Origin of the sequence: Kitasatospora sp. NPDC085879 (assembly GCF_040686255.1) — a bacterium.
Classification (GTDB): Bacteria; Actinomycetota; Actinomycetes; order Streptomycetales; family Streptomycetaceae; genus Kitasatospora.
In genome coordinates this window covers 57,430-114,869 of record NZ_JBFBJZ010000011.1, presented here as the reverse complement: position 1 = coordinate 114,869, position 57,440 = coordinate 57,430, and the positions used below count along the sequence as shown (strand labels likewise).

48 protein-coding genes, 1 tRNA gene and 1 pseudogene (2 of these 50 only partly in view) are annotated in these 57,440 nt (G+C 74.2%); 33 read left to right on the top strand and 17 right to left on the bottom strand.

The features are described 5' to 3' along the window. The 3 genes from AB0P35_RS11570 to AB0P35_RS11560 all read left to right on the top strand — a co-directional run. Positions 1-1,757: the 3' portion of an ATP-dependent DNA helicase gene (locus tag AB0P35_RS11570; protein ID WP_363509540.1), read on the top strand. The gene continues 1,522 nt to the left of window position 1, outside the view; the window shows 1,757 of its 3,279 coding nt (coding positions 1,523-3,279); its start codon lies off the left edge, out of view; it ends in the stop codon at positions 1,755-1,757. A 70-nt stretch (positions 1,758-1,827) separates the two neighbouring features. Beyond that, positions 1,828-5,034 carry an ATP-dependent DNA helicase gene (locus AB0P35_RS11565; protein WP_363509538.1) on the top strand — a complete coding sequence of 1,069 codons (3,207 nt, stop codon included), beginning with the start codon at positions 1,828-1,830 and terminating at the stop codon, positions 5,032-5,034. Between the two features lie 257 nt (positions 5,035-5,291). Then, positions 5,292-6,428, top strand: a complete 1,137-nt coding sequence (locus AB0P35_RS11560; protein ID WP_363509536.1) for a PP2C family protein-serine/threonine phosphatase — start codon at positions 5,292-5,294, stop codon at positions 6,426-6,428. A 35-nt stretch (positions 6,429-6,463) separates the two neighbouring features. On the opposite strand, the gene AB0P35_RS11555 is transcribed toward AB0P35_RS11560, so the two are convergent. Next, complete coding sequence (locus AB0P35_RS11555) at positions 6,464-7,435, bottom strand: endonuclease/exonuclease/phosphatase family protein (protein WP_095873273.1); 972 nt, start codon at positions 7,433-7,435, stop codon at positions 6,464-6,466. Between the two features lie 78 nt (positions 7,436-7,513). On the opposite strand from AB0P35_RS11555, the gene AB0P35_RS11550 reads away from it, so the two are divergent. The 6 genes from AB0P35_RS11550 to AB0P35_RS11525 all read left to right on the top strand — a co-directional run bounded on the left by AB0P35_RS11550 (position 7,514) and on the right by AB0P35_RS11525 (position 15,424). Further along, complete coding sequence (locus AB0P35_RS11550; RefSeq protein ID WP_363509534.1) at positions 7,514-8,134, top strand: PadR family transcriptional regulator; 621 nt, start codon at positions 7,514-7,516, stop codon at positions 8,132-8,134. A 22-nt stretch (positions 8,135-8,156) separates the two neighbouring features. Then, complete coding sequence (locus AB0P35_RS11545; RefSeq protein ID WP_095873271.1) at positions 8,157-8,924, top strand: ABC transporter ATP-binding protein; 768 nt, start codon at positions 8,157-8,159, stop codon at positions 8,922-8,924. Further along, on the top strand, positions 8,921-11,770 hold the full coding sequence (locus AB0P35_RS11540; protein ID WP_363509532.1) for an FtsX-like permease family protein: 2,850 nt from the start codon (positions 8,921-8,923) through the stop codon (positions 11,768-11,770). The genes AB0P35_RS11545 and AB0P35_RS11540 overlap by 4 nt, the downstream gene beginning before the upstream one ends. Positions 11,771-11,886: 116 nt before the next feature. Then, positions 11,887-13,281 (top strand): dipeptidase, encoded by a 1,395-nt coding sequence (locus tag AB0P35_RS11535; protein ID WP_363509530.1) that lies wholly within the window; start codon positions 11,887-11,889, stop codon positions 13,279-13,281. A gap of 51 nt (positions 13,282-13,332) precedes the next feature. Further along, complete coding sequence (gene nudC, locus AB0P35_RS11530) at positions 13,333-14,265, top strand: NAD(+) diphosphatase (protein ID WP_095873268.1); 933 nt, start codon at positions 13,333-13,335, stop codon at positions 14,263-14,265. 334 nt (positions 14,266-14,599) lie between these two features. Then, positions 14,600-15,424 carry a GntR family transcriptional regulator gene (locus tag AB0P35_RS11525; protein WP_363509527.1) on the top strand — a complete coding sequence of 275 codons (825 nt, stop codon included), beginning with the start codon at positions 14,600-14,602 and terminating at the stop codon, positions 15,422-15,424. 104 nt (positions 15,425-15,528) lie between these two features. Here AB0P35_RS11525 and AB0P35_RS11520 read toward each other — a convergent pair whose 3' ends face one another. Next, positions 15,529-15,786: a mycoredoxin gene (locus AB0P35_RS11520; protein ID WP_095873266.1), complete on the bottom strand. Its 258-nt coding sequence runs from the start codon at positions 15,784-15,786 to the stop codon at positions 15,529-15,531. 261 nt (positions 15,787-16,047) lie between these two features. On the opposite strand from AB0P35_RS11520, the gene AB0P35_RS11515 reads away from it, so the two are divergent. The 4 genes and pseudogenes from AB0P35_RS11515 to AB0P35_RS11500 all read left to right on the top strand — a co-directional run. Beyond that, the gene (locus AB0P35_RS11515) at positions 16,048-18,273 is read left to right on the top strand and encodes an ATP-dependent DNA helicase UvrD2 (RefSeq protein ID WP_363509617.1); all 2,226 of its coding nucleotides are present in this window, start codon (positions 16,048-16,050) and stop codon (positions 18,271-18,273) included. A gap of 271 nt (positions 18,274-18,544) precedes the next feature. Further along, positions 18,545-19,015 (top strand): hypothetical protein, encoded by a 471-nt coding sequence (locus AB0P35_RS11510; protein ID WP_363509525.1) that lies wholly within the window; start codon positions 18,545-18,547, stop codon positions 19,013-19,015. A gap of 176 nt (positions 19,016-19,191) precedes the next feature. Beyond that, on the top strand, positions 19,192-19,548 hold the full coding sequence (locus AB0P35_RS11505) for a WhiB family transcriptional regulator (RefSeq protein ID WP_306454427.1): 357 nt from the start codon (positions 19,192-19,194) through the stop codon (positions 19,546-19,548). 221 nt (positions 19,549-19,769) lie between these two features. Then, positions 19,770-19,955, top strand: a pseudogene (locus tag AB0P35_RS11500) (hypothetical protein); the annotation flags it as partial. A 172-nt stretch (positions 19,956-20,127) separates the two neighbouring features. Here AB0P35_RS11500 and AB0P35_RS11495 read toward each other — a convergent pair. Together AB0P35_RS11495 and AB0P35_RS11490 are read right to left on the bottom strand one after the other, a co-directional pair. Further along, complete coding sequence (locus AB0P35_RS11495) at positions 20,128-21,477, bottom strand: AarF/ABC1/UbiB kinase family protein (RefSeq protein WP_363509523.1); 1,350 nt, start codon at positions 21,475-21,477, stop codon at positions 20,128-20,130. 447 nt (positions 21,478-21,924) lie between these two features. Beyond that, positions 21,925-23,067 carry a ThiF family adenylyltransferase gene (locus AB0P35_RS11490; RefSeq protein ID WP_363509521.1) on the bottom strand — a complete coding sequence of 381 codons (1,143 nt, stop codon included), beginning with the start codon at positions 23,065-23,067 and terminating at the stop codon, positions 21,925-21,927. A gap of 276 nt (positions 23,068-23,343) precedes the next feature. Between AB0P35_RS11490 and AB0P35_RS11485 the strand changes: the two genes are divergently transcribed. The 4 genes from AB0P35_RS11485 (at position 23,344) to AB0P35_RS11470 (ending at position 27,102) form a co-directional block, all read left to right on the top strand. Beyond that, on the top strand, positions 23,344-24,057 hold the full coding sequence (locus AB0P35_RS11485) for a M48 family metallopeptidase (RefSeq protein WP_095873262.1): 714 nt from the start codon (positions 23,344-23,346) through the stop codon (positions 24,055-24,057). 108 nt (positions 24,058-24,165) lie between these two features. Then, positions 24,166-25,659: a TerD family protein gene (locus tag AB0P35_RS11480; protein WP_363509519.1), complete on the top strand. Its 1,494-nt coding sequence runs from the start codon at positions 24,166-24,168 to the stop codon at positions 25,657-25,659. Positions 25,660-25,674: 15 nt separating this feature from the next. After that, positions 25,675-26,367, top strand: coding sequence for an AIM24 family protein (locus AB0P35_RS11475; RefSeq protein WP_363509517.1), 693 nt, complete (start codon positions 25,675-25,677; stop codon positions 26,365-26,367). Between the two features lie 24 nt (positions 26,368-26,391). Further along, positions 26,392-27,102, top strand: coding sequence for an AIM24 family protein (locus AB0P35_RS11470; RefSeq protein WP_363509515.1), 711 nt, complete (start codon positions 26,392-26,394; stop codon positions 27,100-27,102). A 63-nt stretch (positions 27,103-27,165) separates the two neighbouring features. On the opposite strand, the gene AB0P35_RS11465 is transcribed toward AB0P35_RS11470, so the two are convergent. Both AB0P35_RS11465 and AB0P35_RS11460 read right to left on the bottom strand, forming a co-directional pair. Continuing rightward, positions 27,166-27,735, bottom strand: coding sequence for an NUDIX hydrolase (locus AB0P35_RS11465; protein ID WP_363509513.1), 570 nt, complete (start codon positions 27,733-27,735; stop codon positions 27,166-27,168). Then, complete coding sequence (locus tag AB0P35_RS11460) at positions 27,732-29,246, bottom strand: zinc-dependent metalloprotease (protein WP_363509511.1); 1,515 nt, start codon at positions 29,244-29,246, stop codon at positions 27,732-27,734. Before AB0P35_RS11460 ends, AB0P35_RS11465 begins: the two co-directional genes overlap by 4 nt. Before the next feature lie 292 nt (positions 29,247-29,538). Between AB0P35_RS11460 and AB0P35_RS11455 the strand changes: the two genes are divergently transcribed. The 4 genes from AB0P35_RS11455 (at position 29,539) to AB0P35_RS11440 (ending at position 32,710) form a co-directional block, all read left to right on the top strand. Further along, the gene (locus AB0P35_RS11455) at positions 29,539-30,588 is read left to right on the top strand and encodes an NAD-dependent epimerase/dehydratase family protein (RefSeq protein WP_363509615.1); all 1,050 of its coding nucleotides are present in this window, start codon (positions 29,539-29,541) and stop codon (positions 30,586-30,588) included. A 98-nt stretch (positions 30,589-30,686) separates the two neighbouring features. Continuing rightward, positions 30,687-31,127, top strand: coding sequence for a molybdenum cofactor biosynthesis protein MoaE (locus tag AB0P35_RS11450; RefSeq protein ID WP_257019060.1), 441 nt, complete (start codon positions 30,687-30,689; stop codon positions 31,125-31,127). 228 nt (positions 31,128-31,355) lie between these two features. Next, positions 31,356-31,538, top strand: a complete 183-nt coding sequence (locus AB0P35_RS11445) for a hypothetical protein (RefSeq protein WP_095873255.1) — start codon at positions 31,356-31,358, stop codon at positions 31,536-31,538. Positions 31,539-31,588: 50 nt separating this feature from the next. Next, complete coding sequence (locus AB0P35_RS11440) at positions 31,589-32,710, top strand: PDZ domain-containing protein (RefSeq protein WP_363509508.1); 1,122 nt, start codon at positions 31,589-31,591, stop codon at positions 32,708-32,710. 37 nt (positions 32,711-32,747) lie between these two features. Here the strand turns inward: AB0P35_RS11440 and AB0P35_RS11435 are convergent, their stop codons facing one another. After that, positions 32,748-33,308 (bottom strand): PPA1309 family protein, encoded by a 561-nt coding sequence (locus AB0P35_RS11435; protein WP_095873253.1) that lies wholly within the window; start codon positions 33,306-33,308, stop codon positions 32,748-32,750. A 177-nt stretch (positions 33,309-33,485) separates the two neighbouring features. Here AB0P35_RS11435 and AB0P35_RS11430 point away from each other — a divergent pair, with 177 nt between their 5' ends. The 3 genes from AB0P35_RS11430 (at position 33,486) to AB0P35_RS11420 (ending at position 38,833) form a co-directional block, all read left to right on the top strand. Then, on the top strand, positions 33,486-36,398 hold the full coding sequence (locus tag AB0P35_RS11430; RefSeq protein WP_363509613.1) for a UPF0182 family protein: 2,913 nt from the start codon (positions 33,486-33,488) through the stop codon (positions 36,396-36,398). A 56-nt stretch (positions 36,399-36,454) separates the two neighbouring features. Next, a tRNA-Met gene (locus tag AB0P35_RS11425) sits at positions 36,455-36,528 on the top strand. 382 nt (positions 36,529-36,910) lie between these two features. Continuing rightward, positions 36,911-38,833: a tetratricopeptide repeat protein gene (locus AB0P35_RS11420; protein ID WP_363509506.1), complete on the top strand. Its 1,923-nt coding sequence runs from the start codon at positions 36,911-36,913 to the stop codon at positions 38,831-38,833. Between the two features lie 13 nt (positions 38,834-38,846). Here AB0P35_RS11420 and AB0P35_RS11415 read toward each other — a convergent pair whose 3' ends face one another. Beyond that, entirely contained in the window at positions 38,847-39,263 is a 417-nt protein-coding gene (locus AB0P35_RS11415; protein WP_363509504.1) for a transcriptional repressor, read from the bottom strand. Between the two features lie 104 nt (positions 39,264-39,367). Between AB0P35_RS11415 and AB0P35_RS11410 the strand changes: the two genes are divergently transcribed. Next, entirely contained in the window at positions 39,368-40,846 is a 1,479-nt protein-coding gene (locus AB0P35_RS11410; protein WP_363509502.1) for a catalase, read from the top strand. A 63-nt stretch (positions 40,847-40,909) separates the two neighbouring features. Here AB0P35_RS11410 and AB0P35_RS11405 read toward each other — a convergent pair whose 3' ends face one another. From AB0P35_RS11405 to AB0P35_RS11375, 7 genes are all read right to left on the bottom strand, one after another. Continuing rightward, positions 40,910-41,260: a DUF742 domain-containing protein gene (locus tag AB0P35_RS11405; protein WP_095873249.1), complete on the bottom strand. Its 351-nt coding sequence runs from the start codon at positions 41,258-41,260 to the stop codon at positions 40,910-40,912. Then, positions 41,257-43,143 carry a nitrate- and nitrite sensing domain-containing protein gene (locus AB0P35_RS11400; protein WP_363509500.1) on the bottom strand — a complete coding sequence of 629 codons (1,887 nt, stop codon included), beginning with the start codon at positions 43,141-43,143 and terminating at the stop codon, positions 41,257-41,259. Before AB0P35_RS11400 ends, AB0P35_RS11405 begins: the two co-directional genes overlap by 4 nt. A gap of 217 nt (positions 43,144-43,360) precedes the next feature. Next, entirely contained in the window at positions 43,361-44,158 is a 798-nt protein-coding gene (hisN, locus tag AB0P35_RS11395) for a histidinol-phosphatase (RefSeq protein WP_363509498.1), read from the bottom strand. Positions 44,159-44,229: 71 nt separating this feature from the next. Beyond that, positions 44,230-44,553, bottom strand: a complete 324-nt coding sequence (locus AB0P35_RS11390; protein ID WP_095873246.1) for a multidrug efflux SMR transporter — start codon at positions 44,551-44,553, stop codon at positions 44,230-44,232. A 114-nt stretch (positions 44,554-44,667) separates the two neighbouring features. Then, positions 44,668-45,723, bottom strand: a complete 1,056-nt coding sequence (rsgA, locus tag AB0P35_RS11385; RefSeq protein ID WP_363509496.1) for a ribosome small subunit-dependent GTPase A — start codon at positions 45,721-45,723, stop codon at positions 44,668-44,670. Between the two features lie 15 nt (positions 45,724-45,738). After that, positions 45,739-47,058, bottom strand: a complete 1,320-nt coding sequence (aroA, locus tag AB0P35_RS11380; RefSeq protein WP_363509494.1) for a 3-phosphoshikimate 1-carboxyvinyltransferase — start codon at positions 47,056-47,058, stop codon at positions 45,739-45,741. A gap of 112 nt (positions 47,059-47,170) precedes the next feature. Then, positions 47,171-47,881 carry a M50 family metallopeptidase gene (locus AB0P35_RS11375; protein WP_257019058.1) on the bottom strand — a complete coding sequence of 237 codons (711 nt, stop codon included), beginning with the start codon at positions 47,879-47,881 and terminating at the stop codon, positions 47,171-47,173. Positions 47,882-48,060: 179 nt separating this feature from the next. Between AB0P35_RS11375 and AB0P35_RS11370 the strand changes: the two genes are divergently transcribed. The 4 genes from AB0P35_RS11370 to rsrA all read left to right on the top strand — a co-directional run bounded on the left by AB0P35_RS11370 (position 48,061) and on the right by rsrA (position 50,817). Continuing rightward, entirely contained in the window at positions 48,061-48,810 is a 750-nt protein-coding gene (locus AB0P35_RS11370) for an SOS response-associated peptidase (protein ID WP_363509492.1), read from the top strand. 76 nt (positions 48,811-48,886) lie between these two features. Next, entirely contained in the window at positions 48,887-49,528 is a 642-nt protein-coding gene (locus AB0P35_RS11365) for an alpha/beta family hydrolase (protein WP_363509490.1), read from the top strand. Between the two features lie 330 nt (positions 49,529-49,858). After that, complete coding sequence (locus AB0P35_RS11360; protein WP_363509611.1) at positions 49,859-50,497, top strand: sigma-70 family RNA polymerase sigma factor; 639 nt, start codon at positions 49,859-49,861, stop codon at positions 50,495-50,497. After that, complete coding sequence (rsrA, locus tag AB0P35_RS11355; protein WP_095873239.1) at positions 50,494-50,817, top strand: mycothiol system anti-sigma-R factor; 324 nt, start codon at positions 50,494-50,496, stop codon at positions 50,815-50,817. The genes AB0P35_RS11360 and rsrA overlap by 4 nt, the downstream gene beginning before the upstream one ends. Before the next feature lie 79 nt (positions 50,818-50,896). On the opposite strand, the gene AB0P35_RS11350 is transcribed toward rsrA, so the two are convergent. Beyond that, a complete protein-coding gene (locus AB0P35_RS11350) occupies positions 50,897-52,177 on the bottom strand; it encodes a chitinase (protein WP_363509488.1) in 1,281 nt (426 codons plus the stop codon). A 478-nt stretch (positions 52,178-52,655) separates the two neighbouring features. Between AB0P35_RS11350 and AB0P35_RS11345 the strand changes: the two genes are divergently transcribed. The 4 genes from AB0P35_RS11345 to def all read left to right on the top strand — a co-directional run bounded on the left by AB0P35_RS11345 (position 52,656) and on the right by def (position 57,334). Then, positions 52,656-54,068 carry an HD-GYP domain-containing protein gene (locus tag AB0P35_RS11345; protein ID WP_363509486.1) on the top strand — a complete coding sequence of 471 codons (1,413 nt, stop codon included), beginning with the start codon at positions 52,656-52,658 and terminating at the stop codon, positions 54,066-54,068. Further along, on the top strand, positions 54,065-55,402 hold the full coding sequence (locus tag AB0P35_RS11340; protein WP_363509484.1) for an HD domain-containing phosphohydrolase: 1,338 nt from the start codon (positions 54,065-54,067) through the stop codon (positions 55,400-55,402). Before AB0P35_RS11345 ends, AB0P35_RS11340 begins: the two co-directional genes overlap by 4 nt. Before the next feature lie 163 nt (positions 55,403-55,565). Continuing rightward, the gene (locus tag AB0P35_RS11335) at positions 55,566-56,555 is read left to right on the top strand and encodes a hypothetical protein (protein ID WP_095873236.1); all 990 of its coding nucleotides are present in this window, start codon (positions 55,566-55,568) and stop codon (positions 56,553-56,555) included. 158 nt (positions 56,556-56,713) lie between these two features. Further along, complete coding sequence (gene def, locus AB0P35_RS11330; protein WP_095873235.1) at positions 56,714-57,334, top strand: peptide deformylase; 621 nt, start codon at positions 56,714-56,716, stop codon at positions 57,332-57,334. An 87-nt stretch (positions 57,335-57,421) separates the two neighbouring features. Here the strand turns inward: def and AB0P35_RS11325 are convergent, their stop codons facing one another. Next, a protein-coding gene (locus AB0P35_RS11325; RefSeq protein WP_095875455.1) for a ribonucleotide-diphosphate reductase subunit beta crosses the window boundary here: on the bottom strand, positions 57,422-57,440 show its 3' end. 977 nt of this gene lie beyond the right edge of the window; 19 of the gene's 996 nt are visible here — the last part of the coding sequence; its start codon lies beyond the right edge, outside the window — the gene reads right to left on this strand; it ends in the stop codon at positions 57,422-57,424.

The following is a 57,440-nucleotide window of genomic DNA, read 5'->3' as shown; positions in this document are numbered from 1 at the left end:
AACCCGAGCGCCTCGTCGCCATGGACCCGGCGTACGCCCGCCGCGCCCGCGACCTCGGCGTCCTGCTCCGCAAGGTCCGCGAACTGCTCGCCGGCGGCGGCAGCGCCGAGGACGCCCTCTGGGCACTCTGGGACGGCAGCCGCCGCTGGCGCGAACGCCTGGAGCGCGCCGCCCTGCGCGGCGGCGCCGCCGCCCGCAACGCCGACCGCGACCTCGACGCGCTCTGCGCCCTCTTCGAGACCGCCGCCCGCGCCGAGGAGCAGGCCGCCGGCCACCGCAGCGCGCTCGAGTTCCTCGCCGAACTGGAGGCCCAGGACATCGCGGCCGACACCCTCACGGTGCGCACCGTCCGCCCCGAGGCCGTCCGGCTGATGACCGCCCACCGCTCCAAGGGGCTGGAGTGGCGCCTGGTCGTCGTCGCCGGCGTCCAGGAGGGCCTCTGGCCCGACCTGCGCCGCCGCGGCTCCCTGCTGGAGGCCGACCGGATCGGCCGCGACGGCCTCGCCGAACCGCTCTCCCCGGCCGCCCTCCTCGGCGAGGAACGCCGCCTCTTCTACACCGCCGCCACCCGCGCCAAGGACCGGCTGATCGTCACCGCCGTCAAGGCGCCCGCCGAGGACGGCGACGAACCCTCCCGCTTCCTGCGCGAGCTCTACCGCGAGGAGCTCGACCCGCAGACCGGCAAGGTCCGCTCCCGCAGCCCGCAGGTGACCGTCGCCGACGTCACCCACCGTCCGCGCCGCCCGCTCGCCGTCGCCGCCCTGGTCGCCGAGCTCCGCGCCGTCACCGTCGACCCGGCCCGCTCGCCCGCACTGCGCCGCGCCGCCGCCGAGCGGCTCGCCCGCCTCGCCGAGGCCGCCGACGAGGACGGCGCCCCGCTCGTCCCCGCCGCCCACCCCGACCGCTGGTGGGGCCTGCACGACCAGACCGCCGCCCCCGAACCGCTGCGCTCCCCGGACACGCCCGTCCGGCTCTCCGGCAGCGGCCTCGAACAGCTCGACAGCTGCGCCCTCCAGTGGTTCCTCGACAAGGACGTCCGGGCCGCCGGCACCGCCAGTGCCGCCCAGGGCTTCGGCAACGTCCTGCACGCCCTCGCCGACGAGGTCGGCTCCGGCCGCACCCCCGCCGACCTTGCCGTCCTCATGGAACGCCTCGACACCGTCTGGGACGCCCTCGCCTTCGACGCCCCCTGGAAGTCCCACCAGGAGAAGACCGAGGCCCGCGCCGCCCTCGAACGCTTCCTGCACTGGCACGTCCTCGAACGCGGCCGCACCACCGTCGCCACCGAGCACGGCTTCGACCTCACCCTCACCGTCGGCGGCGTTGCCGTCCGCATCCGCGGGTCCATGGACCGGATCGAGCAGGACGCGGTCGGCCGCGCCTACGTCGTCGACTTCAAGACCGGCAAGCAGATCCCCACCGAGAAGTCCCTCCCCGAGCACAAGCAGCTCGCCGTCTACCAGCTCGCCGTCCGCAACGGCGCGCTCGACGGGCTGCCGGGCGTCCCGACGGGGATCGCCTCCGGCGGGGCCGAACTCGTCCACCTCCGCGAACCCGGGAAGACCGACAAGGAGGCTCCCAAGGTCCAGCAGCAGGCCCCGCCCGACGGCGAGCCCTGGATCGAGGACCTGCTCGCGGACGCCGCCGGCCGCGTCCTCGCCGAACGCTTCGTCCCCACCCAGGGCGACGGCTGCACCCGCTGCACCTTCCGCGGCAGCTGTACCGCCCAACGCGACGGCCGCCAGCTGATCGAGTAGAGGGGCCGACCACTCGGGTGCCCCCACCCGCCCTTGGGGGTATGTCCGCGGGGCCGGTTAGCGTGGGGGGGTGCGTTCCGTGCTCGATGACCCCGAACAGTTGAAGGAGCTGCTCGGCATTCCGTTCAATGCCGAGCAGATGCAGGCCATCGGTGCCCCGCTGGAGCCCGCCGTGATCGTGGCCGGCGCCGGCTCCGGCAAGACGACGGTGATGGCGGCCCGGGTGGTGTGGCTGGTCGGCTCGGGGGCGGTGGCGCCGGAGCAGGTCCTCGGTCTGACCTTCACCAACAAGGCGGCGGGCGAGCTCGCGGAGCGCGTCCGCACCGCCCTCCTCCGCGCCCGCGTCCTCGACCCCGACGACACCGAGTCCCTCGGCGAGCCGGAAATCTCCACGTACCACGCCTTCGCCGGCCGGCTGCTGAAGGAGCACGGCCTGCGCCTGGGCATAGAGCCGGACGTCCGGCTGCTCGCCGACGCCACCCGCTTCCAGCTGGCGGCGAAGGTGCTGCGGTCGGCCCGCGGCCCGTTCCCGGCGCTGACCGGCACCTTCTCCACCCTCGTCGCCGACCTGATCGGGCTGGACTCCGAACTCGCCGAGCACCTCGTGGAGCCCGAGCGGCTGCGCCGCTGGGACGAGGCGCTGCTGGACGGCCTGGCGACGGCGAAGCTGACCAACGACGACCTGCGGGCCGTCCCGAAGGCCGCCCGGGCCCGCCAGGAGCTGCTGCACCTGGTGGAGGAGTACCGGCGGCGCAAGCAGGCCGGCGGCCTGATGGACTTCGGCGACCAGATAGCCGCCTCGGCCCGGCTGGCTCAGGAACGCCCCGAGGTGGGCCGGCTGCTGCGCGAGCAGTTCCAGGTGGTGCTGCTCGACGAGTACCAGGACACCTCGGTGGCGCAGCGGCTGATGCTGGCCGGCCTGTTCGGCGCGGACGGCGGCGACAGCGGCCACCCGGTGACCGCGGTCGGCGACCCCTGCCAGGCGATCTACGGCTGGCGCGGCGCCTCGGTGGCCAACCTGGACGACTTCCCTGCGCACTTCCCCCGGGAGGACGGCACCCCGTCGGCGCGCTACGCGCTGAGCGAGAACCGGCGCAGCGGCGGCCGCCTGCTGGCCTTCGCCAACCACCTGGCGGCCGACCTGCGGGCCATGCACGAGGGCGTGGAGGCGCTGCGTCCGGCCCCGGGAGCGGAGGCGGACGGCTTCGTGCGCTGCGCACTGCTGCCGACCCACGCCGAGGAGATCGACTGGCTGGCCGACCGGATCGCACACCTGGTGCGCACCGGGACGGCGCCGGGCCGGATCGCGGTGCTCTGCCGCGCCGGCGCGGCCTTCCCCGACGTGCACGCGGCGCTGGTGGCCCGCGAGGTGCCGGTGGAGGTGGTGGGCCTCGGCGGCCTGCTGCAACTGCCGGAGGTGGCGGACCTGGTGGCGGTCTGCGAGGTGCTGCAGGACCCGACGGCGAACGCCGCGCTGGTGCGGCTGCTGATCGGCCCGCGCTGGCGGATCGGCCCGCGCGACCTCGCGCTGCTGGGCCGCCGGGCCGCCGACCTGGTGCGCACCGAGCGGATGCAGGGCGACGCGCTGGCGGCGGCGGTCGCGGGCACCGACCCGACCGAGGTGGTGTCGCTGGCCGACGCCCTGGAGACCTTCCTGGAGGCGGAGCAGCCCGACGAGCTGCCGTTCTCGGCGGACGCCCGGGTGCGCTTCGCCCGGCTGGCGCGGGAGGTCCGCGAGCTGCGGCGGGCGCTGGCCGAGCCGCTGATGGACGTGCTGCACCGGGTGCTGGCGGTGACCGGCCTGGAGGTCGAGCTGTCGGCCTCGCCGCACGCGCTGGCCGCCCGCCGCCGGGAGACGCTGCACGGCTTCCTCGACATCGCGGCGGGCTTCGCCGACCTGGACGGCGATCCGGGGCTCTCCGCCTTCCTGGCCTTCCTGCGGGCGGCGCAGGAGTACGAGCGGGGCCTGGACGCCGGGCTGCCCGGCGGCGAGGACACCGTCAAGGTGCTGACCGCGCACAAGTCCAAGGGCCTGGAGTGGGACGTGGTGGCGGTGCCCGGCCTGGTGAAGGGCGGCTTCCCGTCCGGCCAGGGCCGGGAGCGGTGGACGAGCACCCGCCGGGTGCTGCCGCACGCGCTGCGCGGCGACGCCGACACCCTGCCCGGCGACCCGCCGTGGACGGCCAAGGGCATGGGCCTGTTCAAGAAGGAGATGGCCCGGCACTCCGCGGTGGAGGAGCTGCGGCTCGGGTACGTGGCGTTCACCCGCCCCCGGGAGCTGCTGCTGGCCTCCGGCCACTGGTGGGGGCCGAGTCAGAAGCGCCGCCGCGGCCCGTCCGAGTTCCTGGTCGAGCTGTCCGAGCACTGCGCGCGGCCCGGCAACGGCGAGGTCGAGGTGTGGGCCGAGGAGCCGCTGCCCGAGGCGGAGAACCCGGCGCTGAACCGCTCGGTGGACACGCCCTGGCCGCTGCCGCTTGACGCCGCCGCTCAGCGGGCCCGTCGCCGGGTCGCCGAGGTGGTGCGGCACCGGCTGGCCGGGGCGCCGCCGGCCGATCCTGAGGAGATGGCCCCCGAGGACGCCCGGCTGGTCGCCTCCTGGGACCGCGACCTGGACGCGCTGCTCGGTGAGTTGGCGCGGGCCCGGCGCTCCGTGCGCGACGTGCCGCTGCCGGCCTCGCTCTCGGCCTCGCAGGTGATGCGGCTGGCCGCCGACCCGGACGGCTTCGCCCGGGAGCTGGCCCGCCCGATGCCGCGCCCGCCGCAGCCGGCCGCCCGCCGCGGCACGCGCTTCCACAGCTGGGTGCAGTCCCGGTTCGAGACGGAGGAACTGTTGCTCCTGGAGCCGGACGCGCTGCCCGGCACCGACGACGACGGCATCGAGGACGAGCGCGACCTCGCCCGGCTCAAGGAGGCCTTCCTGCGCAGCCCGTACGCGGGGCGGGCGCCGTACCGGATCGAGGCGCCGTTCCAGCTGCTGCTGGCGGGGCGCGTGGTGCGCGGCCGGATCGACGCGGTCTACCGGGAGCGTGACGGTGGCTCAGGGTCACCGCACCCGTGGCGCTACGAGGTGGTCGACTGGAAGACCCACCGGGAGGAGACCGCGGACCCGCTGCAGCTCGCCATCTACCGGCTGGCCTGGGCCGAGCGGATGGGCGTCGAGCCCGAGCAGGTCAGTGCGGCGTTCCTGTACGTCCGCAGCGGCCGGGTCGTCAGACCCGCAGGACTTCCTGACCGAAAAGAGTTGACCAGGCTCCTGATCGGGAATAGTGAAGAATGAGTCACGCAGAGCATTCAAGCCGTCACGGGATCGTGCGAAATCTGTGCACTGTGCACTTTTCGCGCCTATTGTGGGGTCGGTAACCGGTCAACCCCGTACTCCGGCCGCATGGGGGGCCACAGCCCCCTGACCCTCCGTCATCACCGCAGGTGTCCCCTGGCACCGGCCACCTTCTGCTGGAGAGACCGACGTTGAGCGCGACCGGATGGATCAGAGACCGGCTCGCGGGGCCCACCCCGGGGGCTGACCCAGGCACGGTGACGGGCACCTGGCCGAGAACCGCACTGGCGCTGCCGTTCATCGGCATGGCGCTGGTGGTCTCCCTGGACTTCTTCAGCAACACCGAGGTGACGGTCGAGCCCGCGCTCACCGCCGTCCCGGCACTGGCCGCCGTGGTCAGCCGGCGCACCTGGTACCCACTGCTCATCGGGGTGCTGACCGAGCTGGCCGCCTTCCTGATGGCCACCTACAACGAGGTCCTCGGCGAGTCGGTGCACAGCGCCACCGTCTTCGCGATCGCCCTGGTCGCCGGCATCGGCTGGGTCTCCGCCACGCTGAGACTCCGCCAGGAGCTGGCCCTGGCGGAGGCCCAGCTGGTGGCCGAGATCGCCCGCCGGGTACTGCTGCGGCCCGTCCCCGACCGGGTCGGCAGCGTCCGCGCCGCGGTGCACTACGCGGCCGCCCACGCGCACGTCTCGATCGGCGGCGACCTGTACGAGGTGGTCAACACCCGGCACGGGGTGCGGGCCGTCGTCGGCGACGTCCGCGGCAAGGGGCTGGCCGCCGTGGAGACCGCCGCCGCCGTGCTCGGCGCCTTCCGCGAGGCCGCCCACCAGGAGGCCTCGCTGGACCGGGTGGCCGGCTGGCTGGCCGTCAGTCTGGACCGCGCCCTGCACGAGAACGACCACCCCGGCATCGAGGAGGAGTTCGTCACCCTCGTGCTGATCGGCATCCGCTCGGACGGCACCGCCGAGGTCGTCAACTGCGGGCACCCCGCGCCCGTCCTGCTGCGCACCGGCGAAGAGGTCGCGCTGCTGGAGCCGGCCGAGCCCGTCCCGCCGCTCGGCGTGCTCGACCCGGCGGACGTCCGGCCGCCCGTGCAGCGGCTGCCGCTGCGGCCCGGCGACCGGGTGCTGCTCTACACCGACGGCGTGATCGAGGCCCGGGACGGCGGCGGCGCCTTCTACCCGCTCACCGACCGGCTGCCGCACTGCGCCACCGGCTGCCCGGTCGAGGTCCTGCGCAACCTGCACCAGGACGTGGTGCGGCACGTCGGCCACAAGCTCGGCGACGACGCGGCGATGCTGCTCCTCCAGTACGAGCCGGTCGGCCCGCACCTCCCCGTCCAGGGCGGCCGCCCCATGCTCGCCAAGGGCACCGGGCGGACTTCCTAGGCGGAGGGGCGGCACTCGGGGGCGAGTGGTCGCCCCTACAGGTCGACCTCGACGATGAGGGGGCGGTGGTCGGAGACGGCGGTGTGCGGGGCGGCGGTCGGGCCGACGGCGGAGCGGGGGACTCCGACGGCCAGGACGTGGTCGAACTGCACGGCGGGCTTGTGCGAGGGGTACGTGGGCGTGCGGGCCAGGTCGTACCAGCCCTGCGGGCGGGGGCGGGGCTCGCGGACCCGGCGGCGGCGACCGCCGTCCTGGGTGAGCCTTGTGCGGCGGGCGGCCCGGGCCGTCCTGATCCGCTCCCGGGCGGTGCTGCGGTCGAGGGCGGCCGCCCCGCCGAGCACCGTCCGCGGGACGGCGCCGATCAGGTTGAAGTCGCCGAGCACCAGGTACGGCCCCGGTAGGTCGGCGATCCAGCGGCGGATCGCGGCGAGCTGCGCGACGTTCCAGCCGGGCACGAACGACAGGTGTGCGGCGACCACGGTGAACGGGCCGTGCCGGCCTTCGAGCACGGCGGCCACCGCGGCCCGCGGCTCGTCCGGTACCGGGGTCAGGCCGCGCCGGCCGGCCACCCGCAGCGGCAGTCCGAACGGGGCCGGGGCGAACCGGCGGGCCCGCCAGTGCCGGACCGGAAGCCGGGTCAGCAGGGCGGTGCCGTAGGAGGGCAGGCCGGTGGCGGTGTCCACCTCCGCGGGGCCGTAGACCTGCAGCGAGGTCATCGCCGGGTCGTGCAGCCAGCCGGCCAGCGGCGCCGGGCGGCCGTGCAGGGCGGCGGCGAACCGCCAGTCCGCGGCTCCCATCGCCTTGGCGGCGACCGCGGCCTGGTCGACCAGGCCGGACCGCTCCTGGTGGCGGTCGACCTCCTGGAGGGCGAGGACGTCCGCGTCGAGCTCGGCGATCGCGTCGCCGAGCGGTGCGGCAGGCTCGGCCGGGTAGGGCAGCGGCGCCCCGTCCGCGGCGAGCGGCTGACCGTGGAGCAGGTTGAAGGTGGCGATGCGCAGCTGGCTCACATCACCGACCGTACCCGCTGCCGGGTCCGGGGCGGCGGGGCTTGAGGCCGCGGGGCATACCGGGTATACATACTCGGTATGTCGATCCGTCATGGTCTCCTCGCCCTCCTCGACCAGGGCCCCCGGTACGGCTACCAGCTGCGCTCCGAGTTCGAGGCCCGCACCGGCGCCACCTGGCCGCTGAACGTCGGCCAGGTGTACACCACGCTGGGGCGGCTGGAACGCGACGGGCTCGTGGAGTCCGCCGGCGAGGACGACGAGGGCCACCTCTTCTACGCCGTCACCGAGGCAGGACGCTCGGAACTGCGCCAATGGTTCGACACCCCGGTGCCCCGGACCAATCCGCCCCGCGACGAGCTCGCGATCAAGCTGGCGATGGCCGTCGGTGTGCCCGGTGTCGACGTCCAGGCCGTGGTGCAGGCCCAGCGCCGGCACAGCATGAAGGCGCTGCAGGACTACACCCGGCTGAAGGGCCAGGCGCTCACCGCCGGCGAGCAGCAGAGCGACCTCGCCTGGTTGCTCGTCCTGGAGCAGCTGATCTTCCAGACCGAGGCCGAGATCCGCTGGCTCGACCACTGCGAGAGCAGGCTCTCCCAGCACGCCGCCCGGTCCGCCCCGGCGTCCGCGCCGGCATCCGCCCCGGCGTCCGCGCCGACCGCCGCCCCGACCGACCGGCCGCGCCGGCGGTCCCGCATCTGACCCACCCACAGCAGGGGGAAGCATGAGCACCACCCACACCGAACCGCGGCCGCCCGTGCTGCACCTCGACCAGGTCAGCCGCGTGCACGGCCACGGCGCCGCCGAGGTGCACGCGCTGCGCGCCGTCGAACTCGTCGTCCACCCCGGCGAGCTGGTCGCCGTAATGGGCCCCTCCGGCTCCGGCAAGTCCACCCTGCTGACGCTGGCCGGCGGGCTCGACAGCCCCACCTCCGGCCGGGTCCTGGTCGAGGGCAACGTGCTCGGCGAGCTGTCCCGCAAGCAGCAGGCCCAGGTCCGCCGCCGCTCGGTCGGCTACGTCTTCCAGGACTACAACCTGATCCCGGCGCTCACCGCGGCCGAGAACATCGCCCTCCCGCGCGAGCTCGACGGCGTCTCCGGCCGCGCCGCCCGCCGCGAGGCGCTCGCCGCCCTGGAGGAGCTCGGCATCCCCGAGCTCGCCGACCGCTTCCCCGACGACATGTCCGGCGGCCAGCAGCAGCGCGTCGCCATCGCCCGCGCGCTGATCGGCGACCGCCGCCTCGTCCTCGCCGACGAGCCCACCGGCGCCCTCGACTCCACCACCGGCGAGGCCGTCCTGGCCGTCCTGCGCGCCCGCTGCGACGCCGGCGCCGCCGCCATGATGGTCACCCACGAGGCCCGGCACGCCGCCTGGGCGGACCGGGTGGTCTTCCTGCGGGACGGCCGCCTGGTCGACCAGAGCGTCAGCCGCGACGCGGCCAGCCTGCTGGTCACCGCCGCCACCAACAGCATGAAGGGGCCCGGCGAGTGAGCCTCCGTTCCTGGCGGGCCGCCCTGCGGATAGCCCGTCGCGACGCCATGCGGGCCAAGGGCCGCAGTGCCCTGGTGCTCGCCATGATCGCCCTGCCGGTGCTCGGCGTGGCCGGCGCGGACGTGGTCTACCGCAGCGGCGAGCTGGAGCCCCGCGAGCAGGCCGTCCGTCTGATGGGCTCGGCCGACGGGCTGCTCTCCTCGCACGGCCGCGGCACGATCGTGCTCCAGCCGCCGAACACCGAGGAGGGCGGCTGGGGTGCCCCGCCGGAGGAGGGCAAGAAGCCCACCGCCGAGCAGGTCCGCAGCGCGAAGACGGAACCCGCGGCGCTCGCCAAGGAGCTGCTGCCGGCCGGCACCGTGCTGGTCCCCGTGCCCATGAGCGAACACGCCTCGGCCACCAGCAAGGAGGGCCGACTCGGCGTCGACACCACCGAGGCCGACCTCACCGACCCGCTCTGGCGCGGCAAGCTGAACGTCGTCGAGGGCCGGGCCCCCGGCTCCGCGCACGAGATCGCCGCCACCCGGGCCTTCCTCGACAAGTCCGGGCTGCACCTCGGCGACCGCACCGTGCTGCACGGCCTGGACGGCACCCCGTTCCTCATCACCGCGGTCGCCGAGTACCCCGGAGAGCTGGGTGCCGTCGCCCTCGTCGGCCGCCCCGGCGAACTCGTCGCCCCGCTGCGCGCCGCCAACCGCGGCGACGACCACGAGAACCGCTTCGGCGGCGAGAAATGGCTCGTCCGGCTGCCGCAGGGCGCCGTCCTCGACTGGCCGAAGGTGCTGGAGCTCAACAAGTACGGCCTCGGGCTGGCCTCCCGCACCGTGCTCATGGACCCGCCGCCCCGCGCCCAGGTGCCCTACTACGTCGACATGGACCAGCACGGCTACGGGGGTGTCGACTCGGTCGCCCTGGTCGTCGTCGGCACCGTCGTCGGCATGGCGCTGCTGGAGATCGTCCTGCTCGCCGGCCCCGCCTTCGCGGTCGGCGCCCGGCGCTCGCGCCGCCAGCTCGGCCTGCTCGCGGCCGGCGGCGGCGACCGCTCGCACATCCGGGCCGTGGTGCTCGGCGGCGGCCTGGTGCTCGGCGTGGCCGGCGCCGTCGTCGGCGTGGTCTTCGCCACCGTCCTCGTCGCGGTGCTCCGCCCGTGGGCCGAGGAGGCCGCCGGACAGCGCTTCGGCCACCTCGACCTGCAGCCGCTCGACCTGCTCTGCATCGCCCTGATCGGCCTGGTCACCGGCCTGCTGGCGGCGGTCGTCCCGGCCTTCCAGGCCGCCCGCACCGACGTCGTCGAGGCACTCACCGGCCGCGGCTCGGTCAGGCCCCCGAGCCGCCGGCTCGCCGTGATCGGCCTGGTGACGGTCGCCGGCGGCGCCGCGCTCGCCCTGCTCGGCGGCTTCACCGGCAACACCGGCCGCACCCTCGGCGTGCTCGGCGGCTCGGCGCTCGCCGAACTCGGCATGATCGCCTGCACCCCGATGCTGGTCGGCCTGTTCGGCCGGCTCGGCCGGCAGCTGCCGCTCAGCCCCCGCCTCGCGCTGCGCGACGCGGTGCGCCACCGCGGCCGCACCGCCCCCGCGGTCGCCGCCGTGATGGCCGCGGTCGCCGGCTCCGTCGCGGTCGGCATCTACACCGCCAGCTCCGACCTGGAGCAGCGGCAGCAGTACCGGGCCGAACTGCCTGCCGGCTCCGTCCGGCTGGCGGCGGATCAGGGACCGCAGTTCCGGCCGAACGACCTGTCGGCACTCCAGGCCGCCGTGGAACGGGCCGTCCCCGACCTCGGCCCGCGCGCCGACCCGATGGCCACCGAGTACGGCACGAACTGCCGGCAGACGGGCTGCGGCTGGGTCGAGGTCTCCGTCCCCAAGGAGCTCCGCTGCCCCACCCGGGACCCGGACGTCGACACCGTCGCCATGGACGGGGCCGAGATCCGCCGGATCAACCGCGAGGACCCGCGCTGCGCCGAGGACCCGATCTACGGAAGCCTGGCCGGCTACGTCCCGGCCGGCGACGCCACCGTGCTGCGCAACATGTTCGGGGTGAACGACCCGGTCGCCGAGCAGGCGCTCGCCGCGGGCAAGGCGGTGGTCTTCGACTCCAAGCTCGTCAAGGACGGGAAGATCACCCTCGACATGACCGTGGAGCTGACGCAGAACAACGAGGACGTCCTCAACACCGCCCCGACCGGCAAGCCCGCCGTGCGCCACGTCACGGTCGACGCCGTCTACGTCAAGCCCGAGACGGCCGCCGCCCAGGCGCTGGTCAGCCCGCAGACCGCCAAGAAGCTCGGCCTGAGCACCCGCCCGGCCGGCAGCGTCTGGCGCCCGGCCGCGGCGCCCTCGGACGGCGCCGAGCAGAAGGCCTCGGCCGCGGTGGCCAAGCTGGACGACGGCGCGAGCGTCACGGTCGAGCGCGGCTACCGCTCGCAGCAGACCCTGACCGGCCTCGCCCTGACCGGGTTCGCCGGACTGGTCGCCCTCGGCGCGGCCGGCATCGCGACCGGCCTGGCCGCCGCCGACTCGCAGCGGGACCTGTCCACGCTGGCCGCGGTCGGCGCGACCGGCGGCATCCGGCGCCGGCTGTCCGGCTTCCAGTGCGGTGTGATCGCCGCGATGGGCACGGTGCTCGGCACGCTCTGCGGCGTCGTCCCGGCGGTCGCGCTGCGCAAGATGGAGGCGTCCGCCGTGTACGACTCCTCGTACGGGATGACCAAGCCCGCCGAGGCGGTGATCGCCTTCCCGTGGACGGACCTCGCGATCACCCTGGTCGGACTGCCGATGCTGGCCGTCCTGCTGGCGATGCTGTTCACCCGGTCCCGGCTGATGCTCGCCCGCCGCGAGGCCTGACGGCCCCCGCCCCGGTCACCTCCCGCCCCGTCCGGCGCGGGAGGTGACCGAGGTTACGGGCGCCCGCGGCGGTCGGGCGGAGCACACACCCGTCCGGGCGAACTAAAGTCGTCCGTATGACGAAAACCCCGGACAGCGTCGTCCGCTCCTACATCGACGAGCACGAGCCCGCCTTCCTGCGGGAACTCTCCGACTGGCTGAGCATCCCCTCCGTCTCCGCCGACCCGGAACGGGCCGGCGACGTCCGCCGATCGGCCGAGTGGCTGGCCGGGGCGCTGCGCACCACGGGCTTCCCGGTGGCCGAGGTGTGGGAGACCGACGGGCTGCCCGCGGTGTTCGCCGAGTGGCCATCCGGGGACGCGTCCGCGCCGACCGTCCTGGTCTACGGGCACCACGACGTGCAGCCCGCGGCGAAGGAGGACGGCTGGGAGACCGAGCCGTTCACCCCGACCGTGGTCGGCCGGCGGCTGTTCGCCCGCGGCGCCGCGGACGACAAGGGCCAGGTCTTCTTCCACACCCTCGGGGTGCGCGCCCACCTCGCCGCCACCGGCCGCACCGCCCCGGCGGTCAACCTCAAGCTGCTGATCGAGGGTGAGGAGGAGTCCGGCTCGCCGCACTTCGCCGACCTGGTCCGCCGCGAGGCCGAGCGGCTCGCCGCCGACGTGGTGATCATCTCGGACACCGGCATGTGGGCCGAGTCCACGCCGACCGTCTGCACCGGCATGCGCGGCCTGGCGGACTGCCAGATCGACTTCTTCGGCCCGGACACCGACATCCACTCCGGCTCCTTCGGCGGCGCCGTGCCCAACCCGGCGGAGGTCGCCGCCGTGCTGGCCGCCGCCCTGCACGACGCCGACCGCAGGGTGGCCGTGCCCGGCTTCTACGACGGCGTGGTCGAGCTGACGGACCGCGAGCGCGCGCTCATCGCCGAGCTGCCCTTCGACGAGGCGCAGTGGCTGCGGGTGGCCAAGTCGTACGGCACCCAGGGCGAGGCCGGCTACTCCACCCTGGAGCGGATCTGGGCCCGCCCGACCGCCGAGGTCAACGGCGTCTGGGGCGGCTACACCGGCCCCGGCGGCAAGACCATCGTGCCCGCCGAGGCGCACCTCAAGCTGTCCTTCCGGCTGGTCGCCGGACAGGAGGTGGAGAAGATCCAGGAGGCGATCCGTTCCTGGGTGGCCGAGCAGGTGCCGGAGGGCGTCCGGCACGAGATCGTCTTCCCCGGCGCGACCCGCCCCTGCCTGACGCCGCTGGACCACCCGGCGCTGCAGTCGGTGACCCGGGCGATGGGCCGGGCCTTCGAGCAGAAGATCCTCTTCACCCGGGAGGGCGGCTCCGGGCCGGCCGCCGACCTGCAGGACGTGCTCGGGGCGCCGGTGCTGTTCCTGGGCATCTCGGTGCCCTCGGACGGCTGGCACTCCGTCAACGAGAAGGTCGAGCTGGACCTGCTGCGCAAGGGCGTCGAGACCTCGGCGTACCTGTGGGGCGACCTCGCCGAGACCTGGCGGTGAGCCGGGTGACGACGAATCGGAAGATGCGACTTCGAACGGGGATGGACCGAGTTGAACAGCGCGTCTGACACCAGGCACCTCGCCCTGGCCCGAGCCGGGGTGGACCGGGCCGCGCACCACCGGTTCGACGAGCCGTGGCTGGCCGCGGCCTGGAGCCACCCGACCACCAAGGTGCTGCCGATCGCCGGCGGCGAGGCCTTCGTGGTCGACACCGAGCTGGGCACCGAGCTCGTCCTGCTGCCCTCCTTCGAGGCGCCGGACAGCGGTGACCGGTTCTACCTCGGCACCGACGAGGACGGCGTCTCCTACTTCGCGATCGCCGGCGAGAGCCTGCCGGGCCGACTGGACGGCGACGCCCGCCCCGCCGGGCTGCGCGAGGTCGGCGCCGCGCTGTCCGACCGGGACGCCGGACTGCTGGTGCACGCCGTCGCCCTGGAGCACTGGCACCGGCTGCACAGCTTCTGCTCGCGCTGCGGCCACCGCACCGAGAAGGCCGGCGCCGGGCACGTCCGCCGGTGCACCTCCTGCGCCGCCGAGCACTACCCGCGCACCGACCCGGCGGTGATCATGCTGATCACCGACGAGGAGGACCGCTGCCTGCTCGGCCGCCAGGCGATCTGGCCGGAGGGCCGCTGGTCCACCCTGGCCGGCTTCGTCGAGCCCGGCGAGTCGATCGAGCAGGCGGTCGCCCGCGAGGTCCAGGAGGAGGCCGGTGTCAGGGTCCGCGACGTCGAGTACGTGGCGAGCCAGCCCTGGCCCTTCCCGTCCAGCCTGATGCTGGGCTTCCTGGGCAAGGCCGACCCAGCCGGCACCGCCATCACGGTGGACGGCGAGGAACTCGCCGAGGCCCGCTGGTTCTCCCGCGAGGAACTGGCCGCGGGCATGGCGGCGGGCGAGATCCTGCCGCCGTCCGGGATCTCGATCGCCCGGCACCTGGTCGAGCTCTGGTACGGCGAACCGCTGCCGGCCGCGGCCCGCTGGTAGCGACGGACCGGCGGGAACGATTCCCGAAATAGGGGCGTGCGGACATTGTCCGCACGCCCCTATTTTGCGTCGGCCGCCCCTTTCTCCGACTGTGGCTTTCTCCGACCGGCCGCCCGTGCGGTGGTGCGGCGCCGAATCAGGTCCGGGCCGGTGGCGATTCCTGGCCGAACACTGCCCGAAACCCGGGGCGAATGCGACCGATGTCGTTCGGACCGGCGCTCACCTGCGGTGGAGTGCGCCCGAATGCGCTGTTCGCGCCCGCCCCAAACCCGCAGGCTGCGTTCTTGGGCCGTTTTCCTGAAATGCAGGAACCCGGCTGACTACATTCACCGGTGTGACGATCCCCCGAGCCGGAGTGCCCGCTCCCAAGTACCAGCGCCTCGCGGCCGACCTGCGCCGCCGGATCGAGTCCGGTGAGTGGCAGGGCGGGGCGCAGCTGCCCGTCGAGACCGAGTTGGAGCACCACTACGGCGTCGCCCGCAACACCGTGCGCCTCGCGGTCGACGTCCTGGTCAACGAAGGGCGGCTGGTCCGCCTCCAGGGCAAGGGCACCTACCTGAAGCAGCAGCCGATGCTGGACCACCGGGCGTTCGGGCCGTCGCCGCAGACCGCCGGCCCGGAGGACTGCCTGGCCGCCCCCTCCGAGGTCTACGCCGCCGAGGCCGAGGCCGTCGGGCGCCGGCTGACCTGCGACTTCGAGATGCTGGTGGTGCGTGCCCGGGCCGACATCGCCGAGCTGCTCGGGATGCTGCCGGGGGAGGCGGTGGTCGTCCGCCGGCAGCTGAGGCTCACCGACCGCGAGCCCTACTCGATCGAGGAGAGCCACTACCGCGCCGGCCTGGCCGCCGGGACGCCGCTGATGGAGCCGGAGCCGGTGCCCGGCGGCGACGAGACGGTGATCGCCGCCATCGGACGCCGGGAGGCCGCGGCGGCCGACCGCCTGGTGGCCCGGATGCCCGGCCCGGAGGAGGCCGCCTGGTTCGAGGTCGGCCCCGGGGTGCCGCTGCTGGTGCAGACCCGGGTCACCAGCGACACCCGGGGCCCCGTGCGGGTGGTCGAGACCCGCTACGCCGCCGACCGCTGCCGACTGCTCTACGGACTCGGGACGGCCCCGGCCGGCTCCGACACATCGGCCCGGGTGACCGCCGGGGTCTCCTGAGGGCCGGTCGGGCCGCCCGGAACAGCCTGCAACGCGGTCGGACCCGGCGGAGACCTCCGCCGGGTCCGACCGCGCACAGCAGACCTGCCGCGTGCGACGGGCCGTCAGCCGGCCAGCGCCGCCTGCACCTGGCGCAGGCTCGGGTTGGTCATCACGACCTGCTCGCCACCGCTCTTCGGCGCCACCAGCACGGTCGGCACGGTCTGGTTGCCGTTGTTCACGGACTCCACGAAGCTCGCCGAGGCCGGGTCCAGCTCGATGTTGATCTCGGAGTAGGCGATGCCCTCGCGCTCAAGCTGGCTCTTGAGGCGGTTGCAGTAGCCGCACCAGGTCGTGCTGTACATCGTGACGGTGCCGGACATGGCGGCGTGCTCCTTCGGAGGGGGGCGTACGGTCGACGGTCCCAACGCCCGGCGCGCAGCCGTCATTCCGCACACGCCGGGCGCGTGCGGAACACCACACGCCGGGCGGCGGGCCGATCGTCGTACCGCACAGGCCGGCCGTGCGGCGCCGGCCTGTGGAGAACCGGGCCGCTGTCACCGCCGACTGCCAGGATGTGCGGTCCGGTCCGCACCGCCCGCCGGGCTGAGAGGATGGTAGCCATGCAGGAAGAGCTCTCGGGCATGCCCGGCCCGTACGACAACCACGGCGGCGCCCCCGCCGGTGCCGACGCGGTGCTCGCCGGGCTCGACCCCGAGCAGCGCGCCGTCGCCACCGCCCTCACCGGCCCCGTCTGCGTCCTCGCCGGCGCCGGCACCGGCAAGACCCGGGCCATCACCCACCGGATCGCCTACGGGGTGCGCAGCGGCGTCTACCAGCCGCAGCAGGTCCTCGCCGTCACCTTCACCGCCCGTGCCGCGGGCGAGATGCGCGGCCGGCTGCGCCAGCTCGGCGCGGACGGCGTGCAGGCCCGCACCTTCCACTCGGCGGCGCTGCGCCAGCTCCAGTACTTCTGGCCGCGCGCGGTCGGCGGCGAGGTGCCGCGGCTGCTGGAACGCAAGGTGCAGCTGGTCGCCGAGGCCGCCGCCCGCACCGGCCTGCGCGTCCAGCGCACCGAGCTGCGCGACCTGACCGGCGAGATCGAATGGTGCAAGGTCACCCAGATCGTGCCGGACGACTACCCGGCCGCCGTCGCCAAGACCGGCCGCGACGCCCCGCGCGACCCGGCCGAGATCGCCCGCGTCTACGCCACCTACGAGCAGACCAAGCGCGACCGCGGCGTGATCGACTTCGAGGACGTGCTGCTGCTGACCGCCGCCATCCTGGAGGACCGGCCGGAGATCGCCGAGCGGGTCCGCGCCCAGTACCGGCACATCACCGTCGACGAGTACCAGGACGTCTCGCCGCTCCAACAGAGGCTGTTGGACCAGTGGACGGCCGGCGGGGCCAGCCTCTGCGTGGTCGGCGACGCCAGCCAGACGATCTACTCCTTCACCGGCGCCACTCCCGAGTACCTGCTGCACTTCCGCACCCGGCACCCGGACGCCACCGTGGTCAAGCTGGTGCGCGACTACCGCTCCAGCCCGCAGGTGGTGCACCTCGCCAACGGGCTGCTCGCCCAGGCCCGCGGCCAGGCCGCCCAGCACCGGCTGGAGCTGGTCTCGCAGCGCGAGGCCGGGCCCGACCCCGAGTACGCCGAGTACCCGGACGAGCCGACCGAGGCGGAGTCCACCGCGCACCGCATCCGCAAGCTGCTGGACAGCGGGGTGCGGGCCAGCGAGATCGCCGTGCTGTTCCGCACCAACGGCCAGTCGGAGGTCTACGAGCAGGCCCTCGCCGACCTCGGCCTGCCGTACCAGCTGAAGGGCGCCGAGCGGTTCTTCGAGCGGCCCGAGGTACGCGAGGCCGGGGTGCTGCTCAAGGGCGCCGCCCGGGCCGCCTCCGACCCGCTGACCGCGGACGAGCCCGACCTGGCCGGCCAGGTCCGTGCCGTGCTCGCCACCCGCGGCTTCACCCCGACCCCGCCGGCCGGCTCCGGCTCGGTGCGCGAGCGCTGGGAGTCGCTGGCCGCCATCGTCCGGCTCGCCGAGGAGTTCGAGGCCGGCCGCCGCCGGGCGGGGGAGAGCGCCGACCTCGCCGCCTACGTGGCCGAGCTCGACGCCCGCGCCGCCGCCCAGCACGCCCCCGCCGTCGAGGGCGTCACCCTGGCCTCGCTGCACGCCGCCAAGGGCCTGGAGTGGGACGCCGTCTTCCTCGTCGGCCTCAGCGAGGGCACCCTGCCGATCATCTACGCCAAGACCGACGAGCAGATCGAGGAGGAGCGCCGGCTGCTCTACGTCGGCGTGACCCGCGCGCGCCAGCACCTCGTGCTCTCCTGGGCGCTCTCGCGCTCCCCCGGCGGCCGGGCGAGCCGCCGGCCCACCCGCTTCCTGGACGGCCTGCGGCCCGGCTCCGGCACGGCCCGGGCCGGGGCCCGCGGCGGCCGCGGCGGAGTCGAGCACGGCGAGGCCCGCGCGGCCTCCCGCCGGGCTCCGCGCGGCCCGGTCCTCTGCCGGGTCTGCGGCCGCACCCTCACCGAGGCGGTCGAGCGCAAGCTGCGCCGCTGCGAGGGCTGCCCCTCCTCGATGGACGAGGCGCTGTACGAGCGGCTGCGCGCCTGGCGGGCGGCCCAGGCGAAGAAGCAGGGTGCACCGGCGTACGTGGTGTTCACCGACGCCACCCTGATGGCCATCGCCGAGGACGTCCCGGCGGACGAGCGCGAACTGTCCCGGATCTCCGGGGTTGGGGCGATGAAACTGGACAAGTACGGTGCCGCTGTGCTCTCGTTGTGCGCGGGGGAAGAGCCAGAGGACGCGGCCGGTGACGAGGCCGCGGACGGGCTTGTGGGGGAGCCGACCGAGCCGGCCTGAGCCGCTCGTGGAGATCACTCCGGAACTCGCCGGAAAAATAGTTTGCGCCCCGTACGCCGCGCGCAATAGCCTGCCGGAGCGGTCAAGGGGACGAGATCGCAAGGCCGTGGAAGGCCACCTTCCGCGTGCCGTTCGAGCACGGCCGGGTCCGTCAGGGCCTGCCGGTCACGAACACCACAGCTTTGCAGCACCACCAGCTGGACCGACCAACATCCGAACACCGGGGCCCGGGGGACTGGGCACCGCGAGACGCCGAGAGGAGGCGAAGACAGTGGAAACCACGACGATGATCACCAAAGTGACTGGCCAGACCGTTTTCGCCATGCCCGCGAGCGCCTCGTCGATGTTCGGCACCCGCGGCACCTCGACCGACGTCTCGCGTCTGCGCGGCGTGGTCGTGCTGGCCGACAACGGGCTGGGTCTCCAGGGCACCGATGTCTCTGTTGTCAGTGGCTCCGGCTTCACTGGCCTCGGCGGCGCCGATTCCCGCGAGACGGGTCTGTCCCGTGACTGGGCGATCTTCGGCGGCGGCTTCGAGCTGCGCGACGAGCGACCGACCCAGGCACCGAAGGCAGCAGCAGTGGCAGCCATGCATGGCGGCTATGCGTGCGACCCCGGTGCCGGAGCCGCCAAGAAGCAGGACGAGCAGCTGATCAACCAGGCCCAGGCCGCCCACAAGGGCGCCGAGGCCATCCGGATGTGGGCCTTCCGCGGCCCAGAACCCTGGAGCGAACGAACCTGAGTCAGCCTCAGGTCGGTCTCCAGGGCCGCGGAACCCGTCACCACCGGGATCCGCGGCCCTTCTGTTTTGTCCGGTACGTCAAGACAAACCCAGGTCCTTCGGGGCCTCCGGTCCGGCCCCACCAGCCGGCTGGACCGGAACCACTGAGAAAAGACGAGGAAGAAGTGTCCACGGTCATCACACCGCCCCTCCCGTCCGTACCGACAGACAAGTTCACCAAGGCCGACCAGGCCGACCCCCCGGAGGTTTCCCTGATGCAGCAGCTCAACTCGCTCGACGCGGCCGACGCCCTCGGCGCCACCATCCCGTGCCGGGCCTTCGACCCGGAGGTCTTCTTCGCCGAGACGCCGGCGGACGTCGAGTACGCCAAGTCGCTCTGCGGCACCTGCCCGGTGAAGGAGGCGTGTCTGGCCGGTGCGCTCGAGCGCCGCGAGCCGTGGGGCGTCTGGGGCGGCGAGCTCTTCGTCCAGGGCGTGGTCGTGGCCCGCAAGCGGCCGCGTGGTCGCCCGCGCAAGACCGAGGTCATGGCGTGATCAGCGCCCACATGTCCTCCGGTCACGGAACCGCAGGAGTCCGACGGGGAGAGCAGCCCCCGCAGGACAGCGCCCTGCGCCGATCCGTACGCATCGCCGCCGCCAGGGCCGATGCCCGAGCCCACCGCCCCTTCCCGAGCACGCACCACGAGCAGGACCACCACATGACCCCCGTCGCCGATCAGACCGCCCGCTTCGAGCAGAACGCCGAACTTCGAATCCGGAACAGGAACTTCGACATGCATCTCCTCCAGGAATCCCTGGCCCGAGCCCATATGCAGGAACGCATCCGCGAGGCGGAGCGCCAACGCCTCGGCGCGCGCGTCGCACGTGCCGTCCGCCTCCGGCGGAAGGCCGAGCGTGCCTCGCTGCGCGCCCGCAGGGCGCTTGCCACCGCCCTGATGTGACGGACCGCCACCACCGCCCCGAGACCCCCGATCCCGGGTCGGCGCGGCCCGCTCAGTGACCAGGCAGAGCAGCAGAACGAAACGAAAGGCCGCCCCCCTGCGGAAGGGGGCGGCCTTCGCCGTATCTGCGTCCGCGTCCGCGTCGGCGTCCGAGCCGGCGTCCGCGTCGGTGCTAGGACCTCTCCGGCAGCTTCTGCTCGGCGAAACCGGGCAGCCAGGCGGTCAGCTCCTCGTGCAGCCGGACCGTCGCCCCCAGCTGGCAGAGCACGCCGATGGTGCTCAGTGTCACCCGGTGGATCAGCAGGTATGACGGCGGCAGGTTGAGCTGCTTGCCCAGGTTGTAGGCGGGCGAGCGGGGATCGGCGATCCGGGCGGCCTGGGCGCGCATCCAGTCCCGGGTGAAGGTGAACTCCTCCACCCGGGTGGGCTCGATGATCGGCAGCAGGTAGTCCAGCACCGCGTCCGGGTCGAGCGAGATGGTGGGCCGGACGAAGCCCTCCTGGCGGAGCAGGTCGTAGACCGCGCCGGCCTCCCCGGCCAGGGCGAGCCGCAGCGAGGCGCCGATCGGATCCGGAAGCCCGCCGGGCAGCCGGTCCACCGTGCCGAAGTCCAGGACGCCGAGCCGCCACTCCTCCACCGGCCCGCCGTCGCCCAGCAGACGGAAGTTGCCCGGATGCGGATCCGCGTGCAGCAGACCGGTGCGGGTCGGGCCGGCGAACAGGAAGCGGGCCAGCAACTGGCCGGCCCGGTCCCGCTCGGCCGTGGAACCCGAGGCGATCACCCGGGCCAGCGGCGTGCCGTCCATCCACTCCGTGACCAGCACCTGCCCGGACCGGTCGACCACCTGCGGCACGGCGATGTCCGGGTCGTCCGCGAACTCCGCCGCGTGCGCCTGCTGGGCCTGCGCCTCCAGGCCGTAGTCCAGCTCCTCCGCGACCCGGGCCCGCATCTCGGCGATCAGCGGCTTCATGTCCATCCCCGGGATCAGCGGGCCCAGCACCCGGGCGAGCCGGGCCAGCTGGCCGAGATCACTGAGCAGGGCGTCTCCCGCGCCCGGGTACTGCACCTTGACGGCGACCGCCCGCCCGTCGTGCCAGACCGCGCGGTGCACCTGGCCGATGGACGCGGCGGCGGCCGGCCGGTCGTCGAAGCTGCGGAACCGCTCCCGCCAGTCCGGGCCGATCTGCTCCGCCATCACCCGGTGCACGGTGGCCGACGGCATCGCCGGGGCAGAGTCCTGAAGCTTCGTCAGCGCGGCCCGGTAGGGGCCGGCCACGTCCTCGGGCAGTGCCGACTCGAAGACCGACAGCGCCTGGCCGAACTTCATCGCGCCGCCCTTGAGCTGACCGAGCGTCGAGAAGAGCTGCTCGGCGGTGCGTTGCTGGAGTTCGGCGGTGACCTCCTCGGCCGGGCGGCCGCCCAGCCGCTTGCCCAGCCCGAGCGTGGCACGCGTGGCGAAGCCGAGCGGCAGCGCCGCCAGCCGTGCGGTTCGCGTCACGGCCTTGCGCGGAAGATCGCTCACCCCGGGGCCTCCCAGTCGGATCGCGCCCGCGGGGACGGCCCGGCGCGGGCTGCGCCGGACACGGCCTGCCGCCGGGCAGTGGTCACCACGCCATTGTGCCCGCTCGCCACCCCGTATCCGGCGAATCATCCGGACTGGCATTCGGGCGCGCAACCGGAGGGAGGGGCGCACGCCGTGCGGTTCACCCTGTCGGCCCCCTGGAGGCCCGCCGCCCGACCGCCCGCCGAGGGCGTTCACCCGCCAGGGCGAGGCACCCGGCGGCCCGCGGTCAACACCGGACGACCGAGCACCATCCGATCGAGGGGCGGCCGAGAGCGGCGGACGATCGGTGAACCGCGGCCGGGAGACGGTGGCACGCCGGGTTGCGACAGGGCGGGTTGTGGTGCGGCAGGTTGCGGACGGACCGGCCCCGCCGACCGCGGCGCGGCCGTTCACCCGCGCCCCGTCTCACCCGCGCCCCCGTCCGGCCCCGGAGCAGGCACCCGCACCCGGGACCGGCAGCGCCGGGCGGCCGCCCGGCCACAGGCAGCCGCAGGCCGGATGGGCGGGCAGCCTCAGCCGCCGCACCATGCCGTCCGCGGCGGACACCTCGCACCACCCGTCCACGCTCGGCGGCAGCACCCCGTCCAGGTAGAGCTGCGCGTGCAGCGCGGCCAGCCCGGCGACGGCGGTGGCGAGCGCGCTGTCGCAGGCGGGCGTGCGGGCCCGGCCGGGGCCGGCGCCCTCCAGCTGGGCCAGCAGCCCGGGCCAGCCCTCGTCCTCGTCGCTCCTGGTGAGCGCGGCGCAGCCGCCGCAGGCCGAGGCGCCGGGCACCACCAGCGGCCCGACCACACCCAGGTGCTCCAGCACGCCCACATACAGGTGCGGCACGCCGGCCCGGGCCAGCTCGTGCGCCTCGACGGTGCGGCCCGTCCAGGCGCCGGCGCCGTCCCGCGGCGCGAGGACGACCAGCGCGGGCGGCCCGGCGGCCACCGGGGCGGCCCGGTGGCGGTCGGCCGGGGCGGCCCCGGCGGCCCGCAGCACGGCCTCCCGGGAGGCGGTGCTGCGCAGCCGTCCGACGTCGGTGGGCGGCAGCCCGGCGGGTGAGCAGTCCCCGGGGTCGACCCGGCCGCCGTCGGCCACCGTGACGCCGCCGACCCCGCCCGCCGCCAGGACGGCGGCCACGGCCGCGCCGACCCGCCCGGCGCCCCGCACCTCCACCCGGGCCCGACGGCGGGCGGCCAGCACCTCGGCGGCCTCGCGGGGCTCGGGGTGGACGAGGGAGAGCCCGGCGGCGTCCGGCGCCAGTAGCTCCCGCTGGGGCTGCGGGAAGCCCTCCAGGGCGCGCTGGAGGGCCCCGGCGTCGTCCAGCAGCTCGCCGTGGGCCAGCGAGTCGAGCAGAGCCCGGGAGAAGTCGGCGTCGAGGCCGAGCCGGTCGCCGGCGGCGAGCAGTTCGGCGGTGTCGCGGGTGCCGTCGACGAGATCCAGGAAGGCGGCCACGACGGCGTCGGCCTGCTCGACCAGCCGGGCGTGCCGGCGGACGGTGCCGAACTGGAGGGTCATCTCGTCCCGGCGGAGGCGGGCGAGTCCGGGCTTGAGCATCGGGCGCATGGGCGTCACTCCGGTGCGGACGCCACCTGCAAGTAGGCAGGTGGGGGTGCGGGTGCGGTCCTCGGAACGGGCCTGCGCCCACCGAGGTGACGGCAGGATGCCCGAGCCCCGACCGGCAGGGGAAACACGTTGTCCACAGGCCCGATCGCATTGTCCGACCATCTGTGCGTACACCCTGTGGACAACTCTCGTTCGCCCGACGTGCGCGACCCCTGCACCCGTCCCGCGGCCCCGGCGGCGGCGATCTGTCGGAGCAGCCGGGTAACGTCGGGTGTCATGGCGGCCGAACCGGACACCCGAGACCCGTCGCCGCGCCGGCGTACCCGGGTCGCCTCCGAGTACGGTGCCGCGGCGACCGCTGCGCGTGGGCGCGCACAACAGACGGAACCCCCGGCGGCCGACCCCTCGGCGGCCGACAGTCCGACGATCGAGGTCCGCCGCAGTGCCCGGCGCAGCCGCACCGTCTCCGCCTACCGGGAGGGCGACCGGACGATCGTGCTGATCCCGGCCCGGATGTCGAAGGCCGAGGAGCAGCGCTGGGTGTCCCAGATGCTCCAGCGGCTCGCCCGCCAGGAGAGCCGCCGCACCCTCGGGGACGACGCGCTGGAGGCCCGGGCCCGCGAGCTGTCCGAGACGTACCTGGGCGGCCGGGCGGTGCCCCGCGCCGTCCGCTGGGTCACCAATCAGAACTCCCGCTGGGGGTCCTGTACGCCCGCCGAGCGGACCGTCCGGCTCTCCCACCGGCTGCAGGGCATGCCCGGCTACGTGGTCGACTACGTGCTGCTGCACGAGCTGGCCCATCTGCTGGTGGCCGACCACGGGCCGCGGTTCTGGGCGCTGCTGGAGGCCTACCCGCGCACCGAGCGGGCCCGCGGCTACCTGGAGGGCGTGGCCGCGGCGGGCCGGCTGCCGCACCCGCCCGGCACCGGCGGGGGTGCAACGGCCGGCGACGGGGGGCCGGCCGGCGGCGAGGACGGCGACTGCGACTGAGCCCACGCGGCCGCGCAGAACCGCGGTGGTCGGGGCTGCTGCCGGGGCGGGCCGCTGGGATATGGTCTCGGGGATCAGCAGCCGCACGGGAGGGGGCCGGTCCGCGCCATGTCCAGGGAACTCGCCAAGGCGTCCCGCGTCCGGATCAGTGAGCTGACCGCGAGCACCGAGCTCTACCTCGGGGTGCACATCGCGGCGCCGGGGCTGAGCTTCGACATCAGCTGCTTCGGCCTGGACGCCGACGAACGGCTCAGCGACGACCGCTACTTCGTCTTCTTCAACCAGCCCGCCAGCCCCGAGCGGTCGATCCGGCTGCTGGGCGCGCAGGACGGCGACTCGGAGTCCTTCGCGGTGGCGCTGCCCGCCGTCCCGGAGGCCGTCCACAAGCTCGCGCTCACCGCCACCATCGACGGCGACGGGCAGATGTCCCAGGTGGCCTCCGGCCATGTGCGGATCGTGGCCGGCGGCACCGAGGTCGGCCGCTACAGCTTCACCGGCGCCGAGTTCTCCACCGAGCGGGCCGTGATGCTGGCGGACGTCTACCGCCGGGGCGGCGAGTGGCGGTTCGCCGCGGTCGGGCAGGGCTTCGACGGCGGCCTGCGCGCGCTGCTGGAGAACTTCGGCGGCGAGGCCCTGGAGGACGAGCCCGCGGAGCCCGCCGCCCCCGCGGCCGCGCCCCCGTTCGTCCCCGCGCCCCCGTTCGTCCCCGCGCCGCAGCAGGCCCCGGACGCCACCCTGCTCGCCGTCCCCGTCCCCACCGCGGCCCCGACGGCCCCGCAGCCGTACCCGGACGCCACCCTGCTCGCCGTGCCTGTCCCGCCCGGGGCCGCGCTCCCGCCGGCCGCTCCCGCCGTACCGCCGCAGCCTCCCGCGCCGCCCCAGCCCTACGACGGTCTGCAGTCCTACGGCGCGCCGCAGCCCGCCGGCGTGCGGATCTCGCTGACCAAGTACGCCGAGCTGACGAAGTACGCCGAGCCCACGGCGAGCCCGGACTGGGTGAAGCAGAACGACAAGCTCGTCCGGGTGAACCTGACGAAGGGCCGCGACGTGCTGGCCCTGCAGGGCAGCATGGTCGCCTACCAGGGCAAGGCCGACTTCGCGCACGAGAGTTCCGGCATGCTGCGCAAGCTGGTCGGCAATCTGACGGGCCAGCAGCTGAAGCTGATGCGGATCACCGGCGAGGGCCAGGTGTTCCTCGCCGACGAGGCCTGCGACCTGCACGTGGTGCGGCTGGAGGGCGACTCCTTCTGCGTCGGCTCGGACCGGGTGCTGGCCTTCGAGGCCGGCCTGGAGCACGAGGTGCGCCGGATCGAGGGCGAGGGCCTGCCCAACGGCGGCTTCTTCACCCTGCAGTTCAGCGGCCACGGCACGGTGGTGGTGAAGACCAACGGCGTCCCGGTGGTGCTGCCGGTCACCCCCACCCCGGAGACGTACGTGGACGTGCAGGCGTTGGTGGCCTGGTCGCGCGGCTCGCAGGTGATCACCACCGCGCCGGTGCGGATCCGCCGCTCCGCGTACGCGGGCCACGCGGCGGAGTCGTACAGCCTCCAGTTCCGCGGCGCGCCGGGGAACTTCGTCGTCGTCCAGCCGTTCGAGGTCTGAGGTCCAGGAGGATTAATGGAGGCGCAGTTCCTCTCCGGCGGCGGGCTCGACGTGTACCGCGCCGCCGACACCGGGGTGCGGATGAGCAACCACGGCACGGCCATGTGCCGGGTGGCGCTGACGACCGGGGCCGACGTCTACGCCAAGGCCGGCGCGATGGTGGCCTACGAGGGCTTCCTGCAGTACGAGCCGGTGCCGCAGTCGCTGCGGCGGGCGCTCGGCGAGTGGGCGTCCGGCGAGCGCAGCCCGTTGCTGCAGTGGACCGGTGACGGCGCGCTCTACCTCGCCGACATGGGCGCCGACGTGCTCAACCTGCAGCTCGCCGAGGAGTCGCTGTCGGTCAACGGCTCGCACCTGCTGGCCATGGACGCCACCCTCGCCTGCTCGGTGGAGAAGGTCCGCGGTCCCGTGCTGCTGGCCGGCACCGGCCTCTACAACGTCACGGTGACCGGCAGCGGCTGGGTCTCCGTCACCTCCCGCGGCGTGCCCGTGGTGCTGGACTGCGCGGACACCGAGACCTTCGTCGACCCGGACGCGCTGGTCGCCTGGACCACCGGCCTCGAGGTGCGCACCCGCCGGACGGTCAAGGTCGGCTCGCTGATCGGCCGCGGCAGCGGCGAGGCGCTGCAACTCGGCTTCCGGGGCCACGGCTTCGTCGTCGTACAGCCCAGCGAGGACACCGCCGACCGCCTCAAGATCCGCGGCTGAGAACCGAGTTCGAGGAGCCCCTCCGTGCAGAGCCCCCTCCTGGCGCACACCGCCGGCACCGGCACCGACCGCTTCGCGCTGCAGAACCCGCAGCTGCTGCGGGTCACCCTGGACGGCCGGTCCGAGGTGCTCGCCCGCAGCGGCGCCATGGTCGCGCACGTCGGCCGGGTGGACTTCACCGGCTGGACGCCGCCCTCCGGTAACAACCGCCGCAGCGGCAGCGGCCGGCAGGGCGCCAACCGGCGCCGCGACGCCGGCGTGCTCGACCTGATGCGCTGCTCCGGCACCGGCACGGTCTACCTCGCCAACCTGGCCCAGCACCTGCACGTGCTGCAGCTGAACCAGGAGCGTCTGGTGGTCACCAACAGCTACGTGCTGGCCCTGGACACCACCCTGGACTGGCACACCGTGGCGATCGAGAACGGCGACCGGATCGCCGGCGTCGGCAGCCGCTGCCTGGAGGTGTCCGGCACCGGCGGCCTGGTGCTGATGACCTCGGGCCGCCCGCTGGTGATGCCGGTGGAGCCCGGCCGCTACGTCTACGGCGACGCCGACGCGGTCGTCGGCTGGTCCTCGGGGCTGGAGGTGCAGCTGCAGGCGCAGAGCACCAACACCGAGGCCTGGCGCCGGCGCGGCACCGCGACCGAGGGCTGGGAGCTGGCCTTCACCGGCAGCGGGTTCGTGATCGTGCAGCCCAGCGAGCTGCTGCCGCCGCAGCGCGTGCCGCGCGGCTGAATCGCCCCGGGCAGGCCGACGGCCCGCCTCCGCGCGTGTGCGGGAGCGGGCCGTGCGGACGGCTCAGACCAGGGCGCGGGCGAGCCCGACCAAGGTCCGCACCGAACCGTCCGTCAGCTCGGGCAGCTCGTCGTAGCCGAACCAGCGCAGGTCCAGCGACTCCTCGCTGATCAGCTCCTGCGCGCCGGGCGGGGCGACCGCCACGTACTGCACGTCCAGGTGGGTGTTCTCCGGGAGCTCCTTGCCAGCGCAGCGGACCTGGTGGCGGTCGAGCTTGACCGGCACCGGCTGCCCGTCGACGCCGGTGAGCAGCGCCAGGCCCGCGATGCCGGACTCCTCGACGGCCTCGCGCAGCGCCGCGTCCGCGAGCGTGCCGTCGCCCGGTTCACAGTGGCCGCCCATCTGCAGCCACCGGCCGACCTTGGGGTGCAGGGTCAGCAGCACCCGCCCGGCGGCCGGGTCCACCACCACCGCGCTGGCGGTGATGTGGGCGGGCAGGCAGGCGCGCATCATCCCGTCGGGGCGGGCGGCGAGGTGGTCGAGGTAGTCGAGCCGCAGCCGGTCCTGGCCGGGATCGGCGGACTTCCAGTCCTGCAGGGTGCGGACGGCGTCCCGGTGCAGGGCGTCGCTCACTTGCCGCCGTCCTTGTCCGCGCCGCCGTCGGTGCCCTCGGCGCTGTCGGGGTGCTCGGTGGTGTCGCCGCTGTCGGCCTTCCCGGTGCTCTCGCCGCGGGCGGCGTCGCCGAGCAGCTTGTCGAGGGCGTCGAAGTCGATGCCGCCCTCCTCCTGGCGGTGCACGAAGCCGTCCGGGTCGTCCAGGTCGGCGGCGGTCGGCAGCATGTCCGGGTGCTCCCACAGCGCGTCGCGGCCCTCGATGCCGCGGGCGTCGGCGAGCGAGGCCCACAGCCGGGAGGCGTCCCGCAGCCGGCGCGGGCGCAGCTCCAGGCCGACCAGGGTGGCGAAGGTCTGCTCGGCCGGACCGCCGGTGGCCCGGCGGCGGCGCAGCGTCTCGCGGAGCGCCGCGGCCTGCGGCAGGTGCGGCTGGGCCGCGGCGTGCACGACCGCGTCCACCCAGCCCTCGACCAGTGCCAGCGCCGTCTCCAGCCGGGCCAGCGCGGCCTTCTGCTCGGGGGTGTCCTCGGGCTGCAGCAGACCGCCGGCCAGCGCCTCCTGCAGGGCCTCCGGGTTGGTCGGGTCGAGCTGGCCGACCAGCTCCTCCATCCGGGAGGTGTCGACCTTGATGCCGCGCGCGTACGCCTCGACCGCGCCGAACAGGTGCGCCCGCAGCCACGGCACGTGGGCGAACAGCCGCTGGTGGGCCGCCTCGCGCAGGGCCAGGTAGAGCCGCACCTCGTCGGCGGGCACGCTCAGGCCCTCGCCGAACTCGGCGATGTTCTGCGGCAGCAGCGCGGCCTTGCCGGCCGGGGCGAGCGGCAGGCCGACGTCGGTGGAGCCGACCACCTCGGCGGCGAGCGCGCCCAGCGCCTGCCCGATCTGGGTGCCGAACATGGCGCCGCCCATCGAGCGCATCACGCCCATCAGCGGACCGGCCATGGCCTGCATCTCCGGCGGCAGCACGCCGCCCATGGCGTTGCCCACCCGCTCGGCGACCGGGTCGACGAGGTCCTTCCAGACCGGCAGGGTCGCCTCGATCCACTCGGCGCGGCTCCACGCCACGGCGGTGGACGAGCCGGACGGGAACTCGGTGGCCGCGTCCAGCCACAACTCGGCGAGGCGGACGGCCTCGACGACCGCGGTGCGCTCGGCCGCGCCGACCGAGCGGTCCTTGCTGCGGCCCTCGGCGGGCTCCGCGACCACCGTCTGCCGGGCGATGTTCTGCGCCAGCTCCCAGTTCACCGGGCCGCCGTCGAAGGACAGCATCTGGCCGAGCTGCTGGAAGGCGGCACCGAGGTCGTTGGGGTTGAGGTTGCCCATCATCGCGCCGAAGGGGTTGTCGCCCCCCGCGCCGCCCATGCCGAACAGCGCGCCGAGCGGGTTGCCCGCGCCGAAACCGAAAGGCTGCTGAGGGGTCTCGCCCTGGCCGCCCTTGCCCTCGGCGGCGGCGTTGCCCTGGTCGTCCTTCTTGTCCTTGCCGTCCTCGGGCTCCTCGGGCGGGACACCGAATCCGAAGGGGAGGTCGCTCACGGGGTCCTCAGATCTGCTCGGCCGTCACGCGGGATGTGGCGGGGAATTCGTGTGCCCGCGGAGGCGGGACGTGTCCATGGTCTCGCGGCCCGATGGCGCCGGGTGCGCCCGCCGGGCCCTTGCCTCGGGCAGGATGGACGCTACGTGACACTCGTACGTACGCACTTAAGCTAACCGTGGAGGATGGCCGGTGAGTTCCCCGCCTTCGGACGTTCGCTCTGGGCTGACCGGAGGTGAGGACGACACCGCTGCCGCCGCGGGTTCGCCGTCTCCAGCCTACGGCGGCAGGCCACTGACCGTGGCCGTCACCGGGGCGGCCGGCGTGCTCGGCGAGCGGGTCGCGGCCCGGCTGGTCGGGTCCCCCGGGGTCCGCCGGGTGCTCGCCATCGACGACCGGCGCGGCGAGGTGCCCGGTATGCAGTGGCGGATCCTCGACGTCCGTGACCCGGCCGTGGCGGAGCGCCTGGCCGGGGTGGACGTGGTCGTCCACCTCGCGATGGACCTCGGCATGGAGACCGACCCGCGTGCCCGGAGCGCGTACAACGTGCGGGGCGCGCAGACCGTGGTGACCGCCGCCGCGGCGGCCGGCGTCTCCCGGGTGGTGCTCTGCACCTCGGCGATGGTCTACGGCGCGCTGCCGGACAACGAGGTGCCGCTCGCCGAGGACTCCGAGTTGCGGGCCACCGAGGAGGCCTCGCTGGTCGGCGACCTGCTGGAGATCGAGCGGCTCGCCCGCCGCGCCCCGCGCGCCCACCCGGGCCTGCAGATCACCGTGCTCCGCCCGGCGGTGGTGGTCGGCCCCGGCATCGACACCGTGCTGACCCGGCACTTCGAGGCGCCCCGGCTGCTGGTGGTGGCCGGCTCGCGGCCCTGCTGGCAGTTCTGCCACGTCGACGACCTCGCCTCGGCGCTGGAGTACGCGGCGCTCGGCCTGGTCGAGGGCGAGGTCACCGTCGGCTGCGACGGCTGGCTGGAGCAGGAGGACGTGGAGGAGCTCTCCGGCATCCGCCGCATGGAGCTGCCCGCCTCGCTGGCCCTCGGCACCGCGGCCCGGTTGCACCGCCTCGGCCTGACCCCGGCCCCGGCCGGCGACCTCGCCTACACCATGTACCCCTGGGTGGTCTCCGGCAGCAGGCTGCACGAGGCCGGCTGGCGGCCGGAGTACGGCAACGAGGAGGTGCTCGCCGAGCTCCTCGCCCAGGTCTCCGGCAAGCACGCGGTGGCCGGCCGCCGGCTCGGCGGCAAGGAGGCCGCCACCAGCCTGGGCGCCGCCGGCGCCACCGTCGCCCTGGTGGGCACGGCCGCCCTGGTCCGTCGCGCCCGCAAGCGCAGACGGTTCTAGGCGGCCCACACCGGGCGCTGTTCCGGTATGCGGAATGGCGCAATCGTGATACGGAACCACTTGCCGAGCGCCACCTGTCATGGGGAATCATGGTGACCATGTCCGAGAACCACGACCCGATCCGCCTGCTCGCCATCCGGGACACCCCGCTCTCGCTGGACGAGGTGTACGAGGCGGTCGGCGACGACGCGGCCGGCGGCACCACGGTCTTCGTGGGGACGGTCCGCGACCACGACGGCGGCAAGTCCGTCTCGGCGCTGGAGTACAGCGCACACCCGACCGCCGAGGCGGAGATGCGGCGGATCGCCGAGAAGATCGTCGCCGACTTCCCGGTGAAGGCGCTGGCGGCGGTGCACCGGGTCGGCCGGCTGGAGATCACCGACAAGGCGGTCGTCGTCGCCGTCTCCTGCGCCCACCGCGGCGACGCCTTCGCGGCGGCCCGCCGGCTGATCGACGACCTCAAGCACCAGGTGCCGATCTGGAAGCACCAGGTCTTCAGCGACGGCCAGGAGGAGTGGGTCGGCGCGGGCACCTGCTGACCGCCGCCGTAGCCCGTTCGCCAGCCCCGCCCGTCCCGCCCGTCCGGTCTTCCGCCGGACCCCGGGGGGCCCCGTCCGCGGTGTGCGGAGGCCCCCGTCGGGGCCCTGCCAAGGACGCGTCACGAACCCGCTGCGGGTGAACCGCGGCCGTAACCCGGACGGTGCCCGCACCGTTGTCTGCGCGGACGGTTAATCTGCTGATAGACACGACGAGCTGGGAGAACGAACATGGCTGCGCTCGCCTGGTTGATCATCCCCGTCGCCGCCGCACTGGCCGCCATGGTCTGGGCGGGCTGGGCGGCCCGCACCCCCCGCGCCACCGGTGATCCGGCCTCGCTCGCCGAGCACGAGCGTTTCCGCGCCGCCATGGAGCGCTCCACCGCCGGTTCCGGCGAGTCCCCGCGCGGCTGAGCCCCCGGGCCGGGCAGCGCCGGGCCGCCGACGTCCCGTACTGTCGATCCATGCCACGCCGCTCCGCGACGATGCTCGCCGCCACCCTGCTGCTCATAGGCCTGCTCTGCGCCTCCGTGCTGATGAGGGTGCCGTACACCGAGATGAGTCCGGGCCCGACCTACAACACCCTCGGTGAGCAGGAGAAGAAGTCGGGCGGCTCGGTGCCGGTGATCGCGATCAGCGGGCACGAGACGTACCCGACGAGCGGCCACCTCAACATGACGACGGTCCAGGTCACCGGCGCCAAGTACGAGCCGAGCCTGGTCTCCGCGGTGATCGGCTGGCTGCGCAAGGACGTCCTCGTGGTGCCGCACGACAACGTCTACCCGAAGGGCCAGACCGACAAGGAGGCCCAGCAGGAGAACGCCGAGCAGTTCGCCTCCTCCGAGGACAGCGCCAAGACGGCGGCGCTCAAGCAGCTCGGCATCCCGGTCGGCACCCAGATCGTGGTCTCCTCGGTGGTGGCGGGCGGGCCCTCCGAGGGCAAGCTGCACGCCGGCGACCGGATCGTCGCGGTGGACGGCACCGCGGTGACCGCCAAGGACCAGGTGGCCGCGCTGGTCACCAAGCACAAGCCCGGCGAGACGGTGGAGTTCACGGTCGTCCCGCACACCGCCACGAGCGGCAGCGGCGGTACGAACGGCACCGGCAGTACGGGCGGCACCGGCAGTACGGCCGCCGAGAAGAAGGTCGCCGTCACCACCGCCAAGGCCACCGACGGGCGGGCCATCGTCGGCATCCTGCCGGGGACGGACCACACCTACCCGTTCACCATCGACATCGGCCTGCAGGACGTCGGCGGCCCCAGCGCCGGCCTGATGTTCTCGCTCGGCATCGTCGACAAGCTGACGCCCGGTGACCTCACCGGCGGGAAGTTCGTCGCGGGCACCGGCACCATCAGCGACAACGGCGAGGTCGGCCCGATCGGCGGCATCCAGATGAAGCTGATCGCGGCCCGGGACAAGGGCGCCGAGTACTTCATGACGCCGGCCGAGAACTGCTCCGAGGCCGTCAAGGGCACCCCGGGCGGGCTGACCCTGGTCAAGGTGGAGAGCCTGGACGGCGCGCTGAAGGCGATGGACCAGATCCGTGCCGGCCGGGCCGCGGACCTGCCGTCCTGCCCGAAGTAGCCCGGAGCCCCGGTGACGCCCGGGGCCCCGGAGGACCTCAGGCGAAGGTGGCCAGCAGGGCCTCGGTCAGCCCCGGCACCAGGTCGGGGCCGGTCAGCACCTCGCGGGCGACGTCCTTCTCGCGCAGCCGCAGGGCGATCTCCCGGGAGCCGTCGCGCAGCACGGCGGCGGTGATCCGCACCTCCTGGCGCTGCGGGTGGCCGGCCACCCAGTCGGCGATCTCCTTGTCGGTGGCGTTCTTCGGGCGGGACTGCTCGGCACCGGGCGGCAGCATCAGCCGCTCGACCACCAGCGCGCAGCCGACCACCTGGTCCGGCCAGGCGATGGTGCCGAGGAACTTGTCCAACTCGGCGCCGGCAGGCAGCTCCTCCTGCTCGACCGGGGTCAGCCCGGTGGCCTCGTCGTCGGCCAGACCGAGCTGGCGGGCCAGCTTCGGGTCGGCCTTGCGCAGCGCGGCGGTGTCGACCAGTGCGAACAGCCGGGCCGGGAGGTCCCAGCCGAGCGTGGCCGCGTACTCGTCGATCTCCAGGGCGGCGCGGGTCAGCGGGGACGCGGCCGGCGGCAGGCCGTCGGCGGGCGTGAGGGGTGCATCGGACATGTCCCAATCCTCACATGCCCACGGCCCCCGGCGGCCCCGCCGGGCCCGGTAACGGTCGGGTCTCGGGAGGGCCGCCGACCGGCCCGGCGGGAACTCAGGTGAAGACGGTCTAAGTTGCACTGAGGACCGATCCGACCACGCCGACGACACAGCAGAGGTGCCACCTTGGTTTTCCAGATGCCGGACCGCCCGGAGCCGGGCTTCCGCGCCAGAGTCGGCCCGCCCTCGCGCCGCACCCGGGTTCTGCTGCTGACCGCCGGTGTGCTCGCCGTGCTGTTCCTGCTGTTCGCGCTGGTGTCCGGCTTCTGGACGGACTGGCTGTGGTTCAAATCGGTCGACTACACCACGGTCTTCACCACCCAGCTGCGGACGAAGGCCGGCCTGTTCGCCGTGTTCGGCCTGCTGATGGCCGTGGTGGTCGGGTTCAACGTCTGGCTGGCGCACCGGCTGCGGCCGCCGCTGGCCGCGATGTCGGTCGAGCAGCAGAGCCTGGACCGCTACCGGGCGGGCGTCGCGCCGTACAAGAAGTGGCTGCTGCTCGCGGTCGCCCTGCTGGTCGGCCTGGTGGCCGGCGCCGCGGCCTCCGGGCAGTGGCGCACGTGGCTGCTGTGGACCAACCGGACGCCGTTCGGGGTGAAGGACCCTCAGTTCCACCGGGACGTCGCCTTCTACGCCTTCGACCTGCCCTGGTACGAGTTCCTGCTGGGCTTCGCCTTCAGCGCGGTGATCGTCTCCCTGATGGCCTCCGTCCTGGTGCACTACCTGTACGGCGGCCTGCGCCTGCAGGGGCCGGGCCGCCGTGCCAGCCGCGGCGCACAGGGCCACCTCGCGGTGCTGCTCGGCGTGTTCGTGCTGCTGAAGGCCGTCGCCTACTGGCTGGACCGGTACGGCCTGGCGGTCAAGTCCGGCGCCTACAAGGGCGTGGACGGCTGGACGGGCCTACGCTACGTGGACGCCAACGCCTTCCTGCCGGCCAAGACCATCCTGTTCTTCGTCGCCGTCATCTGCGCACTGCTCTTCTTCCTGACGCCGATCCGCCGCACCTGGGCGCCGGCACTGATCGGCTTCGGTCTGATGGCCCTCTCCGCGGTGCTGATCGGCGGGGTGTACCCGGCGATCGTGCAGCAGTTCCAGGTCAAGCCGAACGAGCAGGCCAAGGAGACGCCGTACATCCAGAAGAACATCGACGCGACCCGTACCGCCTACGGCATCGCGGGCGCCGAGACCCAGCAGTACGACCCGAAGGAGGGTGCCAAGCAGGGCGCCCCCGCGCCGGACCCGCAGACGATCGCGGACATCCGCCTGCTGGACCCGAACGTGGTCGCGCCGACGTTCCAGCAGAACGAGGCGCTGCGCAAGTACTACGCCTTCCCGCGGACGCTGGACGTCGACCGGTACGGCAACCAGGACACCGTGCTCGGCGTGCGCGAGCTCGACCTGAGCGGTGTCCAGCAGCGGAACTGGATCAACGACCACTTCAAGTACACCCACGGCTACGGCGTCGTCGCCGCCAAGGGCAACCAGGTCGACGGCAACGGCAACCCGGTCTACACCCAGTCCGGCCTGCCCACCGACGGCACCTTCGGCGACTACCGCCAGCGGGTGTACTACGGCGAGAAGACCCGGACGTACTCCATCGTCGGCGGCTCCAACCAGGAGATCGACTACACCTCCGAGAGCGGCGCCGACCAGAACTTCACCTACGACGGCGGCAGCGGCGTCTCGCTGGACAGCCCGCTGACCCGGGCCGCGTACGCGCTGAAGTTCGCCGAGCCGCAGATCCTCTACTCGGGGGCGATCACCGACGGCGCCCGGGTGATCTACGACCGCACGCCCAAGGAGCGGGTGGAGAAGGTCGCCCCGTGGCTGTCGATCGACGCCGACCCGTACCCGGTGGTGCAGGACGGCAAGCTGGTCTGGGTGCTGGACGGCTACACCACCTCGGACGGCTACCCGTTCTCCTCCAAGACCACCCTGGGCGAGTCCACCAAGGACTCGCTGACCGACCAGCGCGGCCGCACCCTGACCGCGGTCAACACGGTCAACTACATCCGCAACTCGGTGAAGGCCACGGTCGACGCGTACACCGGCGAGGTGACGCTGTACCAGTGGGACGAGAACGACCCGGTGCTGAAGACCTGGATGAAGGCCTTCCCCGGCACGGTCAAGGCCCGTTCCGCGATCCCCGCCGCGCTGGTGCCCCACCTGCGCTACCCGCAGGACCTGTTCAAGGTGCAGCGCGACCTGCTCGGCCAGTACCACATGACCGACGCCGACTCCTTCTTCAACGGCACGGACATCTGGCAGGTGCCGGTCGACCCCACCACCAACACCGGTGAGGTCCAGCCGCCGTACTACCTGACGCTGAAGATGCCCGGCGCCTCCTCGGCGAGCTTCTCGCTCTCCAGCAGCTTCGTGCCGAGCGGCCGCGACAACCTGGCGGCGTTCATGGCCGTCACCGCCGACCCCGGCCCGGACTACGGCAAGATCCGCGTCCTGAAGATCCCCGGCGGATCGGGCGCGCTCGGGCCGAAGCTGACCCAGGCGAAGTTCAACTCCGAGAAGGCGGTGGCCAACCAGCTCACCCTGCTGAAGACCGGCAGCGATTCGGACATCGAGTACGGCAACCTGCTGACCCTGCCGGTCGGCGGCGGCCTGCTCAACATCGAGCCGGTGTACCTGCTCGGCCGCGGCGCCAAGGCACCCGTGATGCAGAAGGTGCTGGCGGTGTACGGGGACAAGGTCGCCCTGGAGGACAACCTGGCCAAGGCGCTCGCCGCCGTACTGCCGGGCGCGTCCGGCGGCGCGACGGCCACCCCGACCGCCCCCGCCACGCCGAGCACACCCACCCCCGGAACTCCGGGCACGGGCGGCAACCCCGACCTGCAGAAGGCCCTCCAGGACGCCCAGAAGGCCTTCACCGACGGTCAGACCGCGCTGAAGAACGGCGACTGGGCGGCGTACGGGCAGGCGCAGAAGGCACTCCAGGAGGCGCTGGACCGGGCCGCCAAGGCACAGCCGGCCGGCGCCCCGGCACCCTCCGCCTCGCCGTCCCCCTCGGCCTCGGCGTCGCCCTCCGGCACGCCCTGAGCTGCGAGAACCGATTGTTGGTCCACCCCGCGTCCATGCTATGGTTGTTTCAACGACGCGGGGTGGAGCAGCTCGGTAGCTCGCTGGGCTCATAACCCAGAGGTCGCAGGTTCAAATCCTGTCCCCGCTACTGAAGATCAGGGCCCGGAGGCCGCCAGAGACAATCTGGTCCTCCGGGCCTTGGCATTTTCCGATCAAGAGCGGCCCGGCTCCGGTAGTATCGACTCGGCCGGCCCGGCCCCGCCGCCGCTGCCGGGGTTTGTGCGGCCCGAGTGTCGGGAAATCGACAAAGCGCCGAAGCAATCCCGCAGGCTTCGGCCCGCTCCGCCAGACGTGGTCCGGGGCAGGTGTACGCGGGTTCCGGGTGATGCGACGATGGAACACATGGGGGACGCGGAACGGCTGTTGACTCCTTTTCGGACCGACACCCTTTCGGGCCGGCAGGGGAGGGAGGCCGCCGCCACCGGCGCCCCCGGAGGATGCCGCAGCACTCTGGGGGAGCGGGAGCCGGCATGAAGCTGATCGGTAGGAACGACACGGGCGCGAGGCCCGAGCCGGCCGCCGTGCGGGAGGCGCACGTCGAGGCCGACACCGACGCATGGGCGCAGTCCGCGGAAGACACCCAGCAGGGCCTGCCCGCGCAGCGCAGCTACGGCCCCGAGAGCCTCGTCCGGATCTCCGCGCAGCAGCTCGTCGACGCCGTCGGCCGCTACCCGGCCGACGACGACGAGCCCGCCGGTGAACCGGAGGACGCCGCCAGCTTCGAGAGCGCCCTCGCGGCCCGCGAGCAGGCCGCCCTGGAGGGCCGTCACCGATCCGCCGCCGACGCCGGCGACCCCGGTGCCGCCAGCCAGCTCGGTGCGATGCTGCTGCGCCGCGGCGACCTGGAGGACGCCGAGCCGTATCTGCGCGCCGCCGCCGCGGCCGGGCTCCGTGCCGCGGCCAACAACCTCGGCGTGCTGCTGCACCAGCGCGGCCACCGCGCCGAGGCTGCCCAGTGGTGGCGGCAGGCCGCCGTGGCCGGCTCCGCGCCGGCCGCCCACGCACTCGGCCTCCAACTGCGCGACCAGGGCGAGGAGGAGGCCGCCGAGTACTGGCTGCACTTCGCCGCCGAGCACGGCCACCCGCTCGGGGCCTACGCCCTGGGCGATCTGATGGAGCATCGGCGCGACGTCCGCGCCGAGCGCTGGTTCAAGGTGTCCGCCGACGCCGGCCACCGGGAGGCCGCCTACCGGCTCGCCCGGATGCGCGAGGCCGCCGGCGACAAGGAGACCGCCGAGACCTGGTACCGCACCGCCGCCGCACGCAGCCACGCGCGCGCCGCACTGCGGCTCGGCGTGCTGCTGGAGGAGCGCGGCGAACTCGACGAGGCGGCCCGCTGGTACCGGCAGTCCGCGCAGAACGGCGAGCCCCGGGCGGCCTGCGCGCTCGGCTTCCTGCTGCGCGACGCCGGCGACCTCGGGGCCGCCGCCGAGTGGTGGCAGGAGGCCGCCGAGGCCGGCGACGGCAACGCCGCCAACGCGCTCGGCGCCCTGCACGCAGGCCGCGGCGAGGCCGCCGAGGCCGAGCGCTGGTACCGCGCCGCACTGGACGCGGGCGACCACAACGGCGCCTTCAACCTCGGCCTGCTCTGCGCCGGCACGGGCCGCGAGACCCAGGCCGAGCAGTGGTACCGCAAGGCCGCGTACGCAGGCCACCGGGAGGCGTGCAACGCGCTCGCCGTGGTGCTGCTGCAGCGCGGCGACGAGTCCGGCGCCGAGCCCTGGTTCTCCAAGGCCGCCGAGGCGGGCAGCGTCGACGGCGCCTTCAACCTGGGCGTGCTGCACGCCGGCCGGGGCGAACTGCCGCAGGCCCACGAGTGGTACGCGCGGGCCGCCGCCGAGGGACACGGCGAGGCCGCACTCCAGCTCGCCGTGGTGCACGAGCAGCGCGGCCACGCGGCCGGGGCGCTGGAGCGCTACCGGCAGGCCGCCGCGGGCGGCTCCGCCGAGGGCGCCTTCCGGCTGGCCGCGGTGTTGGAGCGGCGCGGCGACGCGGACGCCGAGATCGAGCACTGGTACACGGTGGCGGCCGAGGCCGAGCACCGCAGAGCCCAGGTGCGGATGGGCGTGCGGGCCGCCGAACGCGGCGAACTGCAGACCGCCGAGCACTGGTACCGGCGGGCGGCCGAGGCGGGCAGCCGCAGCGCCGCCTTCAACCTCGGCCTGCTGCTGGCGCGGCAGGACAGCGAGAACGAGGCCATGCTCTGGTACACCAGAGCCGCCGACGCGGGGCACGGGCGTGCCGCGCTGCGCCTGGCCCTGCTGGCGCTGCGGCGCGGCGAGCCCGTGCAGGCGGAGAACTGGTGCCGGCGGGCCGCGGAGTCCGGCCCGGCCGAGGTGGCGGAGCGCGCGGCCCGGCTGCTCGGTGCGCTGAGCGCGGAACTCAGCGCATAGAGCGCCTCGGGCCTCAGGGGCCGGCGCAGTCCGGGCAGAGTCCGCGGTAGGTGATCTCGGCTCCGGTCACGGTGAAGCCGAAGCGCTCGCCGGCGGGGAGGGCGGCCGTCGGGTCGCCCTCCGGCAGGACGTCGCGGATGGTGCCGCAGCCGGAGCAGACCAGGTGCTGGTGGGCCCGGTGCGCGTTGGGGTCGTACCGCTTGGCGCGGCCGTCGGTGGAGACCTCCAGCACCTCGCCGAGCGAGACCAGTTCGCCGAGCGTGTTGTAGACGGTGGCTCTGGAGATCTCGGGGAGTCTCGCCACCGCGCGGGCGTGCACCTCGTCCGCCGTGAGGTGGACGTGGTCGCCGTCGAGGACCTCCGCGACCACGCGGCGCTGCGCGGTCAGCCGCCAGGCGCGTCCGCGGAGTCGTTCCAACAGGTCACTCATGAACTCAGGGTAGGACAGGTCTCGGGTTAGGGCCAGTGTTGACTTGGACAAAGTCCAAGTTAGGATCGGCTCGATACGACCGGACGACGCGAAGGACCCTCCCCATGACCAGCCAGGACGAGCTGCGGCCCACCCTCACCACCGAGTCCGGTGCGCCGGTGGCCGACAACCAGAACACCGAGACGGCCGGCATCGGCGGCCCGGCGCTGATCCAGGATCAGCTGCTGTTCGAGAAGCTCGCCCACTTCAACCGCGAGCGCATCCCGGAGCGCGTGGTGCACGCCCGCGGCGCCGGCGCCTACGGCACCTTCACGGTGACCGCGGACGTCACGGCCTGGACCCGGGCGACGTTCCTCTCCGAGGTCGGCAAGCAGACCGAGGCTTTCCTCCGCTTCTCCACGGTGGCCGGCAACCTCGGCGCGGCCGACGCGGTGCGCGACCCGCGCGGCTTCGCGCTGAAGTTCTACACCGAGGACGGCAACTACGACCTGGTCGGCAACAACACCCCGGTGTTCTTCATCAAGGACGCCATCAAGTTCCCCGACTTCATCCACACCCAGAAGCGCGACCCGTACAGCGGCTCGCAGGAGGCCGACAACGTCTGGGACTTCTGGGGCCTGTCGCCCGAGTCCACCCACCAGGTCACCTGGCTGTTCGGCGACCGCGGCATCCCCGCGTCCTACCGCCACCTCAACGGCTACGGCTCGCACACCTACCAGTGGCAGAACGAGGCCGGCGAGTACTTCTGGGTGAAGTACCACTTCAAGACCGACCAGGGCATCAAGAACCTCACCCAGGCCGAGGCCAACACGCTCGCCGGCGAGGACCCGGACAGCCACCAGCGCGACCTGCGCGAGGCCATCGAGCGCGGCGAGTTCCCGACCTGGACGGTGCAGGTGCAGATCATGCCCGCCGCCGACGCCGCGAACTACCGCTTCAACCCGTTCGACCTGACCAAGGTCTGGCCGCACGCGGACTACCCGCCGATCGAGATCGGCACGCTGGAGCTCAACCGCAACCCCGACAACATCTTCGCCGAGGTCGAGCAGTCGGTCTTCTCCCCGGCGCACTTCGTGCCGGGCATCGGCCCCTCCCCGGACAAGATGCTGCAGGGCCGCCTGTTCGCCTACGCGGACGCCCACCGCTACCGCGTCGGCATCAACGCCGACCACCTGCCGGTGAACCGCCCGCACGCCACCGAGGCCTTCACCAACGGCCGCGACGGCCACCTCTACGACGGCCGCCACGGCCGGCGGAAGAACTACGAGCCGAACAGCTTCGGCGGCCCCGTCCAGACCGGCCGCCCGCTCTGGTCCGCCGTCCCGGTCACCGGCGCCACCGGCAACCACGAGGCACCCTCGCACGCCGAGGACGACGACTTCGTGCAGGCCGGCAACCTCTACCGGCTGATGGACGCCGGCGAGCAGCAGCGTCTGATCGAGAACCTCTCCGGCTTCATCGCCAAGGTCTCCGCCGACCGCGACGACATCGTCGAGCGGGCGATCGAGAACTTCCGCCGGGCCGACGCCGACTACGGCCGCCGCCTGGAGGACGCCGTCCGCGAGCTGCGCAAGCAGAAGTGACGGCCTGAGACCGCGGGCCCCGGGGGCGCAGCGGCGCACCCGGGGCCCGCACCACTCTCCCGGCTACAGCCGCAGCAGCCCGTCCCGGATCCGCTCCAGCAGCGCCACCGACACGTCCTCCGCCGCCCGCTCGTGCACCCGCACGTACCGCTCCGCGGCCAGGTCCGCGACCAGCACCCGGGCCACCCCGAGCGGCACCGGCAGCAGCGCCGCCAGCTCCGCCACCGACCTCGGGTACTGGCACAGCTCGACGATCCGGTGCCGCTCGAAGCCCAGCGGCGCCGCCAGCGCGGCGGGCGGCGCCGTCACCAGCGTCTCGACCCGCAGCTCGTCCCGCACCGGCCGGGTGCGCCCCGCGGTGATCACGAACGGGCGGACCACCTCGCCGGCCCCGCCCTCCTCGAAGCCCGTCACGCCCGCACCCCGCCCGCCACCTGCCGCGGCGCGGACACCAGCAGCGCCGGCGGCAGCGCCACCGTCGCCGTCACCCCGTGCACCGGCGCCGGCGCGAGGCGCACGACCGCGCCCAGCCGCTCCGCCAGCCGGCCCACCACGTAGTGCCCGAGCAGGCCGCCCTCGCCCAGCAGGAAGCTCTCCCGGCCCGCCAGCCGGGCGTTCGCCCGGTCCAGCGCCGCCTCGTCCATGCCCGGCCCGCGGTCCACCACCGCGACCAGGCAGCCGTCCGGCCCCACCCGGGTGAAGACCTCCACATCGGTGTCGGGCGGCGACGCGGCCAGCGCGTTCTCGATCAGCTCGGCCAGCAGGTGCGCCAGCTCGGCGACCGCACCGCCGTCCACCAGCGCCCCGTCCACCCGCCGCAGCACCACCCGGCGGTAGTCCTCCACCTCGCCCAGCGCCGAGCGCACCACGTCGCCCAGCGCCACCGGCTGCGGCCAGCGGCGCGGGCTCGCCTCGCCGACCAGCACCAGCAGGCTCTCCGCGTTCCGCCGCATCCGGGTCGCCAGGTGGTCGAGTTCGAACAGGTTGGCCAGCGCCGCCGGATCGTGCTCGCCGCTCTCCAGCGTCGACAGCAGCCCCAGCTGGCGGGTCACCAGCGCCTGGTTGCGCCGCCCCAGGCCGGCCAGCGACTCCGCCGTGTTCCGGCGCAGCACCGACTGTTCGACGGCCAGCCGCAGCGCCGTCCCGGCCACCCGGTCCAGTGCGGCCCCGAGCACCTCCAGCTCCGCGGTGCCCGCCGCCGCGGTCGAGCCGGGCGCGCCCGCCGTGCCACCCGCCTGCGCCCGCTCCACCGCCTCCGGCAGCACCCGGTCGGCCAGTTCCTCGGCCTCCCCGGCCAGCGCCGCCACCGGGCGGGTGATCGACCGGGTCGCCAGCAGGCCCAGCAGCGCCGCCCCGACCGCTGCGGCGAGCGCCAGCCCGGCGTTCACCAGCAGCCCGCGCAGCGCCTGCGAGCGCAGCTCGTCCGCGCGGGTCCGGCTGTCCGCCGCGGCCTGCGACTGCACCTCGTACAGGCCGTCGACCAGCGCCGACGCGGCTCGCCACCAGGCGTCCGCGCGCACCGGCAGCCGGTCCGCCGCCCAGCCGTCCAGGGCCTGCTGCTCCATTCCGGCGACGGTGACCGCGTCCGGGCCGCGCAGCACCGCGTCCAGGGCGGCGGCGCGGGCGGGGGAGGCGGTGCGCGGCACGCCGGCGAGCGCGGCCGCCCGCACCGCGGTGATCCGGACGAACGCCGGGTACTCGCCGTTCCGGAAGGAGCCGGCGGCCAGCACCCCGTTGAGCGTTCCGCGCTCCAGCGCGGTGGCCTCGGTGGCCTCGCCGAGCGACCGCAGGGTGGCGAGCGCGTCGGCCAGCCGCCGGTCGCCGGTGTCGTCGCGGTCGGCGAACGCGGCCGTGTTCAGTGCGGTGACGGCGCCGGTGAAGAACTCCAGCGCCTCCGTGCGGGTGGCGGCACCGGTGTCGGCCCGGCCGCGCAGCCGGGCGAGGGTGCCCAGCCCGCCGAGCGCCCCGCGCACCTGCTCCGCGCCGGGCGGATCGTCGGCGAGGCGCCGGTCGAGCTCCCGGCGGGCCTGGTCGGCGGCCTCCCGCTGCGGGCCGAGCTGCGCCCGGAAGGACGTCTCGCCGCCGAGCAGGCCCGCGGTGAGGCCGCGCTCGCGCTGGAGCTGGTGGACGAACTCCTCGGTGGCGACCACCAGTGCCACCCGGTCGCCCGTCCGGCCGGCGTCGGCGAACCGCCCGGCCCGGTCGGCGGTGCCGATCGCCCCCAGGATCACCAGGGCGCCGGTCGGCAGGGCGAGCAGCAGGGCGAGCCGGTGGCGGATGCTGCGGAGCGTACGCACGTGGGGAGTCCCCCTCGGCAGTGGCCCGGCGGGGTGGGCGCACGGGGAACGGAGGCGCGGTACCGGGTACCGGCCGCTTGCCCGGTCGAGCCTAGGGCCCTTCTGTTGCAAGGGAGTTGCCGCGCCCTCAGCGCCGCCCGGAACGTGCGGCGGGTGGTCGGCAACCTCGCCGACCACCCGCCGAAACACGCCCGTCGGACGGGCCGTCAGCCGTCGCTCACACGCTGAGGCGGCGCAGCGTCTCCGCGTGCAGCAGCCCGTTGGTGGCCACCGCGTCGGCGCCGTTCGGCCCGTCCACGCCGTCCAGGCCGGTGAACCGGCCGCCCGCCTCCTGCACCACGATGCACGGCGCTGCCATGTCCCACAGGCTCAGCTCCGGCTCCGCCGCGATGTCCGCCGAACCCTCGGCGACCATCATGTACGACCAGAAGTCGCCGTACGCCCGGGTGCGCCAGCAGGCCCGGGTGAGGTCCAGGAACGGGTCCAGCCGGCCGCGCTCCTCCCAGCCGGTCAGCGAGGAGTACGAGAACGAGGCGTCCTCGACCCGGGCCACCTCGGAGACGTGGATCCGCGTCGCCTTGGCCAGGCTGCGGCCCGCGTACGCGCCGAGACTGCGCGCCGCCCACCAGCGGCGGTTCAGCGCCGGCGCGGAGACGATGCCCACCACCGGCTGCAGCTCGCCGTCGATGCCCTCCTCCAGCAGGGCGATCAGGGTCGCCCAGACCGGCACGCCGCGGACGTAGTTCTTGGTGCCGTCGATCGGGTCGACCACCCAGCGCCGCGGGCCGGAGCCCTGCAGGCCGTACTCCTCGCCCATCACGGCGTCGCGCGGGCGGGCCCGCTGCAGCACGCTGCGCACCAGCTCCTCGGCGGCCTTGTCGGCGTCGCTGACCGGGGTGAGGTCCGGCTTGGTCTCGACCTTGAGGTCCAGCGCCTTGAAGCGCTCCATGGTGACCGAGTCGGCCGAGTCGGCGAGGACATGGGCGAGTCGGAGGTCGTCGTGATAGTCGGCCATGCCCGAACCCTAGCGACCCGAGGCCGGATCGGTCGGCGCGGCTCGCACAGCGGACCGAACCGGCGTGCGGATCAGTGCCCGGAGCCGCTCAGCTGAAGGCCCACCACGCCCGCGATCACCAGGGAGATCGAGACCAGTTTCAGCACACTGCTGGACTCTTCGAGGAAGACCATGCCGTACACCGCGGTGCCGGCCGCGCCGATGCCCGTCCAGACCGCGTACGCCGAGCCGACCGGCAGTGACTTGAGCGAGAGCGTCAGCAGGCCGAAGCTGCCCAGCGCGAACGCGCAGAAGCTGATGGTGGGCCAGAGCCGGGTGAAGCCGTGGCTCAGTTTGAGGTTGATCGCGAAGCCGGTCTCCAGCAGACCGGCGAGGATCACCAAGGCCCATGCCATCGGGCTGACTCCCTTGCCCCTCGGAGTGTCCGTACTAGCGTCTCCCACGCTCTTATGATCACCGGACCCGGCCCGTCCGACACCTCGGACGGGCCGCCGTCCCCGCAGTGGCGGTCAGTCGCCCTCGTGGGCCTCGCGGCTGTCGAGCAGCCGGCGCAGCGAGTACAGCCGGGCGGCCTCGGCGTGGCCGGCCGCGACCCAGGCGTCCAGCGCGCAGTCGGGCTCGTCGTGGCTGCAGGCCCGCGGGCAGTCCGCCGTGCCCGGCTCCAGGTCCGGGAAGGCGAGGATGACCCGGGACGGGTCGATGTGCGACAGGCCGAAGGAGCGGAAGCCCGGGGTGTCGATCACCCAGCCCGGATCGAGCGCCTTCTTCGAGCCCGGCTTGGCGCCGGGCGGCGGCGGCAGCCGCAGCGCCAGCGCCGAGACGGTGGTGTGCCGGCCCCGGCCGGTCACCGCATTGACGCGCCCGGTGCTCCGCTGCCGCTCCGGCACCAGCGCGTTGACCAGCGTGGTCTTGCCGACGCCGGAGTGCCCGATGAACACCGTGGAGCGGCCGCGCAGGTGCGCGCGCACCGCCTCCGCGCCGGCCGTCTCCAGCTCGTCCCGCCGGGTCACCACGTAGGAGATGCCCAGCGGCGCGTACGCCTCCAGCAGCGGCTCGGCCGGCGCCAGGTCGGACTTGGTGAGCACCAGCAGCGGCTCCATCCCGGCGTCGTACGCCGCCACCAGGCAGCGGTCGATCAGCCGCGGCCGCGGCTCCGGGTCGGCCAGCGCGGTGACGATGGCCAGCTGCTCGGCGTTGGCGACCACGATCCGCTCGTACGGGTCGTCGTCGTCCGCGGTGCGCCGCAGCACCGAGGTGCGCTCGGCGACCCGGACGATCCGGGCCAGCGTGTCCGGCTCCCCGGACAGGTCGCCGACCACGTCGACCAGGTCGCCGACGACGACGCCCTTGCGGCCCAGCTCGCGGGCCTTCATGGCGACGACCTCGCGCTCCTTCTTCGTCCCGGCGTCGACCAGGCAGGTCAGCCGCCCGCGGTCGATGGTGAGGATCATCGCCTCGGCGGCGTCGTCGTGCTTGGGCCGGATCCGGGTGCGGGGCCGGGAGCCCCGCCGGGCGGGGCGGCTGCGGATGTCGTCCTCGTCGGCGTCCTTGCCGTAGCGGCGCATGCTGCTCTGCCCCCGTCAGCCCTGGCCGAGGAGGTCGGCCCACATCTGCGGGAAGTCCGGCAGGGTCTTGGCGGTGGTCGCCACGTTCTCCACCCGGACGCCCTCCACCGCGAGGCCGATCACCGCGGCGGCGGTCGCCAGCCGGTGGTCCTCGTAGGTGTGGAACACACCGCCGTGCAGCGGACGCGGCCGGATCCGCAGGCCGTCCTCGGTCTCCGACACGTCGCCGCCCAGGTCGTTGATCTCCTTGGCGAGCGCGGCCAGCCGGTCCGTCTCGTGCAGCCGCAGGTGGGCGATGCCGTACAGGTGGGACTCGGAGTCCGCGAGCGCGGCCACCGCGGCGATCACCGGGGTGAGCTCGCCGACGTCGTGCAGGTCCGCCTCGATTCCGCGGATCCGGCCGGTGCCGGTGAACTCCAGGCCCTCGTCGGTGAACCGGCAGGTGCCGCCCATCCGCGTGTAGATCTCGCGCAGCTGGTCGCCCGGCTGGTAGGTGTGCCTCGGCCAGTCCCGGACGGTGACCCGGCCGCCGGTGACCAGTGCCGCGGCGAAGAACGGCGCCGCGTTCGAGAGGTCCGGCTCCACCACCAGGTCGCGGCCGATCAGCGCGCCCGGGGTGACCCGCCAGACGTCCTTCTCACCGCCGTCCTCGGGGGCGTCGACCTGCCCGCCGGCCTTGCGGACCATGTCCACCGTCATCCGGATGTGCGGCAGCGAGGGCACCGTCTCGCCGATGTTCCGGATCTCCACGCCGTTGTTGTAGCGGGCGCCGGAGAGCAGCAGGGCGGAGATGAACTGCGAGGACGAGGAGGCGTCCACGTCGACCGTGCCGCCGTCGACCGCGCCGGTGCCGTGCACCGTCAGCGGGAAGCCGCCGCGGCCGCCGTCGTCGATCCGCGCGCCGAGGGTGCGCAGCGCGTCGATCACGCCGTGCTGGGGCCGCTCGTAGCAGCGCGGGTCGCCGTCGAAGTGGACCGGGCCGTCGGCGAGTGCCGCGAGCGGGGGCAGGAAGCGCATGACCGTGCCGGCGTTGCCCACGTCGACCCGGGCCGGGCCGAGCAGCTGCGGCGCCGGGATGACCCGCCAGGCCTCGCCGCCACCGGTGCCGCCGCTGGCCGCGTTCACCGTCTCCTCGACGGTCACGCCGAGCGCCCGCAGGCCGTCCGCCATCAGCTGGGAGTCGCGGCTGCGCAGCGGCCGACGCACCCAGCCGGGGCCGTCGGCGAGCGCGGCCAGCACCAGCGCGCGGTTGGTCGCCGACTTGGAGCCGGGGATGGTGACGGTCGCGTCCACGGCTGCGGTGGCGACGGGGGCGGGCCACAGGGCATCGGTCATGCGCCAAGTCTAGGGGGCCGCCCGGCGGCGCCCCGGTGCGCATTCGCATGGCGGACGGGGGGTGTGCGGTGATTCCGTGCGGACGGTGTGCCCACCCACCGTCACCGGCGGCTCACTGCTTCCAGTGCAGCAGCCAGCTCGCCCCGCCCAGCAGGCAGGCCAGCGACACCACCAGGAACAGCGCCACCCACAGCACCGCGCTCACCCCGGTGAGCCGGGCCAGCTGGTCGGCGTCCGAGTCCGGCGCCCCGCCGGAGCGCCGCTTGCCCTGCAGCTCGATCACCGGCCGGACCCCGGCCAGCAGCAGGAACCACACCCCGAGGTAGGCGAAGGCGGCCTGCACCTGGATGCCGCCGTACCAGGACACCACCAGGAAGAGTGCGCCGGTGAGCACCACCGCGAGCAGACCGAAGGCGTTGCGGATCATCACCAGCATCCCGGCCAGCAGCAGGATCGAGATCCACAGCAGCGCGGTGATCCGGCCGTCGGCGAGCAGCGCGGCGCCGCCGAAGCCGAGCAGCGAGGGCGCGATGTAGCCGGCCGCGGCGGTGAGGATCATCCCGGGGCCGGTCGGGCGGCCGGAGGAGATGGTCAGGCCCGAGGTGTCGGAGTGCAGCCGGATGCCGGAGAGCCGCCGCCGGGTCAGCAGGGCCGCGACCCCGTGGCCGCCCTCGTGCGCGATGGTCACCACCGTGCGGCTGACCCGCCACACCGGTGACGGCAGGATCGCCAGCAGGGCCAGCGCCGCGGTCGTGAGCACCAGCCAGCCCGGCGGGTCGGGCTGGGTGCCCGCCACCCGCTGCCAGACGTCCGCGATCTCCATGCTCGTCCCGCCTCCCGTGGTCCTGCCGGTCCGGCAGCCTCCCATGCCAGGACGCCGCGGCGGTAGCGGTCGGTTCGGTGCGGTTCGTCCCGGGTCGGTCCCCGGTCGGTCCCGGGGGCGCCGTCCGGCTGCCGGGATCCCGCCCCGGGCGGCAGGAGCCCCGTGGCAAGCTGGCCCCCATGTGCGGCCGTTTCGCCTCCAGCAGCAAGCCCGAGGACATCGTCGAGGTGTTCGGCGTCGTGCAGTGGGACCCGGCCGAGACGATCGCCCCCAGCTGGAACGTGGCGCCCACCTCCCCGGCCTACGCGGTGCTCGACCGCCCGCCCAAGGGGCAGCGCCGGCCGGTGCGGCAGCTGCGGGTGCTGCGCTGGGGCCTGATCCCGGCCTGGGCGAAGTCGCCGGAGACCGCGGTCAGGATGATCAACGCCCGGGCCGACACCGTGCACGAGAAGCCCGCCTACCGCCAGGCCTTCGCCTCCCGCCGCTGCCTGATCCCGGTGGACGGCTACTACGAGTGGCAGACCGTGCCGGCCGGCCCGGACCGGCCGCCCCGGCAGCCGTACTTCGTCTCCCGCGCGGACGGCGGCCTGCTCGCGCTGGCCGGCCTCTACGAGTTCTGGCGGGACCGCTCGCTGCCCGCCGACCACCCCGAGGCCTGGCGGGTGACCTGCACGGTGGTCACCACCGAGGCCGAGCCGATGCTCGCCCCGATCCACGAGCGGATGCCGCTCTTCCTCGACGCCGGCTCCTTCGACGCCTGGCTCGACCCCGGGCTGGACGACCCGGACGCGCTGCGCGGCCTGCTGGTGCCCCCGGCCCCGGGCGCGCTCACGGTCCGCCCGGTGGGGGCCGCGGTCGGCAACATCCGCAACAACGGGCCGGAACTCCTCCGCGAGCTCACCGACGAGGACCGCACCACGCTGTTCTGAGCTGCTCCGGGCCGTTCCGGGCTGTTGTGGCCCGGGCCTGCCCGGCTGGGCCGCCCCGACGTCCTAGGCTCGCCCCATGCAGAAGCTGGTGCCGACACCGGTCGGCGACGCGCGGGTGACGGTGCACGCGGCCGAGCACCCCCGGGTGCTGCTCGCGCTGGGGCACGGCGCCGGGGGCGGGGTGGAGGCGCGCGACCTGCAGGCGCTGGCCGCCGCGCTGCCCGCCGGCGGTGTCTCGGTGGCGCTGGTGGAACAGCCGTGGCGGGTGGCCGGCAAGCGGCTCGGTCCGGCGCCGAAGACCCTGGACCAGGCCTGGCTGCCGGTGGCGGCCGCGCTCGCCGCGGAGGGGCTGCCGCTGGTCGTGGGCGGCCGCAGCGCCGGTGCCCGGGTGGCCTGCCGGACGGGCCTGGCCTCCGGCGCGGTCGCCGTGCTGGCGCTGGCCTTCCCGCTGCACCCGCCGGGCAAGCCGGAGAAGAGCCGGGTCGAGGAGCTGCTGAACACCGGCCTGCCCACCCTGGTGGTGCAGGGCGGCGCGGACACCTTCGGCACACCGGAGGAGTTCCCCGGTCTGCCGGAGGGCCACCGGCTGGTGGAGGTGCCGTACGGCAGCCACGGCTTCGCGGTGCCCAAGCGGGCGCCGGTCGGTCAGGAGGAGACGCTGGCCGGGCTGGTCGCGGCGGTCGCCGACTGGCTCGGAGCGGTTCCTTCGAAGGGGTGAGCCCCCGCGGGAATGCGCGGCGGCGGCACGCGGTTGTGAGGACCGTCAGCAGAGTCCCGGTGAAAGGCAGCGTCCATGGGTTCGATCGCGTGCCCCGAGCGGCCGGAGGAGCGCGCGGCGCACGGCGCCCTCGTGCCCGACTGGTCGGAATGGATTGTCGCGGGCGAGAAGCCGGTGGGCCGGATATCCTCCATCTCGGGTCAGCCCGCGGTGGGCGGGCCCCGCAGCTCCGAGGAGGTGGGTCCGGTCGTCGGGACCGAGGACGAGGCCGTGCCGGGTGAGAGCCTGCCCGAGGGCGGGACGCTCACCGGTGACGAGCTGGCCGAGGCGATCGGTGAGGACACCTTCCGGGTGTCCGCGGACGAGAGCGAGGACGCGCGCCGCGAGCGGTTCGAGCGCGACGCCCTGGCGTTCCTCGACCCGATGTACTCGGCCGCCCTGCGGATGACCCGCAATCCGGCGGACGCGGAGGACCTGCTCCAGGAGGCGTTCGCGAAGGCGTACGCGTCGTTCCACCAGTTCCGTGCGGGCACCAACCTCAAGGCGTGGCTCTACCGCATCCTCACCAACACGTTCATCAACTCGTACCGCAAGAAGCAGCGCGAGCCCCAGCGCACCGCGGCCGAGGAGATCGAGGACTGGCAGCTGGCCAGGGCCGAGTCGCACATGTCGACGGGCCTGCGCTCGGCGGAGGCCCAGGCGCTGGACCACCTGCCGGACAGCGACGTCAAGGACGCCCTGCAGGCGATCCCGGAGGAATTCCGGATCGCCGTGTATCTGGCGGACGTCGAGGGCTTTGCCTACAAGGAGATCGCGGACATCATGGGTACACCCATCGGTACGGTGATGTCCCGCCTGCACCGTGGCCGCCGCCAGTTGCGCGGCATGCTGGAGGACTACGCCCGTGAGCGCGGACTCGTCCCGGCGGGCAGCGGCGCAGGGCAGGAAGCGAAGGGCGCGGGCTCATGAGCTGCGGCGATCCGCACGACACCGAGTGCGGCGAGGTGCTCGACCACCTCTACGAATTCCTCGACAACGAGATGGCCGAGGGCGACTGCGTCAAACTGCGGGTGCACTTCGAGGAGTGCTCGCCCTGCCTGGAGAAGTACGGGCTGGAGCAGGCCATCAAGGCGCTGATCAAGCGTTCCTGCGGCTGTGACGACACCCCGGCCGACCTGCGCACCAAGGTGCTCGCCAGGATCGACTCCATCCGGGCCGGCCAGCGGGCCGCGCAGGTGTCGGCCGAGCCGGCGGCCGGGCACGGCGCCGCGGCGGTCACCGCCGAGTAGTAGTCCGGCGCGGCACGGGCCGGCCACCGGGGTGCCCCCGGCGGCCGGCCCGTCCGTCACCGCGGTGGTGCGGCGGGTGTCAGCACGGGCCGTCGTCGGCCCAGACGCCCCACTGGCCGCTGGCGGTCGGCACCTCGTTCAGGGTCCACCACTTGGCGTGGTACTTGTGGCCCTGGTACGAGACCTTGTTGTTCGCGACGTACGTGGTCGTGGCGCTCCACGCCGGGTCCGTGCACGTGCCGCCCGGTGCGGTCGGCGAGGAACTGGTCGGCGGAGTGCTGGTCGGCGGCGTGGTGGGCGGGGTCGCCCCGGCGAACTTCACGGTGAACTTGGTGAAGTCCCAGTCGTTCTGGGCCACGCTGGAGCACGAACCGGACAGGCCCGGGTCGACCGTGCCGGCGCACTGGCGGTCCCGGTTGACGGACCAGTAGGTGTAGCGGGCCAGCTTGTGCGCGGTCGCGAAGTCCAGCACCGTCTGGAAGTCGGCCTGCCGGAAGTACTCGGCGGCGTCCGTGCGGCCGTTCATCAGCGAGACGCCCTCGTGGGCGTAGGCGGTCGCCTCGTCCCAGCCGAAGGTGGTCTGCAGGATCTTGTTGAACTTCACCAGCGCGTCCGTCTGGGCGGCGGCGCCGTTGAAGCCGCCGTCGAACGGCATGATCGAGTAGTTGTTGGGCGTGAAGCCCTGCGACTTGGCCTCGTTCAGCATCTGCGTCCCGAACCAGCCGGTGCCCGCGTTGGTGCCGGCGGTGGTGATCGAGATGTAGAGGCCGGGGTTGTTCTTCTGGAGGATCCGCGCCGCGCCGATCTCGTTGTGGATCGCCGCCGTGTTCTCGTACTCCGGCTCCTCCAGGTCGAAGTCGATCGCCTTCAACTGGTACTTGGTGATGACCTTCTGATAGCCGGCCGCGGTCGCCTCCGGGGTACCGCAGCCCTGGCCGAGCTTGTTGCCGCCGTAGCCGCCGACCGAGACGGAGACGTCACCGCCCTTCGCCCGGATCTTCTGGATCACCGCGGGCATCGTGGTGTCGGTGTCGATCGAGGAGGTGCCGCCCCAGGCCGGGTTGCAGCCGCCCGAGTCGAGGATGAAGGCCAGTTGGAAGGCCTTCTGGCCGGTGGCGTCCATCACCGCGGCCGGGTCCGGCGGCGAGTTGTCCTCCGGCATCAGGTACGGGGCCGAGGCGTACCAGTTGCTGCCGAGGCCGGCCGCCGCGGTCGTGGAGGCCAGGGCGTCGCCGCCGCTCAGTGCGGCGGCCGCACCGGCGGCGGCCAGACCGAGCGCGGCAATGACGGCCGCGGCGGCGGTACCGCGTCGGCGGCGGTGTCGACCGGGTGCGGGGGTGTGGAGCTGGGCACGTTCCATGGGACCTCTCCGAGGCATGGGGGGACCGCCGCCCGGGAGGTATCGGGCGGCGCCGGGCACAGGACGGGCGGCATCCGCGCACGATGCCGTGGAGCACAGCGGCCGCCGCGGCGGCCGGCCCCTTCCGGACGGGGTCATCCCCAAAATGGACTGGACCACTGCGCGGGTCAAGGGCCCTGCGCGAGGCTTGGGCCTCTCTTAAGGAAGCCTTCGGGAAGCGCTCTCGCGGCCGCGCCCCGGGCGACACGGCCTCAAGTCGTCCCCACCATTGGATCGTTTCACTCGTACGGGTGAGCTGACGCGGTGTCGGCAGCGTCATTGCGCGATCGTGCGCCCTGTCCCGCGAACCGGGGCCTATTCTCCTCACTGGCCCGCGGAACGGGACGGGCCGGGCACGGCGGGGGAGGCTGACATCGCCAGCGAAAGCGAGGGGGGCACCCTCACCGGCGCCGCGGCCCGGTACGCCGCCGCCGTCATCGTGACCGGAGCCCTCTGCTGCCTGCTCCCGCTCGCCACCGGCGTCCGCGGCCCGCTCGGCGGACCGGTCGACTGGCCCCGCCTCGGCCTCCTCGCCTTCCTGCACACCTGCGCCGAATCGCTCGCCGTCGGCCTCCCCACCCCCTGCGCCCGGCTCGGCCGCCGCCTGCTGCGCCGCCCGCCCCGGGAGCCCCGCGAGGCCGCCCGGGCCCTGCCCGGCCGCGGCTTCTTCCCGGTGCTCTTCGCCGGCGTCCTGCTGCTGCCGCCCGCCGCCGCCGCGCTGGTCGCCGTCCCCGGAGCGCTCACCGCCCACGTCCCGAGACCGCGCCGGCTGCGCCGGCTCTGGAACGCCGCCCAACTGGCCGTCGCCGCCTTCGCCGCGGCCGCCGTCTACCGCCTGCTCGGCGGCCCGCACCTGCTCCTGGGTGCGCACTTCCCGACCGCCGCACTCGGCGCGATGGCCGCCGTCGCCGTGTTCTGCCTGGTCAACGCATCCCTGGTCGGAGTGATGCGGCAGCTGGACACCGCCCGCCCGGCCCGCGGCGCCCACCCCGCCGACCTCGCCCGGGCCACCGGTGCCGTCGTCCTGCCCGCCCTCGTCCAGGGCGCCGGCGGCCTGATGGTCGCCGTCCTCTGGCAGGGCCCGTACGGCGCGTTCGCCGCCGTCCTCGCCCTGCTGCCGCTCTCCATCTCCGCCTGGATGTTCGCCCAGGGCCACCGCGAGGCCAACGCCCACCAGGCCACCGTCCGCGCCCTCGTTCAGGCCGTCGAGATCAAGGACGCCTACACCCGAGGCCACAGCGAACGGGTCGGCCGCGCCGCCGTCCTGATGGCCCGCCAGCTCGGCATGGCCGAGGAGCGCATCCGCACCCTGCACTTCGCCGGCACCCTGCACGACGTCGGCAAGCTCGGCGTCGACACCGAACTGCTCCGCCGCAACGGCCCGCTCACCGAGGCCGAACGGCGCGCCGTCGAGATCCACCCCGTCTTCGGCCACGAACTCGTCCGTGACCTCGCCTTCCTCGGCGAGGCCCGCGAAGGCATCCTGCACCACCACGAACGCCTCGACGGCCGCGGCTACCCGGCCGGCCTCGCCGGCGACCGCATCCCCGAGTTCGCCCGGATCATCTCCGTCGCCGACGCCTTCGACTCGATGACCTCCACCCGCTCCTACCGGCGCGGCCGCCCGGTCGCCGAGGCCGTCGCCGAACTCCAGCGCTGCGCCGGCAGCCAGTTCGACCCGGCGATGGTCACCGCCCTCGTCTCCGCCGTCGACCGGCACGGCTGGCAGCCCGAACCGCCGCCGCCCGGCGGCTGGGACGGCGAGGTGCCCGACATCCCGCTCGGCGTCCCCGAGCCGGCCCGCCGGGTGCCCGGGCCGGGCGGCCGGATCAGCGCCGGCGGCGCTCCGTGAGACCCCGCCGGCACGGCCCCCTCCTCCGGCCGTCCGCCGTCCACGCCGCCGCCGCCCTGCTCCTCGCCGCCGCCCTGCTGCACCTCGCCCTGCACGGCCTCACCCAGCCGAAGGTCGCACTCGCCTTCGGCGCCGTCGTCGCGGTCGGCGAACGGGCCCGGATCACGCTCCCCGGCGACCGCGAGCAGGCCCCGCTCGGCAGTGCCGCCGCACTCGCCTACGCCCTGCTCGGACCGCTCCACTCCACCCCCACCGGCCACGGCGTTCTGCAGGTCGTCGCCATCACCGGCCTCGGCACCCTCGCCGGGCTGCTCCCGCTCGCGCTACCCGCCGCCCGAGCCCGCCGCACCGAATCCGGCCGCACCGACACCGCGCCGGTCGACACGGTCCGGGCCGACACCGCCGCCCGGCGGCTCCTCACCACGGCCTTCGCCGCCCTGCTCTTCCAGCCCGTGTACAGCAGCGGCCTGCTCGACCGCGACCCGTTCTCCGGACCGGCCTACGGCGCCCTGCTGACCGGCGTCGCGGCCCTGACCGCGCTCTGCGACGCCGTCCTCGCCGCCGTCCTGCACCGGGCCCGGGCCGGACTGCGGTTCGCCGCCGCCCTGGAGGACGAGCTGCGCGCGCTGCTCGGCATCGGCTCGGCCATCGTCGCCACCGGCATGCTGGTCAGCCTGCTGGCCGGCGAGGTCGGCCTGTGGGCGCTGCCGCTCTTCTGCACCCCGCTGCTGCTCGCCCAGGCCTCCTTCCGGCGGGCCGCGGAGATCCGCGCCACCACCGGCCAGACCATCGAGGCGCTCGCCCGGGCCACCGAGGTCGCCGGCTACACCCCACCGGGGCATGCGCGCCGGGTCGCCGACACGGCGTGCGCGCTGGGGCGCGAACTCGGGCTCGGAACCCGGGACCTCGCCCTTCTGGAGTACGCCGCCCTGATGCACGACATCGGCCAGCTCTCCCTCGTCGAACCCGTCCCCGGCGGCGCCACCGCCCTGCTGCCCGCCACCGAACAGCAGCGGATCGCCCGCCTCGGCAGCGAGGTCATCCGCCGCACCGGCGTCCCCCGCCGGGTCGGCGAGCAGGTCGCCCGGCTCGCCGACCCCTGCCGGCTGCCGGGCGGGGCCGCCGACCGCACCCTGCCGCTGGCCGCCCGCATCATCCGGGTCGCCAACGCCCACGACGACCTGCGCACCGAGGCCCGCGGCCGCGGCCTGTCCGAGGCCACCGCGGGCCTCGCCGCCCTGGAACGGCTGCGCCTGGAGCGCGGCCGCGCGTACGACCCCGCCGTGGTCGACGCGTTGGCCAGAGTGGGCGCCCAGGGCCGCGAACCGGCCTGAACCGCTGCGCGGGGAGCGCGGGCCGCCGAAGGCGTGGTTGGATGCGGTCGTAGCGTGGAACACCGGATGCGGGGCCACCCGGCACACCGGATCGTTCCCGTTGCAGCAGCCGGCCTCGGAGCAGGTGCTGAGAACTGGCGGACGACAACGGCAGGGACGGAACGTGAGGATCTTCCACCGCGCACGGCACCGGCCGTCGGCCACCTGGCGGCAGACGACCGACCGTGCCTTCACGCTCATCGGCGACGGCCGCTTCGAGGACGCCGGCGCGCTGCTGGTCATGGCCGCCGACCTGGAGCCCTGGCTCTCCGACTCCTGGTTCAACCTCGCCCTCCTGCACAAGTTCCGCCGCGACTGGGAGCAGGCCCGCACCGCCGGGCTGCGCGCCGTCGCCCTGCTCGACCGCGAGACCGGCGCCCCCGACTGGTGGAACCTCGGCATCACCGCCACCGCCCTGCAGGACTGGCCGCTCGCCCGCCGGGCCTGGCAGGCGTACGGGCTGAGACTCCCCGGCGGGCCCGGTGCGCCATCCGACGGGCCCGTCGACCTCGACCTCGGCACCACCCCGGTGCGGCTCTCCCCGGACGGCGAGTCCGAGGTGGTCTGGGGCCGCCGGCTCGACCCGGCCCGGATCGAGGTGCTGTCCATCCCGCTGCCGTCCTCCGGCCGCCGCTGGGGCGAGGTCGTGCTGCACGACGGCGCCCCGCACGGCGAGCGGGTCGCCGACGGCGTCGCCTACCCCGTCTTCGACGAGATCGAGCTGTGGGCGCCCTCGCCGGTACCGACCTTCGTGGTGCTGCTGCAGGCCGCCACCGCGGGCGACCGGGACGCCCTGGAGCGCATGGTCGCCGACGCCGGGTACGCGGCCGAGGACTGGACGAGCTCGGTGCGGCTGCTCTGTCGGGCCTGCTCGGAGAGCCGGATGGCGATCGACGACGGCCACACCGCGCACCACGACCCGCACGACGACGGCGACCCCACGCACCCCGGCCACCTCAGCCACCTCAGCCAGGGCAGCGCGGGCACCTCCTGGCTCGCCGAGCGCGAGTGCGGCATCGCCGCGCCCGCCTCCCTGGTGCGCACCCTGCTCGACCGCTGGGTGGCCGCCTCCCCCGCCACCCGGGCCTACCGGGACCTCGAAGAGGTCTGCTGAGCCGCTCTGTAGCACGCTCGCTGTTTTGTCGCCCGCTCGAGCCTTCCTTCGGCACGGGCGGGCCCTTCGGCTCGGGGCGGCTGAGCGGACCTCGCCGGAGGCCGGGGCCGTACCCTTGAGCGGTACACCTGGACGGAACCACGGAGCGGAAACCAGCGATGGCCGACGAGCACGAGCACGAGCACCCCGAGCAGGACGAGACGCCGCAGAAGATCGTCGGCGAGCTGCCCGACGTCTCGAAGGGCACCGCCCGCCCGATCACCGTGTTCGGCAACCCGGTGCTGCACCGCGAGGTCGCCACCGTGACCTCCTTCGACGGTGAACTCTCCGCGCTCATCGACGACATGTTCGTCTCGATGTACGCCGCCGAGGGGGTCGGCCTGGCCGCGAACCAGATCGGCGTCGACCTCAAGGTCTTCGTCTACGACTGCCCGGACGACGAGGGCGTGCGGCACGTCGGGCACGTCGTCAACCCGGTGCTGGAGGAGCTCCCGGCCGGCCGGCGGGCGCTGGACGACTCGCCGGAGGGCTGCCTCTCCGTGCCGACCGCGTACATGGAGCTGGCCCGCCCCGACTACGCCGCGGTGACCGGCCAGGACAAGGACGGCAACCCGGTCCGGGTCGAGGGCACCGGCTTCTTCGCCCGCTGCCTGCAGCACGAGACCGACCACCTGTACGGCTACCTGTACATCGACCGGCTCTCCAAGCGCGACCGCAAGGACGCCCTGCGGCAGATGGCCGAGGGCACGCCCAAGTACGCGACGGTGTCGAACGACTGACGGCAGGTCGGCGGCCGAACGCCGAAGGGCCGCACCCGGAGACCCGGGTGCGGCCCTTCGGCCGTTCTCGGCGGCTTGGAGGGCGGCCTAGAAGTCGTCGTCGAAG

Coding starts and splice junctions, on each gene's coding strand:
- AB0P35_RS11550 (WP_363509534.1), top strand. CDS start 7,514: ATGTCGATCCGTCATGGTCTCCTCGCCCTCCTCGACCAGGGCCCCCGG.
- AB0P35_RS11545 (WP_095873271.1), top strand. CDS start 8,157: ATGAGCACCACCCACACCGAACCGCGGCCGCCCGTGCTGCACCTCGAC.
- AB0P35_RS11535 (WP_363509530.1), top strand. CDS start 11,887: ATGACGAAAACCCCGGACAGCGTCGTCCGCTCCTACATCGACGAGCAC.
- AB0P35_RS11520 (WP_095873266.1), bottom strand. CDS start 15,786: ATGTCCGGCACCGTCACGATGTACAGCACGACCTGGTGCGGCTACTGC.
- AB0P35_RS11515 (WP_363509617.1), top strand. CDS start 16,048: ATGCCCGGCCCGTACGACAACCACGGCGGCGCCCCCGCCGGTGCCGAC.
- AB0P35_RS11490 (WP_363509521.1), bottom strand. CDS start 23,067: ATGCGCCCGATGCTCAAGCCCGGACTCGCCCGCCTCCGCCGGGACGAG.
- AB0P35_RS11485 (WP_095873262.1), top strand. CDS start 23,344: ATGGCGGCCGAACCGGACACCCGAGACCCGTCGCCGCGCCGGCGTACC.
- AB0P35_RS11480 (WP_363509519.1), top strand. CDS start 24,166: ATGTCCAGGGAACTCGCCAAGGCGTCCCGCGTCCGGATCAGTGAGCTG.
- AB0P35_RS11475 (WP_363509517.1), top strand. CDS start 25,675: ATGGAGGCGCAGTTCCTCTCCGGCGGCGGGCTCGACGTGTACCGCGCC.
- AB0P35_RS11450 (WP_257019060.1), top strand. CDS start 30,687: ATGTCCGAGAACCACGACCCGATCCGCCTGCTCGCCATCCGGGACACC.
- AB0P35_RS11445 (WP_095873255.1), top strand. CDS start 31,356: ATGGCTGCGCTCGCCTGGTTGATCATCCCCGTCGCCGCCGCACTGGCC.
- AB0P35_RS11440 (WP_363509508.1), top strand. CDS start 31,589: ATGCCACGCCGCTCCGCGACGATGCTCGCCGCCACCCTGCTGCTCATA.
- AB0P35_RS11435 (WP_095873253.1), bottom strand. CDS start 33,308: ATGTCCGATGCACCCCTCACGCCCGCCGACGGCCTGCCGCCGGCCGCG.
- AB0P35_RS11430 (WP_363509613.1), top strand. CDS start 33,486: ATGCCGGACCGCCCGGAGCCGGGCTTCCGCGCCAGAGTCGGCCCGCCC.
- AB0P35_RS11420 (WP_363509506.1), top strand. CDS start 36,911: ATGAAGCTGATCGGTAGGAACGACACGGGCGCGAGGCCCGAGCCGGCC.
- AB0P35_RS11415 (WP_363509504.1), bottom strand. CDS start 39,263: ATGAGTGACCTGTTGGAACGACTCCGCGGACGCGCCTGGCGGCTGACC.
- AB0P35_RS11410 (WP_363509502.1), top strand. CDS start 39,368: ATGACCAGCCAGGACGAGCTGCGGCCCACCCTCACCACCGAGTCCGGT.
- hisN (WP_363509498.1), bottom strand. CDS start 44,158: ATGGCCGACTATCACGACGACCTCCGACTCGCCCATGTCCTCGCCGAC.
- AB0P35_RS11390 (WP_095873246.1), bottom strand. CDS start 44,553: ATGGCATGGGCCTTGGTGATCCTCGCCGGTCTGCTGGAGACCGGCTTC.
- rsgA (WP_363509496.1), bottom strand. CDS start 45,723: ATGCGCCGCTACGGCAAGGACGCCGACGAGGACGACATCCGCAGCCGC.
- aroA (WP_363509494.1), bottom strand. CDS start 47,058: ATGACCGATGCCCTGTGGCCCGCCCCCGTCGCCACCGCAGCCGTGGAC.
- AB0P35_RS11375 (WP_257019058.1), bottom strand. CDS start 47,881: ATGGAGATCGCGGACGTCTGGCAGCGGGTGGCGGGCACCCAGCCCGAC.
- AB0P35_RS11370 (WP_363509492.1), top strand. CDS start 48,061: ATGTGCGGCCGTTTCGCCTCCAGCAGCAAGCCCGAGGACATCGTCGAG.
- AB0P35_RS11365 (WP_363509490.1), top strand. CDS start 48,887: ATGCAGAAGCTGGTGCCGACACCGGTCGGCGACGCGCGGGTGACGGTG.
- rsrA (WP_095873239.1), top strand. CDS start 50,494: ATGAGCTGCGGCGATCCGCACGACACCGAGTGCGGCGAGGTGCTCGAC.
- AB0P35_RS11350 (WP_363509488.1), bottom strand. CDS start 52,177: ATGGAACGTGCCCAGCTCCACACCCCCGCACCCGGTCGACACCGCCGC.
- def (WP_095873235.1), top strand. CDS start 56,714: ATGGCCGACGAGCACGAGCACGAGCACCCCGAGCAGGACGAGACGCCG.